The organism is Tardiphaga sp. vice304 (assembly GCF_007018905.1).
GTDB lineage: Bacteria > Pseudomonadota > Alphaproteobacteria > Rhizobiales > Xanthobacteraceae > Tardiphaga.
In genome coordinates this window covers 3,150,009-3,205,794 of record NZ_CP041402.1, presented here as the reverse complement: position 1 = coordinate 3,205,794, position 55,786 = coordinate 3,150,009, and the positions used below count along the sequence as shown (strand labels likewise).

Below are 55,786 nucleotides of genomic sequence, written 5' to 3'. Positions count from 1 at the left end.
ACGGCATCGCGGAATTCGACAAACTGCCGGTGGCGTTTCCCATGAAAGGCAGCGTGATGCTGCAAATCATCGCCCGCAAGGATGCGGCCTGAAGCTTTCAACACTTTGAGGATGCGAACAGGGGGCGGTTATTAGTCGGATAACCGCCCCCTGTCGCTGTGCTGTTGAAAGGCTACCTGAACTGCGGGAAAGCCGGTCCCGGCAGCGGCTGCTGCTGCACCGGCTGCGGGCGCGGTGCCTGCTTTGGCGGGGCACGCTTCTGCGGAGCGACCGGCTTCGGGGCTTCCGGCGCGGCGGTGGCCAACGTGGCTTCGGGATTCTTGCAGTCGCTCAGCCAGACGTCATAGATCGGATGCTCGACGCCGTGCAGGCCGGGACTGGCGGCAAACATCCAGCCGGAGAAAATCCGCTTCACCTCGCCCTGCAGCGTGATCTCATCGACCTCGACGAAGGCGTCGGTATTGGCGGCCTCGGTCGCCGGGCGGGTGTAGCAGGCGTCGGTCTTCACCCGCAGCGCGCCGAACTGCACGGTCTCGCCGATGTCGGCGTCGAAATTGATGATCCGGCCGGTGATCTTGTCGAGGCCCTGAAACACCGCCTTCTTGTTGACGATCTTCTGCGCCGGCGGCTCGGCGACCACTTCGTCGCCGGGCTGCAGCGTCGCGGCCGGCGCAGGCGCCTGCTTGGCGCCGCGCGGCAGCGCACCGGGGGGCACAGCGCCCGGCGCGGGAGCCGCGGCCGGCGGCGCATTGGCGATGCCGGGCTGCGGCGCGGATGCGGCGCCGGGCGGCACGTTCTGGGGAATCACGGTGGTGGCCGGCGGCGGCGCCAAAGGCTGCGACTGCACGGCGCCGGGAGGCGGCACGCCCTGCCCCGGCCGTGTCGGCAGCAACCGGCCCTGCGGCAACTCGGGCACTTCCTCTTCGTCGTCGAACTGCGGCTGCGGCTGGCCGCGCGGCACGTTGCCGGGCGGCCGCGGAATCAGATCGTTGAACAGATTGCCGAGCTGCGCCTGCGCCGGCGGCGCCTGCGTCAACGACGTCGCGGCCAGCAAGGTGGCCAGTCCGGCAAGGGTCAGGAATCGAAACATTCTGCGGCTCAATCGGCAATCAGGCTTGCGACAGTGTATCGATAAGTCGTTGCGGCCGCTCGCAATGATCCCGGTTAACACGGCGAATACGGCAACGGAAGGGCGTCTGCCGCGACATACCGTGCGCTATCGCAGAGTGGGCGCATCATCCTGCATTATGGTCGGCACGGCGCCAAAGCGCCTTTGCCCACCCTGCGACCGCGCACCGTGCCGCGATGGAGTACCTACCATGACCACGCCCCTGCATATCGGCCTGCTGCTGTTTCCCAACCTGACCCAGCTCGACCTGACCGGACCGAAGTCCTGGGGATGGTCAAGGCGAGGATGGCAGAGCGGACTGGGCGCAGCGATGCGATGACCCGCGCGGCGGCAAGACTGGAGACGTCGAAAGACTAGTTGCCCGGCGTCCAGGGCTGATAGTCGCCGGTCGCCTTGGGACGGTGGCCGGAGGCCAGCGTGGAGCCGGCGGGACGGTAGGCATAGGGCGTGCCCGTCAGATTCGGCACGTGCGGCTTCTGCCATTCCTTGGCGACGTAGGTCTCCTCGGTGGGGGCGACATCGACGGTATGGTGCAGCCAGCCGTGCCATGACGGCGGTACCCGGGAGGCCTCGACCGTGCCGTTATAGACCACCCAGCGCCGCTGGAAACCCAGCGTGGGGTCGATCACGCCACCTTTGGTGCGGTAATAGGTGTTGCCCGCCTCGTCCTGACCGACGAGTTCGCCGAATCGCCAGGTCCACAATTGCGTGCCAAAGGTCTGGCCGCTCCACCAGGTGAAAAATTTCAGCAGAAACAGCTTCATGACGCCAGCCGGTTGGATGATTGCTGGGCCTGTGATGCCATCCGCAAGCGCAATTGTCCAGTTGGCTGCGCCCGCGCCGCGCCACCGATCGCCACAGCATCAGCGGGCACCTGCGCCTCCGCGGCATTCGCATCCGGCATCCGCAAGGGCATCGCATCACCAAGTGGTGTGCGGAGGATTTGGAACGCCCGCCCCTCGGACCGGTTAGAGCGGCATCACATGCAGGAGAATAGGATGATCAATCTGAAAACGATGGGTGCCGTGGCCGTGATGGCTCTGGCTGTACCTTTGGCGACCTCGACGGAGAGCTTTGCACAGGCCAAGCCGTTCAGCGGCGGCGGCCCCGGTGGTGGTGGTGGATTCCACGGTGGTGGCGGCGGCGGATTCCGCGGCGGCGGTGGTGGTCCGCGCTTCGGCGGCGGTGGCGGCGGTTTCAACCGCGGTGCATTTGCCGGTGGACCGCGCTTCGGCGGCGGTGGCGGCTGGCATCGTGGCGGTTACGGACGTGGCGGCGGCGGACTGGTAGCCGGTGCCCTGATCGGCGGCGCCCTGGCGTCCGGCGCCTACGGCTACGGCAACGGCTACTATGGCGGCAGCCCGTATTACGGTTCCTACGGTTCCTATGGAGCCTATGATGCACCTTACGATGACGGTGCCGAGATCGTCGAAGTCGCGCCCGCCGGTGGCGACGTGAACTACTGCATCCAGACCTACAAGTCGTACAATGTCCGCACCGGAACCTATCTCGGGTACGATGGCTTGCGGCACGCCTGTCCGTAACGCGTGACGAACGATTGTGGTGAGTACGGTGCCTCCGGGCGCCGTTTGCGGGTAACATCGGTAACGGCTATGAATGGTACCCGTGCCGCGAAACGCTGCGGCCCGTCATGCGTATTAGTTGGCGTACCGGCTGAGATCGCCGCGCCGCTCAAAGCAGGTTCCGTGAACTCTTCCAATCAGCACAAAGCCGCCGACCTGCATGCCAACGAGACGGTGCGCCTGAAGGCGCTGCGCTCCTACGGGATTCTCGACACGGCGGCCGAATCCTCGTTCGACGACATCACCAAAATCGCGAGCTATGTCTGTCAGACGCCAGTCGCGCTGATCAGCTTGGTCGATGAGGGCCGGCAATGGTTCAAATCCCAGCATGGGTTTGAGCCGCGCGAGACTGCGCTGGCGGAATCGATCTGTGCGCATGCGCTGTTCGAGCACAGTTTTCTCGAGGTCGAGGACACCACCCAGGATCCGCGTTTCGACGGCAATCCGCTGGTGATCGGCATGCCGCATATCCGCTTCTATGCGGGCGCGCTGCTGCGCACGCCGGACGGCCTGCCGCTCGGCACGGTCTGCGTGCTCGACGACAAGCCGCGGGTGCTTTCGCCGGAGCAGCGCGATGTGCTGGCAGCCCTTGCCCGTCAGGTGATGTCGCAAATGGAGTTTCGCCGCGCACTGGTGCTGTCGGACCGGCTGCAGCGCAACATCAGCCGCCTGATGGCGGTGGCCGGTCACGACCTCAAGCAGCCGCTGCAGGTCATGATCATGGCGATCGACCGCATCCGCAACAAATTGACCGACGAAAAGGACCGCACCCGGCTCGGCTATGCCATCGACGCCGGCATGCGGATGGCTGAAGAACTCGACCGGCTCGCCGAAACCTCGGTGCTGCAGACCGGTTACGGCGTGCCGGCGCTGAAATCCTTCGGGATCGCCGAAGTGTTCGACTCCATCGTCGCCAACTGGCGTCTGCACGCCGAGGCCAAGGGGCTCGATCTGGTGGTGGTTCCGTCGAAGGCGCGCGTGGTGTCCGATCCCACCATGCTGCGCGCCATCCTCGGCAACCTCGTCGGCAATGCCATCAAATACACCGCGCAGGGCCGCGTGCTGGTCGGCTGCCGCCGCCGCGGCCATGAGCTGAGTGTCGAGGTGATGGATTCCGGCCCAGGCATCGCCGCCGAACAGCGCGATGCGATCTTCGAGGCGTTCCACCAGATCAATCCCGCCAGCGAAGGCCTCGGCCTCGGCCTGTCGATCGTGCGGCGCAGCGCCGAAGCGCTCGGACATGCCATCACGCTGCAATCCACCCTCGCCCGCGGCTCGCATTTCAGCGTCCGCGTGCCCTTGGCGGCGGTGTCGGTCTAGCCAACGGACTTTGCTAGCTGCGCGTCGCCAGCATCACGCCGGCCAGCGTCAGTACCAGCGCGGCGATCTGGCCAATCCCGAGCGGCTCGTGCAACGCGATCGCCGAGACGACCACGCCGATCACCGGCACCGCCATGGTACCAATCGCCGCGACCGACGCCGGCAGCATTTTCAGCGCCGCAAACCAGCACAGATAGGCGATGCAGAACGGCACGATGACAATGTAGGCCAGCAGGCTCCAGCCGGTCGATGACAAGGCCGCGAAGTTCGGCGTTTCGAAGATGAGCCCGAGCAGTGCCACCGGCACGCAACCGATCCCGATCTGCCACGCCGTCGATGTCAGGAGCGGCAGCGCCAGCCTGAAGCGCTTCGCCAGCACCGTGCCGAGCGCGAAGCCGAACGCGCCGAGCAGCGCCAGCGCCACGCCCGGCAGCTTCTCCGCGCTGGTGGAGAGGCCATCGGCGCCCATCAGCGCGGTAATGCCGGCGAAGGCCATCACCATCGCCAAGATCCGCGACAGCGACATCCGCTCGCCCAGGATCCACCAGGCCAGCACCGCCGCCCATACCGGCATCGTGTAGGCGATCACCGCGGCCTCGCCGCCCGGCAGCCACAGCAGCGCCAGCCCCATCAGCGCCATCCATCCGGTGACGTTGAGCAGCGCCAGCACGATCAATGGCCCCCACTGCGCCGGCGCCACGCGAAGGCTCTCGCCGCGCCACAGCGCCAGCGCGGCCAGCAGGCTGCCGCCGATGATGCCGGTGAAGCCGCGCGCGGTGAGCGGCGGCAGCTCGGCGATCAGGAACTTCATCACCGGCCAGTTCAGCCCCCAGCCGACCGAGGTGATTGCGAGAAACAGCAGGCCCAGCGGCGCGATGCGCGCGCGAGAGACGGGAGGTTCGGAGACTGACATGGGCGGACCGGCTGATGAACGGAAGCAACGCCTACACCGCCGCCCGGCCCGGACCAATGCCCGGCGACGCAGGCGCGCCATGCGCGCGCGATGCTGGAGGGGCCTCGCTACTCCGCCGCCACCTGCAGCCGCGCGGCGCTGGCGTCGCGCAGCGGCGACTGGCCGTACAGGCGGCTGTATTCGCGGCTGAACTGCGACGGGTCGTTTTGCAGGATCGTGCATGAATCTCGCAGGATCGCGATAACGCCGGAACGGCATCTGCCGGCATAAGCAACGGCCGGGAGCGCGCTCCCGCACAGCCCCGGCGGAGCCTGCCATGACCCCCCCTCCTGCATCTCGCGCAAACTCGTCCTGATCACCGATTCCGGCAGCGCGATCGGCGAAGCCATCGCCCGCCATCTGGCGTCGCAGGGCTACAAGGTGATGCTCGGCGGCCGAAGCCTCGACCGGCTTGCGGCGCTGGCTGGCGCGATCACGCGGGCCGGCAGCGCGAGCTACCAAGAACTCGACGTCACGAGCCGCGGCAGCCTGCGGGCGTTCCTGCTGATCGCCGAGGCCTGCCATGGCCCGATCGACGCGCTGGTCGACACCGCCGGAATGCCCCCCGCGATGGCCGCGGTGCTGGCGACGCAGGGCATCGCGCGGGTGCTCCATGTGCCGACCGACCACGCGCTGCAGGCGAACGCGATCGCCGGTACGATCGGTCGTGCCCTCGAGCAACCCGGCACGATCGATCCGGGCCTGAGGCGGTTCCGCCCGGCCATGCGGGCCTAGAAGACCACGCGCTCCAGCCTGCCTCGCGGGGAACCGCGACTGGCCTTTTGCACACCCTTGCCGCCCCGCCTGAGTCTCGCAAAAGCAATGGTTCGATGACAAAATAAAGTTGGCCTGTGAACAACGGGCGCAGCTTCGACAACCCGGACAAATTGAAATAATTCGGCTTCCGATTCCGTGAGGACTCACCGATACTTGCCAGCAATCGGGTGCCCTCCAAGCCCCGCTTCCCACCATATTTAGTAATTGGTTTAGGAACTCGTACTAGTTCTTGACGGGTGCAGGGAGTCGGCCTAGTTTTCGAAACGTCCGGTGCGGGTAGCGAGATAGGCATCCGGACGCTCCCCAAAAGGGTTCCAGAATGACCGCTCCGACAGCCTTGTCAGCTTTCGGGGATGGGTCGGTCTGTCCCTGAACGGGCGACCTTTTGGTGGTCACGATGAGCCGAACAATGGCTCGGGTGGCACGGTAACGCGTTGAGCATGACCCCGGCACTTCCGGGTGGCCGGCACGCCGGCCAACGCATGCTCCGAAATCAACATACGGTCCCTTTCGGGGATCGCGACAGCAATGCAACCGCCGGCGCCCCCCTGGGGGCTTGTCGGCACAGACGGGGCACGACCATGAAGATCAATCGCCGCTACACCACCACGGACCAGTCGCCCTATGCCGGGATCAACTTCCGTCACACGACCTCCGAGATCCGCAACCCGGACGGCTCCGTGGTGTTCAAGCTGGAGAATGTCGAAGTCCCCGATTCCTGGTCGCAGGTTGCCTCCGACGTGCTGGCGCAGAAATATTTCCGCAAGGCCGGCGTCGCCGCCCGCCTGAAGAAGGTCGAGGAAGAGACCGTGCCGTCGTGGCTGTGGCGCTCGGTGCCCGACACCGAGGCGCTGGCCGTCCTGCCCGAGAAAGAGCGCTTCGTCTCGGAGCTGTCGTCCAAGCAGGTGTTCGACCGCCTCGCCGGCTGCTGGACCTATTGGGGCTGGAAGGGCTCGTACTTCACTTCCGAGGAAGACGCGCACGCCTTCCACGACGAGCTGCGCTACATGCTCGCCAAGCAGATGGTCGCGCCGAATTCGCCGCAGTGGTTCAACACCGGCCTGCACTGGGCCTATGGCATCGACGGTCCCGGCCAGGGCCATTATTACGTCGACTGGAAGACCGGCAAGCTGACCAAGTCGAAATCGTCCTACGAGCACCCGCAGCCGCACGCCTGCTTCATTCAGGGCGTCGAGGACGATCTGGTCAATGAAGGCGGCATCATGGACCTCTGGGTCCGCGAAGCCCGTCTGTTCAAGTACGGCTCCGGCACCGGTTCCAACTTCTCCCGCCTGCGCGGCGAAGGCGAGAAGCTGTCGGGCGGCGGACGCTCCTCCGGCCTGATGTCGTTCCTGAAGATCGGCGACCGCGCCGCGGGCGCGATCAAGTCGGGCGGCACCACGCGCCGCGCCGCCAAGATGGTGGTGGTCGACGCCGACCATCCGGATATCGAAGCCTATATCGACTGGAAGGTGAAGGAAGAGCAGAAGGTCGCGGCCCTCGTCACCGGTTCGAAGATGAACCAGAAGCACCTCAAGGCGATCCTGAAGGCCTGCGTCAATTGCGAAGGCTCCGGCGACGACTGCTTCGATCCCGAGAAGAACCCGGCGCTGCGCCGCGAGATCAAGCTCGCGCGCCGCTCGCTGGTCAATGACAATGTCATCAAGCGCGTCATCCAGTACGCCCGCCAGGGCTACAAGGAGATCGACTTCCCGGTCTACGACACCGACTGGGATTCGGAGGCCTACCTCACCGTCGCCGGCCAGAACTCCAACAATTCCGTCTCGCTGAAGGACGACTTCCTGCGCGCGGTGGAGACCAATGGAAATTGGGACCTGATCGCCCGCAAGGACGGCAAGGTCATGAAGACGCTGAAGGCGCGTGACCTCTGGGAGAAGATCGGCTACGCCGCCTGGGCCTCGGCCGATCCCGGCCTGCACTTCAACACCACAATGAACGACTGGCACACCTGCAAGTCGTCGGGCGACATCCGCGCCAGCAACCCCTGCTCCGAATACATGTTCCTCGACGACACAGCCTGCAACCTGGCCTCGGCCAATTTGCTGACGTTCCACGATGTCGCGACCAACCGCTTCGACATCGACGCCTACGAGCACCTCTGCCGCCTGTGGACCATGGTGCTCGAGATCTCCGTCATGATGGCGCAGTTCCCGTCGAAGCCGATTGCGGAGCTGTCGTTCGAATTCCGCACCCTTGGCCTCGGCTATGCCAACATCGGCGGCCTGCTGATGTCGATGGGCCTGTCCTACGACTCCAAGGAAGGTCGTGCGCTGTGCGGTGCCCTCACCGCGGTCATGACCGGCGTGTCCTATGCGACGTCGGCTGAGATGGCGAAAGAACTCGGCCCGTTCCCCGGCTACAAGAAGAACGCAGCCCACATGCTGCGCGTGATCCGCAACCATCGCCGCGCGGCGCATGCCGAATCCCGCGGCTATGAAGGCCTCGCCGTCAATCCGGTGCCGCTCGACCACGCCTCCTGCCCGCAGGCCGACATCGTCACCCACGCCAAGGCGGCCTGGGATCTCGCGCTCGAACTCGGCGAACTACACGGCTACCGCAACGCCCAGACCACGGTCGTGGCGCCGACCGGCACCATCGGCCTCGTCATGGATTGCGACACCACCGGCATCGAGCCCGACTTCGCACTGGTGAAGTTCAAGAAGCTCGCCGGTGGCGGCTACTGGAAGATCATCAACCGCGCCGTGCCCGCAGCACTCCGCGTGCTCGGCTATCGCGAGAGCGAGATCGCCGAGATCGAGGCCTATGCGGTCGGCCATGGCTCGCTGAGCAACGCGCCCGGCATCAACGTCTCGACGCTGAAGGCCAAGGGCTTTACCGACGAAGCGCTGAAGAAGGTCGAGGCAGCCTTGCCGACCGCCTTCGACATCAAGTTCGCCTTCAACAAGTGGACGTTTGGCGAAGACTTCCTCCGCGACACGTTGAAGATCGCGCCGGAAGCGATCGCGGCCCCCGGCTTCGACCTCTTGGCCGCCGTCGGCTTCTCCAAGCGCGAGATCGAAGCGGCCAACGTGCACATCTGCGGCGCGATGACCGTGGAAGGCGCCCCGCACCTGAAGGCCGAGCACTACAACGTGTTCGACTGCGCCAATCCCTGCGGCAAGATCGGCAAGCGCTACCTCTCGGTGGAAAGCCACATCCGCATGATGGCGGCGTCGCAGCCGTTCATCTCGGGCGCGATCTCCAAGACCATCAACATGCCGAACGACGCCACCGTCGAGGATTGCAAGGACGCCTATCTGCTCTCCTGGAAGCTGGCGCTGAAGGCCAACGCGCTGTACCGCGACGGCTCGAAACTGTCGCAGCCGCTGAACTCGCAGCTCATCTCCGATGATGACGAGGACGAGGACGGCATCGAGAGCTTCATGGAGAAGCCGATGGCGGCGCGCACCGCGCACGTCGCCGAGAAAGTCGTGGAGCGCCTGGTCGAGCGCATCGTGGTGATGCGCGAGCGCGAGAAGATGCCGGATCGCCGCAAGGGCTACACCCAGAAGGCGGTCGTCGGCGGCCACAAGGTCTATGTCCGCACCGGCGAATATGATGACGGCCGGATCGGCGAGATTTTTATCGACATGCACAAGGAAGGCGCGGCGCTGCGCTCCTTCATCAACAACTTCGCCATCGCGGTGTCGCTCGGTCTGCAATACGGCGTGCCGCTGGAGGAATATGTCGACGCCTTCACCTTCACCCGCTTCGAGCCCGCGGGCCCGGTGCAGGGCAACGACAGCATCAAATACGCGACGTCGATCCTCGACTACGTGTTCCGCGAACTCGCGGTCTCCTATATGGGCCGCTTCGACCTCGCCCATGTCGACCCGACCGAGACGCATTTCGACGCGCTCGGCAAGGGCGTGGCGGAAGGCAAGGAGCCGGCCGGCCACAACAAATACGTCTCCAAGGGCCTGACCCGCTCGCGCACCGACAATCTCGTCGTCATGCGCAGCGAGCCCGCCCCCTCGACCGAAGGCGGCGCCCGCAGCCAGGGCGCCAGCAACGTCACGGCCCTGGCCTCCGGCCACGCCGCGACCGCGCAAGGACCCGCCGGCACCGCCACGGCGCTGAAGACCGCCGAGCCGGACCGCGCGCTGTCGCCGACCGAAAAGCTCGAGGCGCAAGCTTGGAGCAAGCCGGGCACGGCAGCCGCCGCGGCTCAGCCCAGCAAGGCCGAGCGTCGCGAAGAAGCGAAAGCCAAAGGCTATGAGGGCGAGATGTGCGGCGAATGCGGCCACTTCTCGCTGGTGCGTAACGGCACGTGCATGAAGTGCGATACGTGTGGCTCGACGACGGGGTGCAGCTAACTATCAAACGCTGTCATGGCCGGGCTTGTCCCGGCCATCCAAGAAAAAAGGCGGCCGTAAGGTCGCCTTTTTGCTGTTCGTACCACAACAAGTGTGACAACCTTTAGATGTGCTTTTCAGCTTGGATGCCGACTAGGACACAAGCTTTGCCCTAACCAGACGCATTTCTAAGCTACACGAGAATGGACGACGATTTCTTCGGAGGCGCCATAACTTCATTCCGAGCATTCTTAGAGCTTGGAGTGAGAGTTGTAACTGGCGACAAAGAATTCAGTATCTTTCAAGATATCGACGGAATTCAATTTGGCCAACGATGGCAGAGCCAGTTGGACCAGGCGATCGAAACCACCCGCCTTTTAATACCAATAATTACTCCCCTCTTTTTCCAGAGCGGCGCCTGCCGCGATGAGTTGACGAAATTCATTAGCCACGAGCGCGAGTTGGGTCGACGTGATTTGATTCTTCCACTTTATTTTGTCACAGCCGCAGCCCGTAGGGCGGGTTAGCGCAGCGTAACCCGCCGCTTCATCGACCGCATCGCCTGCGATAGATGGACTACGTTTCGTTGATCCGCTTACTTGCTAAGACGCCTCAGTGCCTTTCACATTTTTAAGCTATTGCATCGTCCAAAGAACACGGGATACACTACTTCTGGTAGTTAACCGGGAGGCTGCGATGCGATGTCTCTTTACGTTTTTATTTTTGTCACTATTCCCAATTTCAGCTCAAGCTCAGATCACTCCATTGTCGACATGGGTGAACACACGAGGGTCCACTCTCACAGCATGGTTCGTTGAGCCGGTCACTGGATCATTCATTGGCACATATGTGAACAATGCCGCCGGATTTGAGTGTCAGGGTGCGCCATACGAAGTCCGTGGCCTTACCAAAGGAACCGCCGTCACCTTCAAGGTTGACTGGAACGGGCTTGGTGTACCCGACTGCAAATCGACTACGATCTGGCAAGGTCGGGTTGTAGGTCCGACGATGAGCACTCGCTGGACCCTCGATTATACCGGTCGTGACGGCAAACCCCACCGTATGTATGGCAGAGATCGATTCACGCGACGCTGAGCAAGCGTAGAGCCCGTAACCCGCCGCCTTGCGGATATCGGGAGGATTACGCTTCGCTCACCGGCCTGCTCGCGGCCCCGCATGGCGCTTCGCTGATGCGGCCGACACGCGACATCGAATCGTTTGACTCCCCGGCGCCGCGCTCCCTAAGTGGCCACAAAGCGACACAAGGAGAGACGTTTTGCGCAAGGTTCTTATTGCCGTCGGATTGATGCTCGGCATCGGCCACGCCGCGGCGGCGGATTATCCGACACGGCCGATCCGGCTGATCGTGCCGCTGCCGGCCGGCACGTCGACCGACGTGATCGCACGGGTGCTGGCCGACACGGTGTCGCCAAAGCTCGGGCAGCAGATCATCATCGACAACAAGCCCGGCGCCGACGGCGCGATCGCCGCCAGCGAAGTGAAACGCAGCGCCGCAGACGGCTACGTCATCATGCTTGCCTCCAACACCGCGATGTCCGGCGTTCCGGCGACGCGCAAGGCGCCGCCCTATGACAGCTCGACCGACTTCACGCCGATTACCGACATCGGTCGCTACAACTTCTTCTTCTTCGTCAACAAGGACATTCCCGCCAGGACGCTGGCGGAGTTCATCGCCTATGCCCGGGCCAATCCCGGCAAGCTGGCCTACGGCGCCGGCAACATCAGCGGGCGGCTGGCGTTCGCGTCGCTGGCGACCACCAGCGGGCTCGATCTCACGCATGTGCCCTATCGCGGCGAGCCGCCCGCGATGACCGACCTGATCACCGGCCGCATCAACGCCATGGTCGCGACCTCCGGCACCGGCATGCCGCAGGTCAAGGACGGCAAGATCGTCGCGCTCGCCACCATCCTGGAGAAGCGCAGCGCGATCGCGCCTGATGTGCCGACGATCGCCGAAGCGGGCTTTTCGGATTTCAAAATCGAGCCGTGGGCCGGGCTGTTCGGCCCGCCCGGCATGCCCGCCGACATCGTGGCGAAGCTCAACAAGGCCTTTCACGAGGCGATGGCCGATCCGGTCGTGAAGCAGCGCATGGTCGAGCAGGACTTTGCGCTGACGCCATCCACGCCCGAGGAACTGGCCGCGCTGATGAAGCGGCAGCTCGAGGTGCATCGAAAGATCGTCGCCGCGGCCGGCATCGAGATGATGCCGTAGCGACCACGGCCGCGAGCCCGCCCGGACCGGTTGCCGCCGGTGCGGGCGCGGCCTAAACCGTCGCCGATGTCTTCGACGCGCACCACGCCTCCGCTCCGCAAACCGCGCACAAGGCGTGGCGTATCCGGTCTCAGGCGACGCCTCGGACGCCGGCTGCGCGGGCTGCGCGGGCTGCGGCCGCGCTGGGCGGCCCGGCCGGTCGCGGTCCGCATCGTGATCGTCGTGGCCGCGCTGCTGATCGGCGCGCCGCTCGTCAATCTCGTCGTGCAGCTAGTGCGCAAGCCTACCGAGCTTTTGTTCTTTGCGGACACCGTGCTGAACAAGCCGCCCACCGAGACCTGGCGGCACTACGGCGCGCGGTTCCGGAACTATTCGACCGACGCCGTCTCGCCCGAATTGCTGGCCGCGCTGACGCAGACCGAGAGCACCGGCAATCCGGCCGTGCGGACCTATTGGCGCTGGCGGTGGGGCTGGAATCCGTTCGCTTGGTACCGGCCCGCCTCCAGCGCCGTCGGCCTGTTGCAGATGACCGATCCGGCCTTTGCCGAGGCCTCGCGCTTTTGCATCCGCGGCCATGTGGTGGTCAGCGATTGCTGGTTCACCAGCCTGTATTTTCGCTCGCTGCCCGGCCACGCCATCGAGCTGGCGTCGATCTATCTCGACCGCCAGACCGCCTCCGTGCTGATCGCCGTGCCCGGCAAGGCGCCGAGCGCGCCGCAGAAGCAGGATCTCGCGGCCGTCATCCATCTGTGCGGCGCCGGGCCCGGCCGCGCCTTCGTGCGCCGCGGCTTCCGGCCCGCGCCGGGCGAGCGCTGCGGCGATCACTCCGTCGCGGGCTATCTCGGCCGCGTCAACGCCATGAAGCAGCAGTTCGTGCGGCTCGCCGCGAACAATCCGGGCTGACCGCCGGCGCTACGCCCGTGTCACCTCGTAGATGACAAACCGCTCCACCATGATCGAATGCGTCGCGACGTGCTGCCGCCGCAGGCCGGCCTGCGCGATCAGGTGATCGAACAACGCCATGTTGCTGTCCGACGACACCAGCAGATACATCGTGCCGCCCGGGGCGAGATGCGCCGCGGCCTGGTCGAACAGCGCAAGGATGTCGCGATAGCCGGGGCCGGCATGCCAGGCCCGGTCCGCGACATTGCGCGGTTCGCCGGAAAACGACGGCGGGCTGGAGATGATGACGTCGAAGGTCTGATCCGGCGGCACCGCCGAAAACAGGTCGGACTCGCGCGCCTCGACCTGCGGCAGGCCGTTGGCGACGGCGTTCAGCGCGGCGGCGCGCGCGGCCTGCGGATTGATGTCGAGTGCCAGCACGGAGGCGGCGCCGGCGCGCGCGGCGGACAGCGCCAGAATGCCGGAGCCGGTGCCGATCTCGACCACGCGCTTGCCGGCAAAATCCTGCCGCTGCAGGAATTCGGCGAAGAACCGGCTGGTCAGGAACAGCTTTGGATGAAACACGGTCGGCGGCACCGTCAGGCTCAGCCCTCCGACCTCGGTCTTCGAGGTCCGGCGGCTGTTCAGCACGAAGTGGAACGACAGGAAGTGCACGACCTTGCGGAACACCGCGCGCAGCGGGCCGAAAGTGTCGTCTGCCTTGATCGGGCTGTTGTCGATCGTCACGGCGGTCTCCCTGCGGTTGTTGTTTCCCAAGCCGTCGCCGAACCCGGCGCGGCCGTCAAGACCGCGATACCAATCGCAACTGCAGCAAACGGCCGCGTCAGCGCCGTGCAGCCGCGTTGCTGCCTCGCCGCGGCCGACCTGCCCGCCGACTATCTTGACATCATTCCTAGTAAGGATTATAAACCGCGCATCGTGTTCGCGAGGGGCGCTGTCATGAGGCGTCTTGGTAGCGGAGCAGGATGCGGTGTCCCGCGCGTGCGCCTCGCAAGCGTACCCCGGGAGGCCGGGGGTCGCCGTCCGGGCCTACTACGGGGCTCTGCCGCCATTTGTCGGCTGGACGCGGACAGTGAGAAGGCGGGGAAATCCCGCCGGAGGCTGTCCCGGAAGCACGGTCCCCCGGCCCAAAATCACCGCGGTGGCGCGCCCACAGGCGCCGCGGTTCGCAGCGATGCGGATCGCGTCCCAACCACCATCCCCGCGCCTGTCGGCGCGCTGCCTCCCCTCATGCGTCGAGAGGAGAACTGCCGCACAGCTCGGGCGCCCCGGCGTCGCGAGAACGCGGGCGGCCGGCCGTTTGACATGGCGACCCGCAACACGCGAATTTGCGCCACAGGCGTGTGGCTTCTGTCACCCGGCCCGTCCATGACCTCGAAGGAAACCGATGCTCTCTCGCCTCCAGGACCAGTTGCAAGCCTACCGCGAAAACCCCGACCCGCTGGCGCAGCTCGCCAATACCATCGCGCTGGTGATCGCCGGCAACCAGCCGTTCTATCCGCTGTATCTGTATGCGATCGTGGGTCAGGCCGCATGGCCTTCGTGGCTGACGCTGCTGACCTTTCCGCTGTTCGCCGTCATCCCGGCGGTGGCGCGGCGCAATCCGCTGGCCGGCCGCCTGATGCTGCCGGTGGTCGGCGTCGCCAACACCGTGCTGGCGGTCAAGCTGGTCGGGCTCGACACCGCCGTGGAACTATTCCTGCTGCCCTGCGTGCTGCTTTCGACGATCCTGTTTCGACAGACCGAAAAGCGCGCGATGGCGGCCGCGCTGGCCTGCCCGTTTGCGGCCTATTTCATGCTCGATGCCGCGGTCGGCAGCCCGCTGGCGACCTACAGCGCCGCCGAGTATCGCTCGATCATCAACATGCACGTCTTCAGCGTCGCCTCGCTGTTCGCGCTGATCGGCTTCGCGTTCCCGGCGGATACGAAGCAAGCGTAGCAACCATTAAAGCGCGGCCTGCTTTTCAACCCATGGCGTGCCGCGCTCGACGACGGTGTTGGCGTAGATGAGGAGCTTGCGAGCGCAGGCGATGAGCGCCTCGTTGTGGGCCTTGCCGCGGGCTTTCAGGCGCTCGTAGAGCGCGCACAGGGCCTTGTTCCAGCGGAACGAGGCCGGCAGCGCCGCAGCAAACAGCGAGCGACGCAGGCGGCTTCGACCACCTGCAATGTGGCGCTGCCCCCTATGCTTGCCGCTGTCATCGTCGAACGGCGCAAGGCCGGCAAGAGCTGCCGCCTTCTCCCGGCTGATTTGGCCGAGCTCAGGCATGCGGATGATCAGCGCCAGCGCAGTCCGCTCGCCGATGCCGGGGACGCTGAGCACCAGATCGAGGCGCCGCGCCAGATCCGGATGGTCGCGCAGTTGGCCCGCGATTCGTAGGAGTTCGGTGGCTCGGCGCGCCTTCAGCCGATCGATGTCGTTGAGGACCAGACGCCGCCGTCGTGGCTCGTCGATATGTTCGAGCCGAGTCTTGAGGCGGACCATGTCTTCCTCGATCTGTTCGACGAAGGTCAGGTGATCTGCCAGCTCCGTGAGCCTTGGATCCGCGTCGACAGATGGAGGATCGAGCACCGCCGCGCAGGCGGCGACCAGCACGGCATCCAGGGCGTCGTTCTTGGCGCGCCGCAGATGCAGCCTGGCAAAGTTCTTGACCTGGATCGGCTGCAGCACCAGCACGACGAAGCCTTTGGTGCGCAAATGCGTAACCACGCCACGTTCATAACCACCGGTGGCCTCGATACCGACTTTGGTGACGCCTGCCTTACCGAGATCGGCCGCCAACTGCCGCCATCCCGCCGCTACGTTGGGCACCTGCCATCGCTGCTCCCGGCCATGCACCGCAATGTCGAGCTTGTCTTTGGCCGTATCGATGCCGGCCGTTTCCGTGTTATTGTTCGTCATCTTCGTCGACCCCTGCCTTGTGAAGCGAACCAACTTGTTCCGGCAACCATCCGGGTCCGATGAAGGAGCTGGCGCGATCCCGCTACGGGGCAGTCTCAGACGACTCAGGGCGGATACGATCCGATCGCCAGCCGCTCTGCCGCGGATGGCCGTCCGCGGCAGAGCATTCCTCTCGGAACGAGCTGACAATATCCCGATTTGCTATTACAAGGGCGGGTTAGCCGAAGGCGTAACCCGCCGCCGCGCGGATGGACGGCGGATTACGCTTCGCTAATCCGCCCTACTCAACTAGCTACGGCTGACATGCTGCTTGGGCAGCGCGCCGCCGTTCCATTTTCCGTCGATCGCGCGCTCGATCTGGGCTGCGAGCTGCAGCAACAACCCGTCATGGGCCTGCGCCGCCTGCGCCTGGATGCCGAGCGGCAGGCCGTTCTCCTGCGCGGCCAGCGGCAGCGAGATGCCGGGGATGCCGGCGAGATTGGCCAGCGGCGTATAGGCGAAGTTCTTCCAGAGGTTCGCAAACCAGTCGTGCACCGACAGATTGGTCGAGGTCGTCAGATACTCGGCGGTGCCGACCTTCGGCGTCGGCTTGGCGGTGATCGGCGTCAGGATGATGTCGTAGCGCTCGAAGAACGCGCCGAAGCCGCGCGACGTGGTGTTGAACACCGCCTGCATTCTGGCGCGGTCAGTATAGGACATGTCGATGCCGGCCTCCCAGATCTTCACGTTGATCGGCTCCAGCAGTTCGGACGTCGGCTTTTCCAGGCCGAGCCGTGCCAGATGGCCGCCGATCACCTGCGCGAAATTGCTGATGTAGCAGGCGGTCTGCGCGGCAAAGGCGGCGCGGAAATCGATCTCGGGCAGCGCCCATTCGACGTGGTGGCCGAGCCCCTCCAGCAGCCGGCCGACACGCTCGAGCTCGGCGACGAAATGCGGCGTCGCGCTGCTATCGCCCCATTCGTGCGACAGCGCGATGCGCAGGCGCCGGGGGTCGCGCCGGATCCGCTCGCTATAGGGCTCGGCCGGCGACCAGAACGGCATGAATTCGCCGGGCTCAGCACCCCGGCAGGCATCGACGAAGGCCGCGGTGTCGCGCACGCTGCGGCTGACGCAGCCCTGGATCGATACCAGCCCGGTCAGGTCCGACATGGTCGGCGCCAGCGAATAGACGCCGCGCGACACTTTCAGGCCGATCAGGCCGTTGACGCCGGCCGGAATCCGGATCGAACCGCCGCCATCGGTGGCGTGCGAGATCGGCAGCACACCGGCGGCTACCATCGCCGACGACCCCGCGGAGGAGCCGCAGGTCGAGTAGTCGGTATCCCAGGGATTGCGGGTGACATAGAATGCATTTTCGGCAGAGCTGCAGACGCCGAATTCCGGCGTGGTGCTGCGGCCGATGATGTTCAGCCCGGCCTGGCGGATCCGGCCGGTGAGAAAGCTGTCCTGCGCGGGCCGGTTGCCCTGCATGATGGCGGAGCCGAATTCCTGCAGCCGCCCCCGCAGCGTCGGCCCGAGATCCTTCATCAGATAGGGAACGCCGGCAAACACGCCAGCTTCGTTCATGCCGTCCTTGGCGGGATCGGCGACCACGTCGTCGAAGACCTCGACGACGGCGTCGAGCGCGGGGTTGAGCCGGGCTATGCCGGCGGCGGCTTGTGCCGCAAGTTCGGCCGGCGTCAGATCGCCCTGGCGCACGCGGTCGGCCAGCGCCACCGCGTCATGTGTCGCCCATTCGTCCCAGTCCATCGCCAATGTCATGTCGTGCGTTCCGGTTGCAGATTCGTTCGCGGGAAGCCTAGACCGGATGGCGCTCGCTGCGTGATCAGGGCTAGCATGTGAAAACGCCGTGACGCCTTCCGCGTCACGCCATGAAAGACCCGGCTCACGCGCCATGAAGCTCAGTAACCAAGCCGATTCCGTCTGGACCTCGCTGCAGGACGAAGAGTTGCGCCGTCAGTTGCTGGCCGGCCGCAGCATCAACGAGATCGCGCTGCGCACGAAACGCTCGCCGCTCGCCGTCCGCACCCGGATCAAGAAGCTCGGCATCGCCGAGCACACCGCGGATTAGAGAGTTCGGGTGGCTTCACTCACCGTCCTCATAGTGAGGAGCGCGCCACTTGGCGCGCGTCTCAAACCATGGGAGCTTGGCGCCATCCTTCGAGACGCCGCGCAAGCGCGCGGCTCCTCAGGATTAGAGAGAGCTTTTGGATGGGAAAAAGTCTCTCCAGACGGAAAAGCGTAGCGCAGGCCTATCGCCCGCAGTTCCACACCGGCCCGATCGGCGTCTGGGTCCAGCACGGGCCCATGCTGCCGCCATTGTACTGGCCGCGGTAGAAGCCGGGCTGGCCGAAATAGCGCTTCTGGCCATCGTACCAGCGGTAATAGACCGGCGTGGGCGTGATGTACCACGGCCGCTTCGGGCGGCGCGCATTGCGCAGCACCGCTTCGTCCTGCTTGAACAAGGGCGCGGCATTGTTCAGCGGCTGGTGATAGCCCGGCAGGAAGCCGTAATTATGCGGCCGCGGCTTCCGCTTGGGAGCGGCGTCGGCGACGACAGACGACAGCGTCAGGATGGCAGCGAGCGAGAGACACAGAAGGCGGGGCATCTATCGACCGTAGCGGGTCGGCGTGTCCCGCACCAGTCACATCCCGGCGAGGCGTCCTGTATTCATGTCGCAGCATGAGCGGGGCCAAGTCCGGACATTCCATCCGGCGGCAGTCGGTGCGCCCGACCGGCGGCCTTTCGTCTACTTCCCTGCCCGCCGCGACCTGGGCTAGCCTGCCCGCGGGAATCTGCACCTCGCACGGGTGCAGCACGGCAGGCTCGACATAACGAGTGCGGATCAGAAGGCGGCAGCTGCAAGCTCCCCGCCGCCTTGACGATCGCACCATCCGAGGAAACGACATGAACCGCATTCTCCGCGTGATGGGCGCGCTTGCCATCGTCACGGCCACCGCCGGCTCCGCGCAGGCGCAGGGCTGGCCGAACCGGCCGATCCGCATGGTGGTGCCCTATACGCCGGGCGGCTACACCGACCTGATGGCGCGGCTGGTTTCGCAGAAGATGTCCGAAGCCCTGGGTCAGACCTTCGTGATCGAGAACAAGCCCGGCGCCAACGCGGCGATCGGCACCGACAGCGTTGCCAAGGCCGCGCCCGACGGCTACACCTTCGGCACCGTGATCGCGGCGCATTCGGTCAATCCGACGCTCAATCCGAAGCTGCCCTACGACACGATGAAGGATTTCACCTACGTCTCGCTGACCTCGGTGGCCCCCTTGATCCTGATCGCGCATCCGTCGGTGCCTGCCAGTAACATGAAGGAGCTGATCGCGCTCGCCAAGGCGAAGCCCGGCACGCTCAACTTCGCCTCTTCCGGCATCGGCTCGGCGGCGCATCTGACGATGGAAATGCTGAAGAGCCGTGAGGGCATCAATCTGCAGCACATCCCCTACAAGGGTACGGCGGGCGCGCTGCAGGATCTTGTCGGCGGCCAGATCAGCGTGATGTTCGACGTGATCGGCCCTCTGATGTCGCAGGTCACGCCGGGCAATGCCAAGGCGATCGCCGTCACCGCCAAGGACCGCGTCCCGGCGGCGACCAACGTGGCGACCATGACCGAGCAAGGCGTGCCGGACTTCGTTTCCGGTACCTGGTCGATGATCATCGCGCCGGCCGGCACGCCGAAGGAGATCGTCGACCGCATCTCGCTGGAGGCCAAGAAGGCGCTGTCCGATCCCGATCTGAAGAAGAAGCTCGACGACCAGGGCATCGTCGCGATGGGATCCACGCCGGACGAGGCCCGCGCCTTCGTCACCGAACAGATTGCGCTCTGGAAGAAGGTCATCGTCGAGGCCAACATCAAGTTGCCGGAGTAGCCGCCGCCTGGCGCTGAACTTGCGGAGTTGCGACCAGCGCGGCACTCCGCCGCGCTGGTCGCACAGTATGAATTCCGCTAAACAGTTTTATGACATATTCGCGACAATGGCGCCCGCTGCTACCGCTGCTGGCCTTCACGGCGCTGCTGCTTACCCCCGGCCTCGCCATCCATTTCGGCCTGATGCCGTTTGAATACCGCAGCTATGCCCTGATCGGCGTGTCGGCGTCGTGCCTTGCGCTGTGCGTCGTTTCGGGCCTGTCATTGGCCGAACTCGGCCTCGGCCGGCCCTCGATCCGGGAACACTGGCTCGGCTTCGCGGTGCTGACGCTCGGCCTCGCCGCCGTCATGCTGTTGCAGACCCGGCTGTTCACATTCGACGCCAATCCACCGGTCTGGCTGAGCTTTGCGCCGTTCTACGTGCTGGTCTCCAGCCCGTGCCAGGAAGTGGTGTGCCGGTCGATCCCGAAGCTGATGATCGACCGCCTGCAGGCCCGCAGCTGGGTCTATGTGCTGTATTCCTCGGCGGTGTTCTCGCTGATCCACATCGCCTATGGCGACACGACGTTGCTGCTCAACACCTTCGCGGTCGGCGTGGTCTGGGGCATAGCCTATTTGCGGATGCGCAACATCTGGCCGGTGATCCTGTCGCATGCCGCGATCGGCACGCTCGCGTTTTCGCTCGGCCTCGCCTAAGGCGCGGCCTACGCGCCGTTCCGCGCTTTCAATATTGCCATGTGCACGAAGTGCAGCTTGCCGCGCACCGCCGCCGTCAGTTCAAACGGATAGGCGTCGCTGAGGCCCATCGAGCGGTTGAGCTCGTTCATGCTGTAGGCGACCAGTTCCCACAGCGCCAGCAGCGCCTCGAAGTCGCGCTCCAGATAGGGATCCTCCAGCGTATGGCGGGCCCGCGCATCGAGCGACAGCGGCAGCGAGGACGCGGTATCGAGCGTCGAGACGATGTGCAGGAAATGCGCAAAGGTCTCCGCCCAGTCCTCCCACGGATGCGAGGTGGCGTATTCGCTGATGAAGCCATCGCTGTTCCAGCCGCGGTCGGCGCGGTTGTGATAGGCAGCCAGCGCTTCGGCATAGGCGGCGGACTCGTCGCCGAAGATCAGCCGGAACGGGTTCCCGAGCTGGGCCTCGTCGATCAGCGCCTCCCAGTAGAAATGCCCTACCTCGTGGCGGAAGTGGCCGAGCAGCGTGCGATACGGCTCGCGGAAGGCCGCGCGGCGCGCCTCGCGCACCGCGTCATCGGCCTCCGACAGGTTGATGGTGATCAGCCCGGCCAGATGCCCAGTCATGATCGAGTGACCGGCGGTCTCATGCGACAGGATGTCGAACGCGATCTGCGCACCGCCAGGCACCGCCAGCGGCAGTTCGAGCCGCATCAGATCATAGGTCAGCCGCCGCTTGGCCTGCTCGACCTTGCGCCACAGCGCCAGATTGCGATCCGAGCCGAGGTTCGGAATGGTCCGCGTCAGCCGGCAGGAGCGGCAATAGGGCATGCCGTCCTGGACCGACCAGTTGCAGCCGATCAGATCACGGTTGGCGCACGGCACCACGTTGCGCCCGCGCACCATCCGCAACGACCCGCTGTCGAAACTGACCGGCGTTCTGCAATGGCTACAGGGGCTCTGCTCGAATACGATTCTTTGGCGGCAATGGGGGCAGTTCAGTTGCTTCATGCGGGCACTATGCCGAAACGGCCGCGGTCATGCTACACGCTGTGCCGCGGCCGGGTGATCTCGCCGCGGGTGGTGGCGATGCCCATCTCGAAACCATCGGCGATGCGCCGCGCGCGCTCGATGAAGGCATCGGCCACGTCCGCGCTGAATATCTCCCGGGCGGTCGGCTCGAACAGCGCCAGCCAGCGGTCGAAATGCGCCGCGGTCAGCGGCAGCACCAGATGCGGCCGCATCGGGCGGCCGTCATAACGACCGGTCTTCAGCAGCATCGAAGACCAGAAATCGGAGATCTGGGCGATGTGATGCTCCCAGTCCGACACTGCAGCGTTGAAAACCGGGCCGATCAGCGCGTCTTCGCGGGCCCGGCCATAGAAGGTCCGGACCAGAAGGGCGATCGATTCTTCGGTAATTTCGGGGTGGGCTTCATTAAGAGTGGGGTCGGTCATGCCTCCGATGTAGGCGGCAGCGCGCCATTTCACAACCGCGGGAAGGTCAGGCCCGCGTCACCGCGTCCCCGATCCGCACCTCGCCGCCCTCGATCACCCGGGCGGTAATGCCGCCGTGGCCGCGAACGGCATTGTAGCCGCCGGGTCCGAGCACCTCTTCCATCCGGCTGCACGGCGCGCAGTCGCCCGAGGGCTCGAGCAGCGTCGCACCGATGCGCAGGCGTTGTCCCTTGAGGGCGGCCATATTGACGCCGACGGTCACGAGGTTGCGCCGGAGCAACTCCGGCGCCAGCGCGTCCAGCCCGAGGAAGGCGGCGATTGCCGCCAGATCCTCGGCCGCGATCAGCGTCACCTGCCGCGGACCGTTATGGCTGCTGCGGTAACGGTCGCCCTCGATACCCTGGCCTGCGACCAGCAGGGCCTGCTCCGGCGTCAGCACGGGCGCGCGGCGCGCCGGCCGCAGCCCGATCCATGTCAGCCTGCCCGGCCGCATCGGGGCGGCCAGCAACCGGCCGAGGGGGCTTTCCGGGGCAAAGGTCATCAGCGATTCCTAGCACAGCCCGATGATCGGTCACGGTCGAATCCAGGCAGCGGACTTATGGCGGCCACATGCCTGCAGATTGTTCTGCACCCTTGCCAATCCCTTCCCGCCATGAAAGCACGTGGCCTCCCAATGCCGCCCTGCGGACCGCGTCGCGGTCGCCGCTGCCAGGATAACTGCCATGATCACGCGCCTCTCGCTGCCCAAAGACAAGATCCGCATCCTGCTCCTGGAGGGCATCAACGACAGCGCCGTCGCGATGTTCGCCGACAATGGCTATATTTCTGTCGAGCGGCATCCCAAGGCGCTGTCGCCGGAGGCGCTGAAGGAAGCCGTGAAGGGCGTCCACCTGCTCGGCATCCGCTCGCGCAGCAACGTCACCGACGACATCCTCGAGGCCGCCGATAGGCTGCTCGCGGTCGGCTGCTTCTCGGTCGGCACCAACCAGATCGACCTTGAGGCCGCGCGCCGCCGCGGCATCCCGGTGTTCAACGCGCCGTTCGCCAATACCCGCAGCGTCGCCGAACTGACCATCGGCGAGATCGTGATGCTGCTGCGCCGGATCGTGCCGCGCTCGGTCGCAGCGCACGCCGGCGGCTGGGACAAGTCGGCCGACGGCAGCCGCGAATTGCGCGGCAAGACGCTCGGCATCGTCGGCTACGGCAATATCGGCTCGCAGCTTTCCAATCTCGCCGAGTCGATGGGCATGCGGACCGTGTTCTTCGACCTCACCGACCGGCTCCGCCACGGCAATACCGAGCCGACGGCCAGCCTCGACGAGTTGCTGGCCTTCAGCGACGTGGTCTCGCTGCACGTGCCGGAGACGCCGCAGACCGCCGGCATGATCGGCGCCCGCGAGATCGCGCTGATGAAGGACGACGCCTGCCTGATCAACAACAGCCGCGGCCATGTCGTCGATCTCGACGCGCTGGCAACCGCCATGCGCGCCGGCAAGCTGGCGGGTGCCGCCATCGACGTGTTCCCGGTCGAGCCCGCGTCCAATAACGACAAGCTCGTGACGCCGTTGCAGGGCCTGCCCAACGTGATCCTGACGCCGCATATCGGCGGCTCGACCGAAGAGGCGCAGGACCGCATCGGCGCCGAAGTGACGCGCAAGCTGGTGGAATATTCCGACGTCGGCTCGACGCTCGGCGCGGTCAACTTCCCCGGCGTGCAACTGCCGCCGCGGCCCTCGGGCACGCGCTTCATCCACATCCACGGTGACGTGCCGGGCGTGATGGGCAAGCTCAACGACATCGTCTCCAAGCACGGCGTCAACATCGCCGCGCAGTACCTGCAGACCGGCGGCGGCATCGGCTATGTGGTGTTGGAAACCGATGGTCGTGGCGTCGATTCCGAGAAGGTGCTTGAGGAAATGCGCAACGTGAAGGGCACAATCCGTGCCCGGCTGCTGTACGAGGCGGACTAAGGCCCGGCGCATGACTTCTGCTACAGACCCCGCGTTCTTCGCCCTGCTCGCGTCCAGCTACGCCCGCGCCGTCGGCAAGCCGCTGGTCGCCGCCGGACACGACGCCGCGTGGCTGCACAACGATGCGCCGTTCGCGGTGCTTGCGCACAATACCGCGCCTGATCCGGTGTTCGTCTATGCCAACAATACCGCGCAGGCCTGTTTCGAATATGACTGGGACGAGTTCATCACCCTGCCCTCGCGGCTGTCCGCCGAGGCGCCGAACCGCGACGAGCGACAGCTTCTGCTCAATGCCGTCACGCGCGACGGTTTCATCTCGGACTATCGCGGTATGCGGATCGCCGGTTCCGGGCGGCGGTTCTGGATCGACGGCGGAACCGTCTGGCAATTGATCGACGAGGCCGGCACGCCGCGCGGTCAGGCGGCCCTGTTTACCTCGTGGACCAACGCCTGAGCGGGCTGCGACGGTTGCGCGCTGGCACCGTGGCACAAAAGCTGCAACGATCGGCCCATGATGGGGCATGCGCGATCGGCTAAGATCCTGGACAGCTTTGCGCGCTACGCTCGGCGCATGAAGGGTCCTGTCTCATGCCTGCTGCTGGCGCTGCTGTGGCCGGCCGGTCCGGCCGCCGCGCAGAGCGCAAAGCCCGCGCCGGACAGTTTCGAGGCGCGCGCCCGCGCGCGCGGCACGCCGGATATTCCCGGGCTCAACATCGTCTGGCTGGTGCCGTGGGGGCCGCTGGAGAACGCGCGCGACTGGCGCAACATCGTCGTGCACCAGAGCGAGGGCGCGGCCGGCTCGGCGTGGCGCAACGCGGTGGCGCAGAGCCAGCGGCCGGACCGCCGCGGCGTTACCGTCTGGGTCGAGACCGACGGCACGGTATACTGGTCAGCGGCCGAGTTCGCGGTGCCCAACCACCTGCGCGACGGCAACCGCAACGACAACAAGTTCATCGACAACGCCGCCACCTACCAGCAGGTCGACAATGCCTCCTCGATCGGCGTCGAATTCGTCGGCAACTATCCGAATGTGCGACGCCCGCCGACCGAGGCGCAGATCGCCGCCTGGCGCATTCTCGTTCGCGTGCTGCAGGTCCGTTACGGCATTCCGGACAATCGCGTCTACGCGCACAACTGGATTGACTACAAGGACCACCGCTATTGCGAGGGCTGCGAACTGGCGCGTCTTGCCCGCACGCCAAACATCGAAACCGCCCAAGCCGACAAAACGCCGTAGGATACAGGACTGTGTAGCTGATATTTTGTCACCTCTGCCCAGTGGAGAGAGGTGCACTGCTGCCGGTGCGTGTCATTGCGCTACTCTCGACATCAGAAACTGGTGCTATCAGAAGCACAGATTGCTGACGACGTTGCCGCGCTTGTCCTTCAGCACGTAGGGGCATTCCAGCCGCTTCAGCGCGGCCCGGGCTTCGTCGTTGCCGAGCGCCGCGGAACGCTCGTAATAGGTTTTCGCCGCCGCCTTCTCGAACAGGCCGCGCGCCGACCTCGTCCTTCGGGCCGCCTGAGCCCTCCGCCAGCATCATGCCGAGCTGGTATTGCGCCTCCGGATTGGTCTCCGCGGCCTTCGCCAACAGCGCCCGGCCGCGTACCGGATCGGCCGACGCACCACTGGACGCCGCGGCGAGATTGGCGACACCGCGCGGATTGCCGGCCTCGGCGGCGCGCTCGAACAGTTTTCGCGCCTGCGCCTCGTCTCTGGCGACACCGTTGCCGGTGCCGTACATCACGCCGAGCTCGACTATCGCCGACGTGCTGCCCTTGTCGGCCGCCTTGCGCCATGCCGCCATCGCCTCGGTCATCTGTCCGTTGGCGGCATAGGCGCCGCCGAGCTGATACAGCGCGCGGCGCAAGCCGCTGCCGGCGGTGCGGCAGAACTTGATCGCGGTGGCGATGTCGGCCTTCGCGATCTCCGCGGTGCCGCGAGCGTCGGCGGGCCTGTCGGGATCGGACGGATCGGCGGCGAGCCCGTCGCACAAAACGAGGTCCGCGGATTGCGCCGACGCGCGCGAGATCGGCGCGAACGCCAGCAGCAGTCCGGCCAACGCAGCAGCAACAAACGGTTTCATCGTCCACATCAGGCACTCGCATCATCGTTGCCGGCAATCCTGTGGCGGTGCAGCGGTGCCGACGAGCGCACCGCTTTCGACATTGTGATGACAGAACCGCGCAATGCAGCATCCCCCTGCCGGCGCTCGCCAAGCCGAGAGCGCCATGCGATTTCTAACAGATATTGCGCCGCAACATTACTGCCTCGCACGTCGGAACCTGCATGATCTCCAAGCCCATCCTCGCGCTCGCTGCTGCCTCGTTCGGCATCGGCACCACTGAATTCGTCATCATGGGCCTGCTGCCCGATGTCGCGACCAGCTTCGGTGTGACCATCCCGCAGGCCGGCTATCTGGTCTCCGGCTACGCGATGGGCGTGGTGGTCGGCGCGCCGCTGGTGGCGATGGCGACCGCCCGCCTGCCGCGCAAGACGGCGTTGCTGGCCTTGATGGCCGTCTTCATCATCGGCAATTTCGGCTGCGCGCTGGCGCCCACCTACTGGCTGCTGATGGCGGCGCGCATCGTCACGGCGTTCTCGCACGGCGCGTTCTTCGGCATCGGCGCGGTGGTCGCCCGCGATCTGGTGCCGCGCGAGCAGCGCGCGCAGGCGGTCTCGCTGATGTTCGCCGGGCTGACGCTCGCCAATGTACTCGGCGTACCATTCGGCACCGCGCTGGGACAGCAAGCCGGCTGGCGTTCCGCGTTCTGGGCAGTGGTCGCGATCGGCCTCATCGCCGGCGCGGCGATCATCCGTTGGGTACCCTCCGGCCTGCCCGGAACGACGGGCAGCCTCACCCGCGAATTCCGCGCGCTCGGCCGCTGGCCGGTGCTGTTGCCGATGCTAATCTCGATCACCGCAGCCATCAGCATGTTCAGCCTGTTCACCTACATCACGCCGTTGCTCGAAGAGGTCACCGGGCTGTCGCCACACGGCGTCACCGGCGCGTTGCTGGCGATCGGCTCAGGCCTCACCATCGGCAACCTGATCGGTGGACGTCTGGCCGACCGCAATTTGCTGGGCACCGTGATCGGCGCCTTTGGCGGCGTGATGCTGGTGCTGATCCTGCTGGCGTTCGTCATCCACTCGGCAGTGCCGACGCTGGTGCTGCTGGTCCTGTGGGGTGGCCTGGCTTTCGCGCTGGTCTCGCCGCTGCAGATCTGGGTGGTCGATGCCGCGACCGACGCGCCCAACCTCGCTTCGACATTGAACCAGGGCGCCTTCAATCTCGGCAACGCCATCGGCGCCTGGATTGGCGGCGCTGCGCTGAACGCCGGCATGTCCTATGCTCATCTGCCATTGCTCGGCGCCGCGGTGGCGGCTGTCGCACTGGCGTTGACGCTCAGCATCATCGCCAACCGCCGCGTGATGCCGATGCACTTGCGCCCGGCCGAATAGACATTGCCAGCTTTCATCGAACTCATCTTGTAAGGATTTTCAGTGGCCCTCCGGCGCGACAGTTTTGCCTTCACCGCCTTTCTCGGCGCCCTCACCGCGCTGCCGCCGCTGTCGATCGACATGGGCCTGCCGGGCCTGCCGGCGATTGAGGCGACGTTTGCGGATGCAGCCGGACAGGGGCCGCTGACGCTCAGCCTGTTCCTGGCCGGCTTTGCGATTTCGCCGCTGATCTGCGGACCGCTTGCCGACCGGTTCGGCCGCCGTGCCATCCTGCTCGACGGGCTGCTGCTGTTCTCGCTCGCCGCGGCGGCCTGTGCCTTTGCGCCGACCTTCACCATCCTGCTGGTGTGCCGGATGATGCAGGGGCTCGCCGCCGGCGCCTGCGCCATCCTGCCGTTCGCGATCGTGCGCGACGTGTTCGAGCACGCCGTGGCGCGGCATCAGTTGTCCCGGATCGCCGCGGTGCTCGGCATCGCACCGATGATCGCGCCCGTGCTTGGCGGCTGGGTCATGACGGTCAGTGACTGGCGCATGATCTACACCCTGCAGGCCGGCACCGGCCTGCTGCTGCTGGTCGTCGCCATCGGCATGCTGGACGAATCCCAGCCGGTCGACATGCGACGATCGCTCAATCCGGCGAGGCTGATCGAGAGCTATCGCAACGTCCTGACCGACCGCGCCTTCCTCGGCTATGCCCTGCTCTACGCCTGCGCCTTCGCCGGCATGTTCAGCTTCATCTCCGGCGCGCCTTCGGTGCTGATCGGAAGCCTTGGCCTGTCGACCACCACGTTCGCGCTGCTGTTCGGGCTGTCATCCTGCGGTGTGCTGATCGGGTCTTTGCTCAGCGGTCGAATGAGCCAGCGTCACGTCGCGTCGCGCAAGATCATCGCCGGGGGATTGCTGCTGACGGTTGCGAGCGCGCTGGCGGCGCTGGCGCTGGTCGCAGCCGGCGCGATGACGGCGTGGACCCTGATGCCGCTGATGGCGCTGACGCTGCTGGCCTTCGGCATCATCGCGCCCAGTACCAACCATGAAGCGCTGCAGAACCTGCCGCACGTCGCCGGCTCCGCAGCCGGGGTGATGCGCTCCCTGCAGATGGCCATGGGCGCTCTTGCCAGCGCAACAATTGCGGTGTTGGAGCCGTTCGGGCACCCGGCGCTGGTGATGACAGGGCTGATGACGATGCTGGCCGTGGCTGCCGGCGCGATCTTTCTATGGATGCTGCCGTCGGGCAGGAAGCCTGTTCAAACGTGAGGCGTGCGATCCGGGGCCGCTCCGCTTTGTGGGCAGGATGATACATATGAAAAAGGCTCGCGGGATCTCCCGCGAGCCTTTGTCTGTTAATGCCTGGTGTTCGATCAGGCCTTGTTCTTCTTCTTGCCGAACGCCGGCTTGAACACCGACTCGGCGCCCTCGCGCTTGGCCTTGGCGACGTAAGGCGGCTTCTCGGCGCGCGGCTTGTCGGACTTCGGCTTGCTATCGTAGCGCGGCTTGTCACCGGCATAGGGCTTGCGGTCGCCCTGCGGCTTGTCGTTCCAGGATTTTTCCTTGTAGGACGCCTTGTCCTTGAAATCCGGGCGATCGCCGTCCGAGGTCTTGCCGTAGCTCGGCTTGCGCTTGGCGTTCGAATAGTCGCGGTCTTCCGGCTTCGGACGCGCAGATGCGATCGCGCCTTCGGGGCCGTTCGGCAAGGGCTCGATGCGGATGTTGTCTTCCTTGTCCGGGCGCTTCACCATCACCAGGAATTTCTCGACCGCGCCGGCAGCGATCTCGAATTCGGAATTGGCGTCGTAGATCTTGATGGCACCGATGTCGTTCTTCTCGATGCCGCCGCGGCGGCAGATCATCGGCAGGAGCCAGCGGGCTTCGGCATTCTTCTGTCGGCCGATCGCGGCGCGGAACCACATCGAGCCTTCGCCCATGCTCTCGCGCGGCTTCGACTTTCGCGGGGCCTCGCGCGGCGCGGTGCGGTCCTGGCCGCGGGTGTCGCGCTCGTTGCGCGCATTGCTGCGATCCTCACGGCCGCGGAACGTGCCGGGATCCGACACTTCTTCCGGCGACGGCAGGCGGGCACGGTACAGACGCGCCAGAGCGGCGGCGATATCCTCGGCCGAACGCTCGGCGAGCATGGCGCGGGCCAGCGCCAAGTCTTCCTCGGTGGATTCCTCGGTGAACAAGGTGTCCTTCAGCATGCGCTGCTGATCGAGCGTGCGGATCTCTTCCACGGTGGGCGCACTGCCCCAGACCGCATCGATGCCGCCGAGATTGAGCAGCAGTTCGGCACGGCGCTTGCGCGCGGGCGGCACGAGCAGAACGCTGACGCCCTTCTTGCCGGCGCGGCCGGTACGGCCAGAGCGATGCTGCATCACTTCGGCGTCGTTCGGCAGGTCGGCGTGAATGACGAGGCCGAGATTCGGTAGATCGATGCCGCGCGCCGCTACGTCGGTCGCAACGCAGACACGCGCGCGGCCATCGCGCAGCGCCTGCAGCGCAGAGGTGCGCTCGTTCTGGGTCAGTTCGCCGGAGAGCGCGACGACGGAGAAGCCGCGCTCCTGCAGCACGGTCTGCAGGTGGCGAACGGCGTTGCGGGTGTTGCAGAACACGATGGTGCTCGGCGATTCGAAATAGCGCAGCACGTTGACGACAGCGTGGTCGACGTCGTTGGGCGAAATGCGGATGGCGCGATATTCGATGTCGGAATGGCCGCCATCGGCGCCGGCGACTTCGACGCGAAACGCCTGCTGCTGGTACTGCTTGGCGAGCGCCACGATGCCGCGCGGCAGCGTGGCCGAGAACAACAGCGTGCGGCGGGTCGACGGCGTGGTCTTGAGGATGAACTCCATGTCCTCGCGAAAACCCATGTCGAGCATCTCGTCGGCCTCGTCGAGCACGACGGCCTTGAGCTGCGAGACGTCGAGGCGGTTGCGGCGGAGATGGTCGCACAGACGGCCGGGCGTACCGACGACGATGTGGGCGCCTTCGGCGAGGTCGCGCTGTTCCTTGCGCGGGTCCATGCCGCCGACGCAGGAGACGACGCGCGCGCCGGCATATTTGTACAGCCAGGTCAGTTCGCCGTGGACCTGCAGCGCCAGTTCGCGCGTCGGCGCCACGATAAGCGCCAGCGGCAGGCCGGCCTTCGGCAGCTTCTCGGCGCCTTCCAGCAGATTGTCGGCGATCGCCAGGCCGTAAGCCACGGTCTTGCCGGAGCCGGTCTGCGCGGAGACCAGCAGATCGCGCCCGGCGGCGTCGTCGGCCAGCACGGCGGCCTGCACGGGAGTGGATTCATTGTAGTTGCGCTCGGCCAACGCGCGGGCGAGCGACGGACCAGTCGTTAGGAATGTCACGGAGATTTAAACCTTGGTTCTAAGGGACCGCTGTGCGGTCGGGACCCAATTTGGACCAAACGGAAACGAATCTGCCGCCCCTCGAATGGGCGGTCACGTCGGGTCCAGGAGTCCGGTGCGGGTGGTTGGCCGTTCTTTATGCTGTTCTGCAGCAAAAGGCCACTCATTGCTGCCATCTGCGTAAATTTTTGTCAGACCCGGTCGAAATCGGGTCAAAGCGGCGACGTGCACGGCAATACCGATGTCGAACGATGATGGCACGGGACCAGGCCGCGCAAGGCTGCCGTCGCGCGCGATCCGGTCTAGACTCGTCGCCTGAGTCGCGGTCGCGACGCATCGTCTTACGCGCAGGCCCGTCTTGGAAACTACCCTCTATCTTCCGGTCAAGAACCACCTCGAGAGCCTCGGCTTCACCGTCAAGGGGGAGGTCGGCGGCTGCGACCTCGTCGCCATCAACGGCGACGATCCGCCGCTGGTGGTGATCGGCGAACTCAAGCTGAGTTTCAATCTCGAACTCGTACTGCAGGCCGTCGATCGCGCGGCCTCCTGCGACGAAGTCTGGCTGGCGGCAAAGCTATCCATCAAAGGTAAAGGCCGCGAGAGCGACGCGCGTTACCGCAATTTGTGCCGGCGGCTCGGCTTCGGCATGCTTGGCGTCACCGAGGCCGGCAATGTCGAGGTGCTGGTCGCCCCCCACGCCGTCACGCCGCGGCGCAATCCGAAGAAGCGATCGCGGCTGGTGGTCGAGCACACCAAACGCCGCGGCGACCCCGCGCTCGGCGGCAGCACCCGCGCGCCGATCATGACCGCCTATCGCCAGCAGGCGCTGGCCTGTGCGGCAATGCTGGCGCCGGGCCCTCGCAAGGTTCGTGAACTGACACCGGACTACCCCGATGCGCAGAAGATCCTGCATCGTAACGTCTATGGCTGGTTCGTCAGCGCCACCCGCGGCATCTATTCGCTCACCGACGCCGGCCATGCCGCCCTGAAACGCTGGCCCCAGCCGGACCGCGGCGCCATTCATCCGTCAGAATTGGCAAAAAACTGAGCGCTTCGAATTGGAACCTGTTCTGCATGGCTGGGTTGTCAGAGCAGTTCGATATTGCAATGCAACATGAGCTTCGATATTTATCGCAATTCGAAAATGAGGCGAGCGATGAGCGAAGACTGGAATACGAAATATGGTACGCGGCGCGTCCGGCGCGATCCGCCAACCCTCGAAGAAGCCATCTTCGCCGCGATTGGCATCACGGAAGATCTCGACCAGCAGGCCGAGATCGCCGCGTCGCTGATGGGGCTGCCGCTTGAAGCGGTGCAAACCGAAGTGAAGAAGGCCTGCCGCACGGCCGCGCGTTCGACGCGGGTGATTGCCGGCGAACAGGGCGCTCAGCGCTCGATCGTCGTCGAACGCAAGGTGTCACGGCGCATCATTGGCAACGACAAGCGTATCGGCGCCTGATCCAGGCGGCCGTCGGCAGGGCGACGCGCCGTGCCCGCAGGCCTTCTCTCATGAAGGCTTTCGTAGACCCGCCACCGAGAACCACAGGCGCCAGCAGGCCCGGTTATAGTCTGACATCGCGCGTGCCACCTCCAGCACCGAGGTTTTCGGCCGGGCATCCGGCATCGGCGTGATGTCGATATTCCCGGAGGATTCGCCGTGCCGGAACGTCAGCCGCGCGCCAAATCTCCTGGCCAGCGCGCGCATCGCATCGTTCTGCGCGCCGGTAGTGATGCGCAGCGTGGGATAGCCGAGCGACCGCGCCTTTTCGATCAGCTTTGTGAACAGCATCGTGCCGACGCCCTGCCGGCGCACGGCCATTTCTACCGAGAACGCAATCTCGGGCAGCGAGCCCGGCGACAAATCAGGCTGGTGAAGTTCAGCGGCGCCGCGCACCACGCCGTTCTCGAAATAGGCGATGATGATGGTACCGTCGCTGACGCAGCGGGCGGCATAGATCGCCAGGAAATCGTCGTCGAGCGCGCCGTTGAAACGATCATGCCGGCTGTCGCGATCGAGCCGCAACAGGTGGTCGCGAAACAGCGGTAATTCACGGGCGCTCAGAACGCGCACCGTGCCGCTTTGGGCGGCGGGTCTGGCAAGGGTGGCCTGGTCCATCGAATCTCTCCTCGGAGTAGACCCTCGATGAAGCGTTCGTCTCCCTGACAGCCATTTTGGTGCAGCGCACCATAATTTCAAGAGGCGCGTGGCAAATTTGGCTCCGTGACAGCGATTATGTTTCGCGGCATAGCAGCCCATGCGCCACTTCCCGCCCCGCCGTATCGTATGCCTGACCGAAGAGACCGTCGAAACGCTGTATCTGCTCGGCGAGCAGGACCGCATCGTCGGCGTTTCCGGCTATGCCGTGCGCCCGCCCGAGGTGCGCCGAGACAAGCCGCGGGTATCGGCGTTCATTTCCGCCGACTTGCCGAAGATCCTGGCGCTCGATCCCGACCTGGTGCTCGGCTTCTCCGACATGCAGGCCGACATCGCCGCCGACATCGTCCGTGCCGGCATAGCCGTACACATCTTCAACCAGCGCGACGTCAACGGCATTCTGGCGATGATCCGGATGCTCGGCGCCATGGTCGGCGCGGCGGAGCGCGCCGAACAACTGGCGGAAGACTATCAGCAGCGCCTCGCCGGAATCGCCGCGGCGGCCTCCCGGCGCGACGCGCGGCCGAAAGTGTATTTCGAGGAATGGGACGACCCGCTGATTTCCGGGATCGGCTGGGTGTCCGAACTGATCGGCATCGCCGGCGGCGACGACGTCTTTCCCGAGCTACGATTCCAAAAAGCGGCGAAGGATCGCATCGTCGCGCCGGACGCGGTGATCGCGGCGGCGCCGGACGTGATCCTCGCCTCCTGGTGCGGCAAGAAAGTCGTGCCGGACAAGATCCGTTCACGCCCGGGCTGGCATGACATCCCCGCGGTGCGCAACGACCGCATCGTCGAAATCAAATCGCCGCTGATCCTGCAGCCCGGCCCCGCGGCGCTGACCGACGGGCTGGACGCGATCATAAAGGCGTTGTGGCCTGCACCGCCGTAGGGTGGGCAAAGGCGCACTCTTGTCCGCCGTAGCCCGCAGGGCGAAGGCGGATGCGCCGTGCCCACCATGTTCGCGAGTCGGTGGGCACGTCCCGCCGCGGTTCGCGCGACGAGACTTTGCCCACCCTACTGAAGCGACCTACAACGCCTCCACGCCGCACCACTCGGCGATGAACAGCGCCGTGGCCTTGGTGGATTTGCGCAGCGATTCCAGATCGACGAACTCGTTGAAGCCGTGCATCGCCTGGCCGTCGGCGCCGAAGCACAGGCTGGGGATGTTGTAGTTCAACCCGTAGAAGCGGGTGTCGGTGAGCGCGGTGAAGACGAGATCCGGCGTGGCCCCGCCATAGACCGCGTCGTAAGCCGTCGCGAACGCCGCCTCCGGCGCCGCCGAATCCTTCAGCTCGTAGCCCTCCGACAGGAACCCGGACCATTCGACCTGCGGCGGGCTGTTGGACAGGAAGCGATGGTTGCGTGCCGCCTTGGCGATGCAGGCGAGGATCTCGGCCTGTGCCTCGGCCACCGACCAGCCCGGCAGGATCGAGATCCGGCAGTCGACGTCGCACCACGCCGGCACCGAGGAGGCCCAGTCGCCGCCCTTGATGATGCCGGGGTTGAAGTTGATCGGATGATCGACCGCCCCGAAATGCACGTCGGAGGCGGCGCGCTTGTTCCACTCGACCTCGATTTCCTCGACCGCCTGGATCAGATGATAGGCCGCCTTGATGGCGTTGGCGCCGATGCCGGCCTCGAACACATGCGCCGGAAAGCCGCGCACCTTGATGCGAAACCACAGCACGCCGACCTGCGAGCGCACCATCTTGCCGGAGGTCGGCTCGGGGATGAAACAGGCGTCGGCGCGGTAGCCGCGCTGCAAGGTGGAAAGCGCGCCGATCCCGGTGGATTCTTCCTCGATCACCGACTGGAAATGGATCCGTGCGGTCGGCTTCAGGCCGGCAGCGCCGATCGCGTCGAGCGCGTATAGCGCGCCGATAGTACCCGACTTCATGTCGCAGGCGCCGCGGCCGAACATCTTGCCGTCCTTGATAATGGGCGAGAACGGCGGGGTATCCCACATGTCCAAGGGGCCGGTCGGCACCACGTCGCAGTGGCCCTGCAGAATGAGCGATTTGCCGGCATTGGTGGTCGGGCGATAGGTACCGACCACGGAACGGGCCTTGGAAAAATCATGCTCGATGGCGCCTGCGCCGCGCAGATCCTTGAGATCCGCCATGTCGATGTGCCAGTCGTCGACCTCATAGCCGCGCTCGCGCAAGAGATCGCCGATCATGTCCTGGCATGGGCCCTCGGCGCCGCGCGTCGAGGGGATCGAAACGAAGTCCTGGGTGGTCTTCAACTGCGCGTCGAACGAGGCATCGACGGCGTCCAGGATTCTTCGTTGCGTATCGGTGGCAGTCATTCGGCGGCTCCAGTCACGATTCAGTTCGAAATCGCCGGCACCCTAGCCCGATCGCCGCGCCCGCGGTATGACAGATTCCAGGCAGCAGCCGCCGCATCTTCGGGCATCGGCCAGGCCGGCTTTAAGAATCAAAGCCGCCTCTCTACAGTGGATGAGACAACCAAGGAGACATCATGCCCGCCAACCGCAACGTGCTTTTCCTGATCATCGGCGCGCTGGTCGTCGGCATCGGCGTGCTCGGCTACAATCTGTATCAGACCAAGAAAGAGCCGAGCGGCCTGCAGATCAATGTCGGCCCCGACGGCCTGAAGGTGCAGAACAAGTGATCGCGAAGCGCTCCGCTTTGGTGCTGGTCGCGGCTTTCGCGTCAAGCGTCTCGGCCTTGCCCGCATCTGCGCAGCTGCAGATATTCCCGCGCGAGCAGGATGTTCCGGAAGTGCGGCTCGGCCAGCGCGTCCAGGTCGATGACGGTTCCTGCCCGACCGGGCAGATCAAGGAACTGCTCGGCACCACGCTGACCACGGCCGGCGTGACGCGCGTTTCCAAATGCGTGCCGCGGCTCGGCACCAAGAAGCGCTAGCAGTTTCATCAGGCGCCGCTTCTCTTCACCTCTCCCCGCTGGGGAGAGGTGTCAGAGCGTCTCTGGTCTCGGGGGCAGACAGTCCAGCGCCCCTACTTCGCCGGCTCGAACATGCATTGCAGCGTCGGGCGCGCGATCTGGCTGAAGGTCGCGTTGATCATCGATTGCTTCGAGGCCGGAATCCAGTCGCGCTCGATCGTCGGCACGCCCCGCTCGCTGATGCCGCGCAACAGCGCCTCGCGCAGGTCGCTGTCCAAGACGTCAGCCAGAGCGTGATCGTGCAGGCAGCCGCACACCGCCTCCGGATGTTGCCAGCGCCCGACCATGTGCGGCGCGCACAGCCGGACGAACTCGCCGCGCTGGTCGGGCAGTTTCTTCCACGACCAGATCTGCGCCTGCGCGCTCCCCGTCGAAATGGCGAGCAACGCTGCGAGGCCGGCGGTGACGTTCAAAATGTTCATTTCGTTAATTTCAGTTGGCCGTGGCGCAATCAGTGGCTGGTGGCAAAGTGGATCGCCGGCGCGGTGAGCGCCGACGGCCCGTTATAGGCAAAGGCGCCACTTCCTGGCAGACGGTCGTCGGCTGATCCGGCCATCGAGGGGCCGGCCAGGACCAGTCCAACGGCAAGGATGAAACTGAGGCTGCGCATCTGGCGGTCTCCGGTTGAGCGGCTTGACGCCGCGTCGCTGGCCTATCTGTAGGCCGCGACCGTTTCCGGGTGCCGTCGCCGCAAGCGGGAAATGGTTTCACCGTGAGGGGAATTGTTTCGTCGCCCGCCCCTGCACGAAACACGAATCAGAGACCGGAAACGCCTGGTGTCCGGAGAATGATCTGCTCGCCCAGGACTCAAAAAAAGAACAGCCAAGCCGGTGAAACCGGTGTTTGATAGCAGCGCAGCACAGTTGATCCAGCGCATTGTCAAAAGATCAAGGATGCAGCGAAATGGAGACGGCACGAATTCCACAGTCAAACCGGGTTGTCACATGCCGTTAATGAAATTGCACCATTGACTGTCTAAAGCGACAGAGTGCCACGTGTGCAACCATTTCAGGCAACGGCGCGTTACCAGACCACTCCAGCAAAAGGATTGATGCCGTGGGAATGAGCAATATGCGGAGCAACGAGGCTACCGCTGCCGCGACCGAAACTCCCCGGCCCCCGAAAATTCGTCCGCCCGCCAAGTGCCTGGGCGCCATGTCGCAGCAGGGCTTCGGTGCCCACGGCAACGAATGCTATCCGCAGAACATGGTGCAACTGGTCGGTTATCGCAGCCCGCAGGCACTGGCCCTCGCCCAGGCGGAAGCTGTCGCCCGGATCCGCCTAAAACGCTCGCTGGACCAAGCGGCCGAATAGACCGCCCGCCATGGCTACTGAACGAAGTCGCCGCATTTCGCGATGGCGTTGCCGGCCTGGCCCCATGGCATGATCGGAACCGAGGACGTCGAGTTCTTCGGAGATCCCTCGATGATGCGGTCGGTATAAACCATATAGACCAGCACATTTCGCTTCGGATCGCAGCCGCGCACGATCTGCATTTTCTTGAAGAACATCGAGCGACGCTGCCGGAACATATCGTCGCCCTGCTCCATCTTGCCCTTGAACTTGATCGGGCCGATCTGCCGGCAGGCCAGCGAAATGTCGGACACCTCCTCCGCAAGCCCCAGCCAGCCCTTGAAGCCGCCGCGCTCCGGCACCGTGAAGTGGCAGGCAACGCCCTCGACCTCGGGATCGTCGACGCCGTAGGTCGCCAATTTGTCGTTCGGACTAAGCCATTTGAACACGGTGGAGCGCCGGAAGATCAGGTCCGGCTCGTCCGCGGCCAAGGACGGTGTGGACAATAGCGCGGCGAAGCCGAGCAACGCGGCCATACCGACCATCAAGAACCGGGCCGGGGCGCGGGAACCGTCGATAGTCATGCAAGTCTCCGTGAGCGTTGATCCCCATTTAGGCATTCCCTTGTGATTAGGAAGCCGAAACGCCGCGCTGTTAATCCAATGTGAGGCTTTTTTGTTACGATTGTACCGGATCACCTCTAGCCGACTCGCGCTGGTGAACCCAAAACTCCGTCTGCGAGACTGACGTATTTACCGGTTAACGAGGAATTTGGCGTGGGCGCATTTCAGGATTTAACGACCAAGTTCCGCGCGCCCCGCCGGATGATGACGGCAGCGATGATCGCGATCGCTGGCACAGCCTGGGCCGTGCCCGGCCATGCCGCCGTACTCTGGTCGGACGAAGACCCGATGCGGATGTCGCCGGAGCCGCTGCTGCAGGAGCCGCCGCGCCCGAAGAAAATCATCAGGCGTCCGGCAGCCCGGCCGGAAAAGCAGGTCAGCGAAAGCGCCAAGCCAGTCGGACCGCTGGTGGTTGCCATCTCGGTCGATCAGCAACGGCTCAAGATCTATGACGCCAATGGCCTGTTCGCGGAAAGCCCGGTTTCGACGGGCATGAAGGGTCACGCGACGCCGATGGGCGCGTTCAGCGTGATCCAGAAGAACAAGTATCACAAGTCGAACATCTACAGCGGGGCGCCGATGCCCTACATGCAGCGCATCACTTGGTCGGGCATCGCGATGCATGCCGGCATGCTGCCGGGCTATCCGGCGTCGCATGGCTGCATTCGCATGCCGATGGCCTTCGCCACCCGGATGTGGGGCTGGACAAGGATGGGCGCCCGCGTCGTGATTACCCCGGGCGAAATCTCGCCTGCCCCCATTTCCCATCCGCTGCTGGCCAGCCGCAAGCCCGACCCGGCGAGCGCGCCTGTGCCGATGGCTGCCGCGAATGGGCCTACGGTGAAGGCCGAGTTGCCCGCGACGGACCCCCGTCCGGCGATGTCCTCGGCCAGCCTCGAACTGAAGCCCGCCGTCGATCTGAACCATACCCGCACGGTATTCGACGCCCGGCGCGAACGCGAACAGAGCCAGACTGCCGATGCCAGCGGCGCGATCATGCCGCAGACCGGCGCGCTCACCCAGTCCGATGCTGCAACCATGCGGCCGAACGACCGGCTTCTCGTCACCCGCCGCGACGTCGATGCCGACGCGGCGCGGACGGTCGATCTGGCGATGGCCGAGGTCCGGGCGGACGAGGCCCGGCCGACCCGGCCCGACGTCCAGCCCCTCGACATGGGCATCGTCCCGGCCGCCGCGGCGACCAGCCCGGAAGCTCCGAAGGACGATGCTGCCAAGGATGATGCTGCCAGGAGCCCGGTTGCCGCCCCGGTGGCCGAGACGGCGCCGAAGCGCAGCGGCCAGATCGCGGTGCTGATCAGCCGCAAGGACGGCAAGATGTACGTCCGGCAGAACTATGCGCCGTTGTTCGAGGTCCCCGTCACGATCGGCGCCAGCGACCGTCCGCTCGGTACCCATGTCTTCACCGCGCGCATCGACAAGGCTGACACGAAGTCGATCCAGTGGTCGGTGGTCTCGATGCCGGCGGCGCGCGTTGCCGCCCGGAATGACCAGGACGACAGCAGCAGCCGTCGCCGCCGCTCGACCGGCGCGGTCGAGATGAATTCAGCGCCGGTGCCCGATGGCCCCGCCGAGGCGCTGGACCGTCTGACGATCCCGGCCGAGGCGATGGCGCAGATCGCGGAATCGCTGGCCACGGGCGGTTCGATCATCGTCTCCGATCTCGGCATTGCCGCCGGCGGCGAGACCGGACAAGGCACCGAATTCGTCGTGCCATTTCGCTAAAACCCGATTGCCCCTTCGTCCGTACATTGCGTACGAGAAGTCCCGGCATAACGTGGTGTCGGGCGCGAGCGCCGCGCCTCGCGCCAGTCTTGACCGCGGCTGATCCGCTTTGACGAGGTAACGATGATGGACCGCAGGCAGATACTGGGCGCGCTGGCCGCAATGGCCTGCGGCGCATCCGCCTCCCCCGTGCTGGCGCAAGGTGTGAGCCGCGTCACCGCCTATGGCTTTTCGTTTCCCGGGCTGCATGGCGGCGAGATCCGGCTCGCCGAATTTGCGGGCCGCCCGTTCATGGTGGTCAATACCGCCTCGCTATGCGGCAACACCCCGCAATATGCCGGGCTGCAGCAATTGTGGACCGAGTTTCGCGACCGCGGTCTGATGATGATCGGTGTACCGTCGAACGATTTCGGCAACCAGGAGCCGGGAGGCGAAACCGAAATCGCGGCGGTCGCGCACGGCCAGTTCAAGGTGAGTTTCCCGATGACCGCCAGGACCGTGGTGAAAGGCCCCGGCGCGCATCCGTTCTATAAATGGGCGGCCGAGGCTCGCCCGCGCGACCTGCCGCGCTGGAATTTCCACAAGTACCTGGTCGGGCGCGACGGCTATCTGGCCGATTCATTCGCGGATACGCTGCAGCCGACCGATACGCGCATCAAGACCGCGGTGGCCCGCGCCCTGGCCATGGCGTGAAGCGCCGGCGACGTGGCAATTGGGGATAAGGCCCTTCACCATGGCGTTGTCCGCCGAAGTCACGCTATGCTTGGTCGACGGTGGGTCCGGGGGATGCAATGCGCCATACAACAGCTTTGATCTTGGCAAGCGCGGTTTCGTTCTATGCCGTCGGCGCCTGTGCCCAGGCGCCAAAAGCCGCGACGCCGGCCGCAGCCCCCGCTTCCACCACACCCGCGCCGGCTGCTGTAGCCGCGCCCGTCAAGCCGGCCTGCGCCAATCCGGATGCGCTCGGCATCGGCCGCGTCGTTGAGATCGATACCACCGGCGGTCCGGGTTTCGGCTTCGAGCACTTCAAGCAACTCGACTTCCTGCGCGACAAGGAAGTCGTGCTGACCTTCGACGACGGTCCGTGGCAGACCACCACGCCGCTGGTGCTGAAGGCACTGGCCGACGAATGTACCAAAGGCATCTTCTTTCCGATCGGCAAGCACGCGACCTATTATCCCGAGGTTCTGAAACAGGTCGCCAGCGCCGGCCATACCATCGGCGGCCACACCTGGGCGCATATCGCGTTGACCAGCAAGAAGCTCACCGAACAGCAGCGCAAGGATGAAATCGAGAAGGGTTTCTCCGCCGTGAAATGGGCGCTGGGCAGCGCGCCGGCGCCGTTCTTCCGGGCGCCCGCGCTGCAGCATCCGCCGGAGATCGTCACCTATCTCGGCTCGCGCAACATGGCGATCTTCTCCTGCGACATCGACTCATTCGATTTCAAGACGCGCAAGTCCGAACAGGTGGTAAGCAACGTGATGACCAAGCTCGACAAGCTCGGCAAGGGCATCATCTTGATGCACGACTTCCAGAAGCACACCGCCGAGGCGTTGCCGACGCTGCTGCGCCGGCTAAAGGCCGGCGGCTACAGGGTGGTACAGATGAAAGCCAAGGCGCCGGTGCAGACCATCGCCGCTTATGACGAGTCGATCGTCAAGGATGCCAAGCTGCCGACCGTCTCTACCCGTCCGGTCAGCAGCGTCGTGCAAACGGTTTCGGAATAGTCGCGTCCCCATGTCTCCTTTTCGTTTCAACGGCTATGTTATCGTCTCCGCCGAAGGCATGCTGGCTGACGCCGCCGGCGTGATGCCGGATGCCCTGAAATTTCCCGGCGATCTGGCCTTCTTCAGCGCCGGCCTCGACCGCGCCGACCTGATCGTGCACGGCCGGCAATCCTTCGAGGACCAGCCGAACTCGCCGCGGCGCACCCGCATCGTGCTCAGCCGCGGAATCGACGGCGTCGCGCCCGACCCCGACAATGACAAAGCGACGCTGTGGAATCCCGCTGGCGCCACGTTCGAGGAAGCCTGCGCCGTCGCCGGTATCCACGCCGGAACCGTCGCGGTGATCGGTGGACCTGCGGTGTACGGCATGTTTCTCGACCGCTACGACGTATTCTGGCTGTCGCAGGCGCCACGCGTGCGCGTGCCGGACGGCCACGGTTGCTTCCCCGGCGTGCCCGCGCAAACGCCGCAACAGATCCTGGCCAGCCACGGTCTCGAGGCCAGCGAAGTGCGGATGCTCGACGACAGCCATGACGTGCGCGTCACCGCCTGGCGGCGCGCCGGCTGAGCCTGCTACACTTCGTCATAGGCGTGATTGATCGTGGGCCCGCGGCCGATTCCGGCGATCATGAACAGCCCGCCGATCAACGACAGGTTCTTCAGCGCATGGATCATGTTATTGGCGGATTCCGGTCCGGTCTGGGTCCAGAAGTCGTGAAAATAGAACGTCGCGGCCATCACGAACAGCACCATGACCATGGCGAAGAAACGCGCACCGAAATTGAGCGCGATCAGGATGCCACCGAGTAGTTCGAGGCTGGCGGCGGCGATCGCCAGCATCTGGTTGCTCGCCATTCCGGTCAGCCCCTGCAATTGAGTGACATAGGGCGCGGCGAGCTCCGGAAAGATGACCTTGCCGCCGATCATCTCGGCGGTGCCGCCGAGATTTAGAAATTTCATGGTTCCGGAGGCAATGAACAGGACGGCAAACAGAATACGTCCGAACGTAATAAACGCTGGCATACAAACCTCGTTGAACGACAATGAACGCGAATGACAGTACCGGTCGATTATGATCGTTCCCGTCGCGGTTTTCAAACGGTCATATGTAGTCCTCGCCGGCGGTTGCAACGCGACGGGCCCGCTCTCACGTCGTCCGATACGCTCTGCCTGCGTGGCGAACTAGCATCACTTCCCGGACATTTTTTTCGATGCTCATTGCGGGTTAGCAAAACGGCGTCCACGTCATCCCGTCGTCATTTCCCAAACCTAAGCAGGGCTCATCGTTTGGGTTGGGGACTTGTGATGTCGAAGTGGCGTAACGGCGCGAGCCGGTTTGCGATGGTGATGGGTGCGGCGGCGCTGATGGCGCCATGGGCGGTGGAGGCCGCGTCCTTCACGGTGACATCGGGTACGACCGATACGACCACCAAGACCGTCGCCGGGACCGACGCCGGGACGGTCGCCAGCGGCGGCACCCTGCGCTCGACCAGCGGCACCGCGACGATCGGCTGGAACGGCGCCTCCACGGGCGTGATCGTCAGCAATTTCGGGACCATCGAGAATACGGGTTCGGGCCGCGTCATCGATGCCACCGGCGCGGTCGCCAACCGCACCTTCACCTTCCTTAACAATGTCGGCGCCATCGTCCGATCGACGCAGAACGACGTGTTCCGGTTCAACCTGGCGATGACCTCGGGCACCATCGTGATCGACAATGCCGGGCTGATCCAGGCCGGCGGCACCGGCTTCAGCGGGCTCGGCCAGGCCATCGACGTGCGCGGCATGACCGGCGCGGCCAGCATGACCATCATCAACCGCGCCGCCGGAATCATCGAAGCCCTGACCGACGACGCGATCCGCACCGGCCAGACCACCGTGGTCGAGAATTACGGCATCATCCGCAGCTTCGGCACCAACACGTCGAGCGGCTCCGCCGACGGTATCGATGCCGGCGGCAACACCGGCGCAGTCATTAACAACCGTGCAGGCGGCTTGATCTCCGGCGCGCGCCACGGCATCACGGCCGATACCAATATCATCGTGACCAACGAGGCCGGCGGCACGATCCTGGGTCGCAACGGCTCCGGCGTGGGCTCCGACGGCACCGGCACCGTCACTAATTACGGCCGCATCACCGGCGCCTATGCCGGCGTCGGCAACATCTTCGATGCCAGCGGCACGGCTCAGATCAATGGCGACGGCGACGGCGTCGATATTGACCTCGCCGCGACGATCACTAACTACGGCGTCATCGAGGGCACCGGCGCCGGTGGATTCGATAGCGGCAACCGCGCCAACAACTCCGAGGGCATCTCGATCGGCGGCGGTACGATCACCAATTTCGGCATGATCAGTGGCGCCTCGTACGGCATCGTCGTCAACAACGATTCTAACGTCGATCGATCACGCAGCGGCGTTGCAGCGACCACCATCACCAACAATGAAGGCGGCACCATCATCGGCCAGAACGGATTCGCGATCCGGCTCGAGAACAAGATCGGCACCGGCGCCGACAACGACATCATCATCAACCGCGGCACCATCATCGGCAACGGCGCGATCCCCGATCCCAATGCCGTGGTTTTGCTGGGCAGCGGCGCCGTCGACACCAATTCGGTCGGCACGCTGAACGGCGTCGTCTATACCGGCACCGGCTCGGCGCGTTTCATCCGCGGCGACGGCTCGGCGATCCAGATGGGCGAAGGCGCCGACGTGCTGACCAACTCCGGCACCATCATCGGCAACAACGGCCGCGCCGTGAACATGGAAGGCGGCAACGACACCGTCAACATCCTGGCCGGCTCGCGCATCGTCGGCCTGGTCGATGGCGGCGCCGGCACCGACACGTTGAACTACAACAAGGTCGGCCTCGGCGACGCCAAGCGGGCGGCGCTGCTGGCCGGGCAGACCGTCAATATCGGCGGCACGCTCTACACCTCGTTCGAGATCATCACCGGCAATTCGCGTTCGTTCTCGTCCTATGCCACAGCCGCGGGCCTCGGCGTCGCCACCGTGTTCGACAATCTACCCGTTACGGTGACCACCAGCAGCGCGGCGATGACGCTGATCGATTCCGTCGGCAGTGCGGCCGACGTCGGCGCGGCGCTGGCGCAATTGTCGCCTTCCGCCTATCAGGGTCTCGGCCGGTTTACGCTCGACAGTGCGTCGCAGACCGCGGCCCTGGTCGGCCAGCGGCTGACGCAGGGCCGGTTCGGCGGCTTGAGCGACGACCTCGCCGGCGCCGGCCAGGCGCTGGCGATGTTCGACAGTGGCACGTTCGACCGCCATGGCGGCGATCTCGACCGCACGCTCGGCGCAATCACCGGCATGCCCGAGAAGCAGGCCACGGCGCTCAACGAGTCTAACTGGCTCAACACCCAGCGCGGCGCCTATGACGCACTCGCCTATGCGCCGATCAACAAGACACCGGCAATGCGTCCGGTCGCCGTGCAGGCCGATCGCGGCGTGTTCGTCACCTCCAGCCTGAGCTTCGCCCGTGAAGGCGCCCGCAGCGATGCGCCGGCGACCCGCGCCACGACCGCCAACGTGGCGGCGGGCGCCGACTGGCGCGTCACCGACAATATGCTGATCGGCGTGTTCGGCGGTTACGCCTATACCCGCGGTCAACTCGATACGCAGGGCAGCACGACCAATATCTCGACGCGCTCGGTCGGCGGCTATGCCGGCTGGCAGGCGGCGGACTGGTTCGCCAATGTGGTCGGCCTGTATGGCTGGAGCGACTACGACAACGTCCGCGCGGCGCTGGGCACGCTCAACACCTCGAGGAACGACGGCACGCATTACACGGTGCGCGGCACGGTCGGCCGCGACCTGCGCGTCAGCGACTGGATGGTGACGCCTGAACTCGGACTGCAATATACGCGGGTGTCGACCGATGGCTTCACCGAGGCCGGCAGCGTCACGGCGCTGAACGTCGCCTCCGACAGTTCGGAGTCGCTGCGCTCCAGCCTGGGTGCCCGCTTTGCCTATGACTATCGTATCAATGGCGGCGTGCTGACGCCGGAGTTTCGCCTAGCCTGGCTGCACGAATTCGGCGACAGCGTGCGCGGCATCAATGCGAGCTTTGCGGATGTCACCCTGCCCGGCAGCTTCGTCACCGCCACCGGAAGCGGTCTGCGCGATCGCGGCGTGATCGGCGCCGGCGTATCGGGCCGGCTCGGCGCCCTGACCATGGTGTCGCTCGGCTACGACGCCGTGATCGGCAGTGACGACTCGCTGGCGCACCAGTTCACCGGCCGGTTGAAGCATTCGTTCTGAGATCGCCCAAAACGCATTCGGCACAAAGTCGGCCAATGCCGACTCTGTGCCCAACGGAGAAGACGAAAAAGCCATCCGCGAAAGCGGGTGGCTTTTTTGATTACCCGAACAGGCTGACCTGCGGCCGGTTGGCGCGTTCCTGGGCTTCGACGACGGCGATGGCGGTCATGTTGAGGATGCCGCGCGCGGTCACCGATGGCGTCAGGATATGCGCCGGTCGCGCCGCGCCTACCAGGATCGGGCCGACCGGCAGAGCGTCGCCCAGCACCTTGATCATCTGATAGGCGACGTTGGCGGTGTCGAGGTTCGGCATGATCATCACATTGGCGACGCCGTCCAGCTTCGAATGCGGCAGGATCATTTTTCGCGCGGCTTCCGACAGCGCGGTGTCGCCCTGCATTTCGCCGTCCGACTCGATCTCCGGATGCCTTTCGCGCAGCAACGCCGCGGCCCGGCGCATCTTGCGCGACGAGTCGGTGTCGTAGCTGCCGAAATCGGAATGCGAGACGAAGGCGATCTTCGGCTTCATCGCGAAACGCTGAACATGGACCGCCGCCATGGCGGCGACTTCCGCAAGCTCTTCCGCGCTCGGGTTCGGACGCACCTGGGTGTCCGCGATGAAATACGCGCCCTTGCTGGTGATCATCAGCGCCAAGGCCGCAAAGTCGGAGACCCCCGGCAGGAAACCGATGATCTCGCGGACGTGGCGCAGATGGCTCATGTAGCGGCCCTCCACACCGCAGATCATCGCGTCCGCCTCGCCGCGCACCACCGACAGCGCTGCGATCACCGTCGCATTCGTACGCACCACCGTGCGCGCCGCATCGGGCGTCACGCCATGGCGTCCGGCGACGTCGATATAGGACTGCACGAATGAGCGGTAGCGCGGATCGTCCTCGGGATTGACGAGGTCGAAATCGGTGCCGGCGCGGATCGCCAGTCCCAGACGCTTGATGCGGGCCTCGACCACGCTCGGACGGCCGACCAGGATCGGCCGGCCCAGCTTCTCCTCCAGCACCACCTGCGTGGCGCGCAGCACGCGCTCGTCCTCGCCTTCGGCGTAGATCACGCGCACCGGCTGGGTCTTCGCCTTGGCGAACACCGGCTTCATCACCAGGCCGGAACGGAACGCGAAGCGCTCGAGGCCGGCGAGGTACTCGTCGAAATTCTCGATCGGCCGCGACGCCACGCCGGACTCCATCGCCGCACGCGCGACGGCCGGCGCGATACGCAGGATCAGGCGGGGGTCGAACGGGCTCGGGATCAGCGAGCCCGGACCGAAGCCCTGTGTCTCGCCATCGAACCCCTGCGCCACCGCATCCGAAGGCGGTTCGCGCGCGAGCTGGGCGATGGCGTCCACCGCGGCGATCTTCATCGCCTCGTTGATCGCGGTGGCGCCGCAATCCAGCGCGCCGCGGAAGATGAAGGGGAAGCACAGCACGTTGTTGACCTGGTTCGGGAAGTCCGAACGTCCCGTGCAGATCATCGCGTCCGGCCGGGCCTTGCGGGCCTCCTCCGGCATGATCTCGGGATTGGGGTTGGCCAGCGCCATCACCAGCGGCTTGTCCGCCATCGCCTTGACCATTTCCGGCTTCAGCACGTTCGGCGCGGACACGCCGAGGAAAATATCGGCGCCGGGGATCACGTCGCCCAGCGTGCGCGCATCGGTTTTCTGAGCATATACCGCCTTCCAGCGATCCATCAGCGTGTTGCGACCTTCATGCACGACACCGTCGATGTCGCAGACCCAGATGTTCTTGAGTTGCGCGCCGAGATGCACCAGGAGATTGAGGCAGGCGATCGCCGCTGCACCCGCGCCGGAGCAGACGATCTTGCAGTCCTTGAGGTTCTTGCCGTTGAGCAGCAGCGCGTTGGTGATCGCGGCGCTGACGATGATTGCGGTGCCGTGCTGGTCGTCGTGGAAGACCGGGATCTTCATGCGCGCCTTGAGCTGCGTCTCGATCTCGAAACACTCCGGCCCCTTGATGTCTTCAAGGTTGATGCCGCCGAAGGTCGGCTCCAGCGCCGCCACGGTCTCGACCACGCGCTCGATGGTGTCGGCGGCGATCTCGATGTCGAACACGTCGATGCCGGCGAACTTCTTGAACAGCACCGCCTTGCCTTCCATCACCGGCTTGGACGCCAGCGGGCCGATATTGCCGAGGCCGAGCACCGCGGTGCCGTTCGACACCACCGCGACCAGATTGGCCCGCGACGTCAGCGTCGCCGCCTCATTGGGATCGGCGGCAATCGCGAGACAGGGTGCCGCCACGCCCGGCGAATAGGCCAGCGCCAGGTCGCGCTGGTTGGCGAGCGGCTTGGTCGCCTGGATCTCGAGTTTGCCGGGACGCGGCAGACGATGATAGGCCAGCGCCGCCTTGGCGAGATCTTCAGAAGAGGATGACATGAACGCTCCCGCGCAACCGATATCGATTGTGTAGTTGAAGGTCGTGGATCAGATCACGCTTCCGGCAGATTGAGCCGGATGTGCGCTTCGCGCAACTGCTTGGGGGACGCCTCGGAAGGCGCACCCATCAGCAGGTCTTCAGCACGCTGGTTCATCGGGAACAGCGAGATCTCGCGCAGATTGCTGGTGCCGCACAGCAGCATGACAATGCGATCGACGCCGGCCGCCATGCCGCCATGCGGCGGCGCGCCGTACTGGAAGGCGCGGTACATGCCGCCGAAGCGCTCGATGACGGTGTGCTCGCCATAGCCGGCGATTTCGAACGCCTTCACCATCGCGTCGGGCTTGTGGTTGCGGATGCCGCCGGAGGCGATCTCGAAGCCGTTGCAGGTGATGTCGTACTGGAACGCGTTGATGGTCAACGGGTCCTTGGTCAGCAAGGCATCGAGGCCGCCCTGCGGCATCGAGAACGGGTTGTGCGAGAACTCGATCTTCTTCTCGTCCTCGTCATATTCGTACATCGGGAAGTCGACGATCCAGGCCAGCGCAAAGCGCTCCTTGTCGATCAGGTTCAACTCCTCGCCCAGACGGGTACGGGCAAGGCCCGCAAACTTGTAGAATTTAGTGGGATCGCCGGCGACGAAGAACGCGGCATCGCCGGCCTTCATGCCGAGTGCCACGCGGATCGCCTCGGTACGCTCCGGGCCGATGTTGTTGGCGAGCGGACCCGCTCCCTCATTGCCCTCACGCCACATGATGTAGCCGAGGCCGGGCTGGCCCTCGCCCTGCGCCCACGAGTTCATGCGGTCGCAGAACGCGCGGCTGCCGCCGGTCGGTCCGGGGATTGCCCAGACCTGGTTGGTTTCGGTTTCGAGCATCCGCGCGAACACCTTGAAGCCCGAACCGCGGAAGTGTTCCGAGACGTTCTGCATCTCGATCGGGTTGCGCAGGTCCGGCTTGTCCGAGCCGTATTTGCGGAGCGATTCCGCGTAGGGAATCTTCGGCCAGTCAGAGTTGACAGGCTTGCCCTTGGCGAATTCCTCGAACACGCCGGTGATCACCGGCTGCACCGCGGCGAACACGTCTTCCTGCTCGACGAAGCTCATCTCCAGATCGAGCTGGTAGAATTCGCCGGGCAGACGGTCGGCGCGCGGATCTTCGTCGCGGAAGCACGGCGCGATCTGGAAGTAGCGGTCGAAGCCCGACATCATCAGCAATTGCTTGTACTGCTGCGGCGCCTGCGGCAGCGCGTAGAATTTTCCGGGATGAATGCGGCTGGGCACCAGGAAGTCGCGCGCGCCTTCCGGCGACGAGGCCGTCAGGATCGGCGTCTGGAATTCGAAGAAGCCCTGCTCCTTCATCCGCTTGCGCATCGAGTCGATGATCGCGCCGCGGGTCATGATGTTCTGGTGCAGCTTCTCGCGGCGCAAATCGAGGAAGCGGTACTTCAGCCGGATGTCTTCCGGATAGTCCTGGTCGCCGAACACCGGCAGCGGCAATTCCAGCGACGCGCCCAGCACTTCGATCGACGAAATGTAGATTTCCACAGCACCGGTCGGCAGATCGGTGTTCTCGGTGCCCTCGGGACGGCGGCGCACCTTTCCGTCGATCTTCACCACCCATTCCGAGCGCAGCAGTTCGGCATCCTTGAACGCCGGCGAGGCCGGATCGGCAACGCACTGCGTCAGCCCGTAATGGTCACGCAAGTCGATGAACAACACGCCGCCATGGTCGCGAATACGGTGGCACCAGCCAGAGACGCGGACGGTCTGGTCGATATGGCTGTCGCGGAGCGCGCCGCAGGTGTGAGACCGGTAGCGATGCATGTTAATCCTGGAAGGGCGTCAGAGGGCGGAATCGGTCGCGACCGGGGCCGCGAAGCGCAGGGTTTACCCGACCGGACCCGGCGCGGCAACCAACCGGATGCTCCACCCAGCCATCCCGAACGGCACGGACCCGCCCTGCCCCGCAATGCAAAATCGGCGCGCGAGCAGTGCGGCAAGTCCATGAAATATGGCGACTAAAATCTTGTTGCGTTGCGCGAGCCTGCAACCCGAATGTGGTATCTCGACACCAAAACAAAGACTTAGCAAGCTACTTACGGGTAATTTTACCCTTCCTTGACCAACACAACCCATTGTACCGCAGGAACCCTGCACGTTTTGAAGCAGGCGATTCAGCCAGAACTTGAGCTCACTCTGCGCCTTTCTCGTCATTATGGCGGGCGCGGCCAACCATAGGGAATGTTTCTGTGCTCGAAAGATATTCGATCAGCGCCAAGCTGTTTGCCATTGTTGCCTTTCTCGTTCTTGTCATCGCCATGATCGGCAGCCTTGCCTTTGTGCAAATGGGCGCGATCAATGCCGCGACGCAGGACATCCAGACGCGATGGCTGCCGAGCGTGCGCTGGATCGGCGAGATGCGCGTGCAGTCCGCCCGCTACCGCGCCGTGCTGCGTGACCATCTGATCGTCGCCGATGCCGACCGGCCGGACGTCGACAAGAACCTCTCGGCGCGCAAGGCGGACTTCGAAAAGGCCGCCAAGGCGTTCGCGCCACTGGTAACGGCGCCGGCGGAACGCGAACTCGCCAACACGCTCGACGCGCAATGGAAAGAGTTCATCGAGGGTTCGGTTCAGGTGCGGGATCTCGCGACCAAGGGTGATTTCGCGGCGGCCAAGGACATCAACGCCAAGAAGGTCGTCCCGGTCGGACGCGCAATGGACGCGACGCTGGCGAAACTGGTCGTGCTGAACGACGGCGGCGCCGAGACGGCCGGCAAGATGGCGGACGCCACCTATTCAAGCGCCATCTGGACGATGATCGCCCTGCTCGGCGCCGCCTTCGTGCTGGGGCTGGGAGCCGCCATCTATCTGACGCGCGATATCGGCCGCGGTATCGGCTCGATCCTGAAGCCGATGGGCGAGCTGACCTCCGGCGAATTGTCGGCGCATATACCGCTGCAGGACGCCGATACCGAAATCGGCCGCATCGCGCGCGCGCTGCAGATTTTCAAGGATGCTTTGATCGCCAAGCGCGCGGCCGATGAGGCCACTGGCGTCGCGGAAGGGGTGAAGACCGCGCGCGCCGAAACCATCGGGCGGGCGACGCGCGATTTCGAAGCGATGATCGGCGAGCTGGTCGACTCGCTGTCCACGGCTTCCACGGCGCTGGAGACCTCGGCGACGACCCTGACGCGAACCTCCGACACCAATATTTCGCTGTCGGGCTCGGCGGCAGCCGCCTCGCACAGCGTGTCGGACAACATCCAGTCGGTCGCGGCCGCGACCGAAGAGATCACCTCCTCCGTCAACGAGATCGGCCGCCAGGTCCACGAATCCAACCGCATCGCCTCGACCGCCGTGCAGCAGGCCGAAAAGACCAATCTCAGCATCGCCCGGTTGACGCAGGCGACTGCCCGCATCGACGACGTGGTGAAACTGATTACCGCCGTCGCCGAACAGACCAACCTGCTGGCGCTCAACGCCACCATCGAGGCAGCGCGCGCCGGCGAAGCCGGCCGCGGCTTTGCCGTCGTCGCCGCGGAGGTGAAGGCTCTGGCGTCGCAGACGGCCAAGGCCACCGACGAGATCGGAGCGCAGATCGCCGGCATGCAGTCGGCCAGCGCCGAGACCGTGGTCACCATTCAGGAGATCGGCGCGACCATCACCATGATCTCCGAAGTCTCTTCGGCGATCGCCGCGGCGGTCGAGGAACAGGGCGCCGCCACGCAGGAGATTGCCCGCAACGTGCAGCAATCCGCGCAATTGAGCTCGCAGGTCGCCCATGAGGTCACCGAGGTTAACCGCGGCAGCGCCGAGACCGGCGCCGCCTCCGGCCAGGTGCTCTCCGCCGCCCAGTCGCTGTCGATGCAGAGCACGCGGTTGAAGAGCGAAGTGGAGAAGTTCATGGCGACGGTCAGGGCGGCGTAATACTTAAACCTCTCCCCGCTCTTTGCGGGGAGAGGTCGCGCGCCCTTGCGCGCGGGTGAGGGGCGAGGCACCTGGCACGCTTCGCCTGCAGCGTTGTGGATGGAAGAGCCCCTCGCCGATTCCGCCCCGCAAGCGCCAGGGAGCATTGGGTCTCACTTATTTCCTTAGCCAATCCACGCGAAACATCCTGCGCCGATTATACTATAGTTGAGCCATCCGCGATGGCGGCTTTTGTACGATAGAAAGGTGGCGCCGATGAGCCTGGATCAGATACGCAACCTCGACTACACTATCCTGCTATGCAACCGGATGAGCGTCACGCGGACCTTCTACCGTGATATCATGAAGTTTCCCGTTGAAACCGACCTTGCTAACTGGGTGAGCTTTCGAGTCGGTGCTGCGCTGCTGACGCTGCGGCCCCGTGGACCATGGAGTGTGTGCAACGACGGCACGTCTGTGCCCGGATCGGCTGCTGTGCAGTTGGCGTTTCAGGTCCCGCTCGCAGCGGTCGATGGCTGCCACGCGGAGCTGGTGGCGAAGGATGTGCCGATTCTGCGTTGCCCTACCGACTTGCCCGACTGGCGGCATCGCACGCTATTTTTTCGCGATCCAGAAGACAATATCATCGAGATCTATGCAGAATACTAGGCCATAGCCCCCGTTGCCAATTCCGCCTGGCGCCCCCATCTTTCCTCCATGACGATCCAGTTCCCGTTCGACAACAGCTACGCCACCCTGCCCGCGAATTTCTACGCGCGGGTGCAGCCCACGCCCGTCGTCGCGCCGAAGCTTATCAAGCTGAACCGACCGCTCGCCGTGCAGCTCGGCCTCGACCCTGACTGGCTCGAAAGCCCGGAGGGTGTCGAGGTGCTGGCCGGCACGCGGGTGCCGGACGGCGCCGAGCCGCTGGCGATGGCCTATGCCGGCCATCAGTTCGGCAATTTCACCGCCCAACTCGGGGATGGCCGCGCCATCCTGCTCGGCGAGGTGATCGACCAGAGCGGCGCGCGCCGCGACATCCAGCTCAAGGGATCGGGTCCGACGCCGTTCTCGCGCCGTGGCGACGGCCGCGCGGCACTGGGGCCGGTGATCCGCGAATATGTGATCTCCGAGGCGATGTTCGCATTGGGCATTCCGACCACGCGGTCGCTCGCCGCCGTCGTCACCGGCGAGAGCGTGCGGCGCGAGACCCTGCTGCCCGGCGCAGTGCTGACCCGGATCGCTGCCAGCCACATCCGCGTCGGCACCTTCCAGTTCTTCGCCGCACGCGGCGATCTCGAGGCGCTGAAACACCTCGCCGACCATGTGATCGCCCGGCACTATCCGCAAGCCGCGCAGGCCGAGCAGCCCTATCGGGCGCTGCTCGACGGCGTGATCGCCAGGCAGGCCGCACTGGTGGCGCGCTGGCTGCTGGTCGGCTTCATCCACGGCGTGATGAACACCGACAATTCCTCGATATCCGGCGAGACGATCGACTACGGCCCCTGCGCGTTCATGGACGATTACGATCCGAAAACCGTGTTCTCGTCCATCGACGAACTCGGCCGCTACGCCTATGCCAACCAGCCGCGCATTACCTTGTGGAACCTGACGCGCTTCGCCGAGACGCTGCTGCCGCTGTTCGCCGACGACGAGAAGGAGGCGATCGAAATCGCGCAGGACTCTTTGGCCGCATTCTCCGGCCTGTTCGACGACGCCTATCAGGCCGGCCTGCGGCAGAAGCTCGGGCTGTTCACCGCGCAGCCCGATGATGCGGTGCTGGCGCAGGACCTGCTGGCGGCGATGGCCGCCAACCAGGCCGATTTCACATTGACCTTTCGCGCACTCGGCCATGCCGCTTTGGACCCGGCCGGCGATACGGCCCTGCGCGCCCTGTTCACCGACCCCGCGGCCTATGACGCCTGGGCCATCCAGTGGCGCGCCCGGCTGGCGCTGGAACCGGAGACCCCGGCTGCCCGCCATGCCGCCATGCAGGCGGTCAATCCGGCCTTTATCCCCCGCAATCACCGCGTCGAGGCCGTGATCCAGGCGGCCCAGGCCGGCGACTATGCGCCGTTCGAGGAGCTGGTGTCGGTGCTCGCCAACCCGTTCCAGGACCAGCCGGAACGCGCCGACTACGCCGATCCGCCGCTGCTGCACCAGCGCGTGCTGCAGACTTTTTGCGGCACCTGACCAGTCGAGTTCCCGCTCCCGGGTTCCCGAATCGCCGGGAACACGCTTGACTTGCCCCGCTTTTCGGCCGAACGCCTTGGCAAAAGCGTTATGGACCGGACATGCAACTGATCACCACCACAGCCCAGCTGACTGCCGCCTGCGAGCGGCTCGCCCAGCATCCCGTTATCACGGTCGATACGGAATTCCTGCGCGAGACGACCTATTATCCGCTGCTCTGTGTCGTGCAGATGGCCAGTGCCGATGACGCGCTGGTGATCGACACGCTGGCGGAAGGCATTGACCTCAAGCCGTTCTTCGATCTGATGACGAACGCGGCCGTGCTCAAGGTGTTTCACGCCGCACGCCAGGACATCGAGATCATCGTGCACCGCGCCGGCGTGGTGCCCTACCCGATCTTCGACACCCAGGTCGCCGCCATGGTGCTCGGCTATGGCGACAGCATCGCCTATGACCAATTGGTCGAACGCATCACCGGCCACCGCCCCGACAAGACCCACCGTTTCACCGACTGGTCGCACCGTCCGCTCACCGAGGAGCAGTTGCACTACGCCGTCTCCGACGTCACCCATCTGCGCGACGTGTTCGCTGCCCTCGACGCCGACCTGAAGAAGCGCGGCCGCAGCGACTGGGTCTCCGAGGAAATGGAAGTGCTGACTTCGCCGAAGACCTACGACTTCCACCCCGAGCGCGCCTGGGAACGTCTCAAGACCCGCGTCCGCAAGCCCAAGGAATTGGGCGTGCTGATGGAAATCGCCGCCTGGCGCGAGCAGGAAGCGCAGAGCCGCGACGTGCCGCGCTCGCGCGTGCTGAAGGACGACGCCGTCGGCGATATCGCCACGCATGCCCCGACCTCGCTGGAGAAGCTCGCTTCGTTGCGCTCGCTGCCGAAGGGCTTTGATCGCTCGAAGTGGGGCTCGGACATCGTCGAGGCCGTGAAGCGCGGCGTCGCCCGCGATCCCGCCAGCCTGCCGAAAATCGAAAAGCCGCGCGGCTCGTCGAACGGCGGCGCCATCGTCGAACTGCTGAAAGTTCTGCTGCGCATGACCTCGGAGCGCCATGCCGTGGCCTCCAAGGTGATCGCCACCGTCGACGATCTCGAACAGATCGCCAATGACGACCACGCCGATGTCGGCGCCCTCTCCGGCTGGCGCCGCGAATTGTTCGGCGAAGCAGCACTCGCGCTGAAGCAGGGTCGGCTTGCCCTGGCAATCGAAAAAGGCCGCGTCGTCCGGGTCGACCGCAGCGGCACCTGAGCATCACCTCGGGCGCGCGCAGCGTCTCGCGCGATGCATCCGCTTGATGTGGTGGCCTGGTATGGGTGTCAGGCCATTTTAAGCCACCGCGCCCGCGTTGCCTGAAAATAATCAAAGACCCCCTTCAACCACGACGACGCAATCAAAAGTTTCATTAATGCAATACCGCTAGGATTCCCGTTACACCCCGGCGAGCGCAGAACCGCGTTTGACGAACAAAAGTGAGCGGGAATAGCATGCTGCGGAATTTGGGCATTACCACGCGGATCACGGCGGCGCTCGCTATGGCCTCTACCATGACCGCGGTGGTAATGCTGCTCGGAGCGATGTGGGTGATCGGCGGCATTGTCGATCGCGCCGATCAGC

Annotated in this window: 55 protein-coding genes and 1 pseudogene (2 of these 56 only partly in view); 35 read left to right on the top strand and 21 right to left on the bottom strand. The window is 65.2% G+C overall.

Annotated elements, in window-relative coordinates:
* On the top strand, positions 1-92 hold the 3' portion of the coding sequence (aat, locus tag FNL56_RS15220; RefSeq protein WP_143576175.1) for a leucyl/phenylalanyl-tRNA--protein transferase. The gene continues 592 nt to the left of window position 1, outside the view; 92 of the gene's 684 nt are visible here — the last part of the coding sequence; its start codon lies off the left edge, out of view; its stop codon occupies positions 90-92.
* A gap of 80 nt (positions 93-172) precedes the next feature.
* Here the strand turns inward: aat and FNL56_RS15215 are convergent, their stop codons facing one another.
* Positions 173-1,090 carry a DUF2155 domain-containing protein gene (locus FNL56_RS15215; RefSeq protein WP_143573696.1) on the bottom strand — a complete coding sequence of 306 codons (918 nt, stop codon included), beginning with the start codon at positions 1,088-1,090 and terminating at the stop codon, positions 173-175.
* Positions 1,091-1,319: 229 nt separating this feature from the next.
* Here FNL56_RS15215 and FNL56_RS28615 point away from each other — a divergent pair, with 229 nt between their 5' ends.
* Positions 1,320-1,448 carry a hypothetical protein gene (locus tag FNL56_RS28615; protein WP_256365907.1) on the top strand — a complete coding sequence of 43 codons (129 nt, stop codon included), beginning with the start codon at positions 1,320-1,322 and terminating at the stop codon, positions 1,446-1,448.
* 34 nt (positions 1,449-1,482) lie between these two features.
* Here FNL56_RS28615 and FNL56_RS15210 read toward each other — a convergent pair whose 3' ends face one another.
* Positions 1,483-1,893 (bottom strand): NADH:ubiquinone oxidoreductase subunit NDUFA12, encoded by a 411-nt coding sequence (locus tag FNL56_RS15210; RefSeq protein WP_143573694.1) that lies wholly within the window; start codon positions 1,891-1,893, stop codon positions 1,483-1,485.
* Positions 1,894-2,127: 234 nt separating this feature from the next.
* Between FNL56_RS15210 and FNL56_RS15205 the strand changes: the two genes are divergently transcribed.
* Both FNL56_RS15205 and FNL56_RS15200 read left to right on the top strand, forming a co-directional pair.
* A complete protein-coding gene (locus FNL56_RS15205) occupies positions 2,128-2,673 on the top strand; it encodes a BA14K family protein (RefSeq protein WP_143582120.1) in 546 nt (181 codons plus the stop codon).
* 162 nt (positions 2,674-2,835) lie between these two features.
* Positions 2,836-4,032, top strand: coding sequence for a sensor histidine kinase (locus FNL56_RS15200; protein ID WP_210245397.1), 1,197 nt, complete (start codon positions 2,836-2,838; stop codon positions 4,030-4,032).
* A gap of 13 nt (positions 4,033-4,045) precedes the next feature.
* On the opposite strand, the gene FNL56_RS15195 is transcribed toward FNL56_RS15200, so the two are convergent.
* A complete protein-coding gene (locus FNL56_RS15195; RefSeq protein ID WP_143573690.1) occupies positions 4,046-4,945 on the bottom strand; it encodes a DMT family transporter in 900 nt (299 codons plus the stop codon).
* 107 nt (positions 4,946-5,052) lie between these two features.
* A complete protein-coding gene (locus FNL56_RS15190) occupies positions 5,053-5,334 on the bottom strand; it encodes a hypothetical protein (protein ID WP_143573688.1) in 282 nt (93 codons plus the stop codon).
* On the opposite strand from FNL56_RS15190, the gene FNL56_RS15185 reads away from it, so the two are divergent.
* The 6 genes from FNL56_RS15185 (at position 5,279) to FNL56_RS15160 (ending at position 13,213) form a co-directional block, all read left to right on the top strand.
* Complete coding sequence (locus FNL56_RS15185) at positions 5,279-5,719, top strand: SDR family oxidoreductase (protein ID WP_143573686.1); 441 nt, start codon at positions 5,279-5,281, stop codon at positions 5,717-5,719. The genes FNL56_RS15190 and FNL56_RS15185 overlap by 56 nt on opposite strands.
* 623 nt (positions 5,720-6,342) lie before the next feature.
* Complete coding sequence (locus FNL56_RS15180) at positions 6,343-10,098, top strand: vitamin B12-dependent ribonucleotide reductase (protein ID WP_143577960.1); 3,756 nt, start codon at positions 6,343-6,345, stop codon at positions 10,096-10,098.
* Between the two features lie 182 nt (positions 10,099-10,280).
* Positions 10,281-10,604 (top strand): toll/interleukin-1 receptor domain-containing protein, encoded by a 324-nt coding sequence (locus tag FNL56_RS15175; protein WP_143579015.1) that lies wholly within the window; start codon positions 10,281-10,283, stop codon positions 10,602-10,604.
* A gap of 169 nt (positions 10,605-10,773) precedes the next feature.
* The gene (locus FNL56_RS28845; protein ID WP_143573681.1) at positions 10,774-11,172 is read left to right on the top strand and encodes an avidin/streptavidin family protein; all 399 of its coding nucleotides are present in this window, start codon (positions 10,774-10,776) and stop codon (positions 11,170-11,172) included.
* Positions 11,173-11,353: 181 nt separating this feature from the next.
* On the top strand, positions 11,354-12,310 hold the full coding sequence (locus FNL56_RS15165; RefSeq protein WP_246660670.1) for a Bug family tripartite tricarboxylate transporter substrate binding protein: 957 nt from the start codon (positions 11,354-11,356) through the stop codon (positions 12,308-12,310).
* A gap of 66 nt (positions 12,311-12,376) precedes the next feature.
* On the top strand, positions 12,377-13,213 hold the full coding sequence (locus tag FNL56_RS15160; protein WP_246661445.1) for a lytic transglycosylase domain-containing protein: 837 nt from the start codon (positions 12,377-12,379) through the stop codon (positions 13,211-13,213).
* A 9-nt stretch (positions 13,214-13,222) separates the two neighbouring features.
* On the opposite strand, the gene FNL56_RS15155 is transcribed toward FNL56_RS15160, so the two are convergent.
* Entirely contained in the window at positions 13,223-13,939 is a 717-nt protein-coding gene (locus FNL56_RS15155; RefSeq protein WP_246660668.1) for a methyltransferase, read from the bottom strand.
* 661 nt (positions 13,940-14,600) lie between these two features.
* Here FNL56_RS15155 and FNL56_RS15150 point away from each other — a divergent pair.
* Positions 14,601-15,152: a hypothetical protein gene (locus tag FNL56_RS15150; protein ID WP_143573677.1), complete on the top strand. Its 552-nt coding sequence runs from the start codon at positions 14,601-14,603 to the stop codon at positions 15,150-15,152.
* A 6-nt stretch (positions 15,153-15,158) separates the two neighbouring features.
* Here FNL56_RS15150 and FNL56_RS15145 read toward each other — a convergent pair whose 3' ends face one another.
* Positions 15,159-16,112, bottom strand: coding sequence for an IS110 family transposase (locus FNL56_RS15145; RefSeq protein WP_143571863.1), 954 nt, complete (start codon positions 16,110-16,112; stop codon positions 15,159-15,161).
* A 288-nt stretch (positions 16,113-16,400) separates the two neighbouring features.
* Positions 16,401-17,873, bottom strand: coding sequence for an amidase (locus FNL56_RS15140; protein WP_143579014.1), 1,473 nt, complete (start codon positions 17,871-17,873; stop codon positions 16,401-16,403).
* Between the two features lie 133 nt (positions 17,874-18,006).
* On the opposite strand from FNL56_RS15140, the gene FNL56_RS27725 reads away from it, so the two are divergent.
* Positions 18,007-18,183, top strand: coding sequence for a hypothetical protein (locus FNL56_RS27725; protein ID WP_168202943.1), 177 nt, complete (start codon positions 18,007-18,009; stop codon positions 18,181-18,183).
* 181 nt (positions 18,184-18,364) lie between these two features.
* Here the strand turns inward: FNL56_RS27725 and FNL56_RS15135 are convergent, their stop codons facing one another.
* The gene (locus FNL56_RS15135) at positions 18,365-18,721 is read right to left on the bottom strand and encodes a hypothetical protein (RefSeq protein ID WP_143582118.1); all 357 of its coding nucleotides are present in this window, start codon (positions 18,719-18,721) and stop codon (positions 18,365-18,367) included.
* 299 nt (positions 18,722-19,020) lie between these two features.
* Here FNL56_RS15135 and FNL56_RS15130 point away from each other — a divergent pair, with 299 nt between their 5' ends.
* Both FNL56_RS15130 and FNL56_RS15125 read left to right on the top strand, forming a co-directional pair.
* Complete coding sequence (locus FNL56_RS15130; RefSeq protein ID WP_143573671.1) at positions 19,021-19,992, top strand: Bug family tripartite tricarboxylate transporter substrate binding protein; 972 nt, start codon at positions 19,021-19,023, stop codon at positions 19,990-19,992.
* A gap of 89 nt (positions 19,993-20,081) precedes the next feature.
* A complete protein-coding gene (locus FNL56_RS15125) occupies positions 20,082-20,687 on the top strand; it encodes a CPBP family intramembrane glutamic endopeptidase (RefSeq protein WP_143573669.1) in 606 nt (201 codons plus the stop codon).
* Positions 20,688-20,695: 8 nt separating this feature from the next.
* Here the strand turns inward: FNL56_RS15125 and FNL56_RS15120 are convergent, their stop codons facing one another.
* The 3 genes from FNL56_RS15120 to FNL56_RS15110 all read right to left on the bottom strand — a co-directional run bounded on the left by FNL56_RS15120 (position 20,696) and on the right by FNL56_RS15110 (position 22,666).
* Positions 20,696-21,574 (bottom strand): putative zinc-binding metallopeptidase, encoded by an 879-nt coding sequence (locus FNL56_RS15120; RefSeq protein ID WP_246660667.1) that lies wholly within the window; start codon positions 21,572-21,574, stop codon positions 20,696-20,698.
* A gap of 137 nt (positions 21,575-21,711) precedes the next feature.
* Positions 21,712-22,125 carry a group III truncated hemoglobin gene (locus FNL56_RS15115; RefSeq protein WP_143573665.1) on the bottom strand — a complete coding sequence of 138 codons (414 nt, stop codon included), beginning with the start codon at positions 22,123-22,125 and terminating at the stop codon, positions 21,712-21,714.
* A gap of 46 nt (positions 22,126-22,171) precedes the next feature.
* The gene (locus FNL56_RS15110; protein WP_143573664.1) at positions 22,172-22,666 is read right to left on the bottom strand and encodes an MOSC domain-containing protein; all 495 of its coding nucleotides are present in this window, start codon (positions 22,664-22,666) and stop codon (positions 22,172-22,174) included.
* 181 nt (positions 22,667-22,847) lie between these two features.
* On the opposite strand from FNL56_RS15110, the gene serA reads away from it, so the two are divergent.
* The 3 genes from serA (at position 22,848) to FNL56_RS15095 (ending at position 25,332) form a co-directional block, all read left to right on the top strand.
* Positions 22,848-24,095: a phosphoglycerate dehydrogenase gene (serA, locus tag FNL56_RS15105; RefSeq protein ID WP_143573662.1), complete on the top strand. Its 1,248-nt coding sequence runs from the start codon at positions 22,848-22,850 to the stop codon at positions 24,093-24,095.
* Between the two features lie 10 nt (positions 24,096-24,105).
* Complete coding sequence (locus FNL56_RS15100) at positions 24,106-24,549, top strand: MEKHLA domain-containing protein (protein WP_143573660.1); 444 nt, start codon at positions 24,106-24,108, stop codon at positions 24,547-24,549.
* Between the two features lie 117 nt (positions 24,550-24,666).
* Entirely contained in the window at positions 24,667-25,332 is a 666-nt protein-coding gene (locus FNL56_RS15095) for a peptidoglycan recognition protein family protein (protein ID WP_143573658.1), read from the top strand.
* A gap of 108 nt (positions 25,333-25,440) precedes the next feature.
* Here the strand turns inward: FNL56_RS15095 and FNL56_RS15090 are convergent.
* Positions 25,441-26,182 (bottom strand): annotated as a pseudogene (locus tag FNL56_RS15090) (tetratricopeptide repeat protein).
* A gap of 203 nt (positions 26,183-26,385) precedes the next feature.
* On the opposite strand from FNL56_RS15090, the gene FNL56_RS15085 reads away from it, so the two are divergent.
* Both FNL56_RS15085 and FNL56_RS15080 read left to right on the top strand, forming a co-directional pair.
* On the top strand, positions 26,386-27,558 hold the full coding sequence (locus FNL56_RS15085) for an MFS transporter (protein ID WP_143573656.1): 1,173 nt from the start codon (positions 26,386-26,388) through the stop codon (positions 27,556-27,558).
* A 42-nt stretch (positions 27,559-27,600) separates the two neighbouring features.
* Positions 27,601-28,812 (top strand): multidrug effflux MFS transporter, encoded by a 1,212-nt coding sequence (locus tag FNL56_RS15080; protein ID WP_143577957.1) that lies wholly within the window; start codon positions 27,601-27,603, stop codon positions 28,810-28,812.
* A 104-nt stretch (positions 28,813-28,916) separates the two neighbouring features.
* On the opposite strand, the gene FNL56_RS15075 is transcribed toward FNL56_RS15080, so the two are convergent.
* The gene (locus FNL56_RS15075; RefSeq protein WP_143573652.1) at positions 28,917-30,902 is read right to left on the bottom strand and encodes a DEAD/DEAH box helicase; all 1,986 of its coding nucleotides are present in this window, start codon (positions 30,900-30,902) and stop codon (positions 28,917-28,919) included.
* Positions 30,903-31,260: 358 nt separating this feature from the next.
* Between FNL56_RS15075 and FNL56_RS15070 the strand changes: the two genes are divergently transcribed.
* Together FNL56_RS15070 and FNL56_RS15065 are read left to right on the top strand one after the other, a co-directional pair.
* Entirely contained in the window at positions 31,261-31,950 is a 690-nt protein-coding gene (locus tag FNL56_RS15070) for a DUF2161 domain-containing phosphodiesterase (protein WP_143573650.1), read from the top strand.
* A 108-nt stretch (positions 31,951-32,058) separates the two neighbouring features.
* Positions 32,059-32,361 (top strand): hypothetical protein, encoded by a 303-nt coding sequence (locus tag FNL56_RS15065; RefSeq protein WP_143573648.1) that lies wholly within the window; start codon positions 32,059-32,061, stop codon positions 32,359-32,361.
* A gap of 48 nt (positions 32,362-32,409) precedes the next feature.
* Here FNL56_RS15065 and FNL56_RS15060 read toward each other — a convergent pair whose 3' ends face one another.
* On the bottom strand, positions 32,410-33,018 hold the full coding sequence (locus FNL56_RS15060) for a GNAT family N-acetyltransferase (protein WP_143573646.1): 609 nt from the start codon (positions 33,016-33,018) through the stop codon (positions 32,410-32,412).
* A gap of 139 nt (positions 33,019-33,157) precedes the next feature.
* Here FNL56_RS15060 and FNL56_RS15055 point away from each other — a divergent pair, with 139 nt between their 5' ends.
* Entirely contained in the window at positions 33,158-33,949 is a 792-nt protein-coding gene (locus FNL56_RS15055) for a cobalamin-binding protein (RefSeq protein WP_143573645.1), read from the top strand.
* A gap of 138 nt (positions 33,950-34,087) precedes the next feature.
* Here FNL56_RS15055 and FNL56_RS15050 read toward each other — a convergent pair whose 3' ends face one another.
* A complete protein-coding gene (locus FNL56_RS15050) occupies positions 34,088-35,368 on the bottom strand; it encodes an ArgE/DapE family deacylase (RefSeq protein ID WP_143573643.1) in 1,281 nt (426 codons plus the stop codon).
* A gap of 173 nt (positions 35,369-35,541) precedes the next feature.
* On the opposite strand from FNL56_RS15050, the gene FNL56_RS27720 reads away from it, so the two are divergent.
* Together FNL56_RS27720 and FNL56_RS15045 are read left to right on the top strand one after the other, a co-directional pair.
* Positions 35,542-35,694 (top strand): hypothetical protein, encoded by a 153-nt coding sequence (locus FNL56_RS27720; RefSeq protein ID WP_168202942.1) that lies wholly within the window; start codon positions 35,542-35,544, stop codon positions 35,692-35,694.
* Positions 35,691-35,948, top strand: a complete 258-nt coding sequence (locus FNL56_RS15045; RefSeq protein ID WP_246660666.1) for a DUF6719 family protein — start codon at positions 35,691-35,693, stop codon at positions 35,946-35,948. The genes FNL56_RS27720 and FNL56_RS15045 overlap by 4 nt, the downstream gene beginning before the upstream one ends.
* 92 nt (positions 35,949-36,040) lie before the next feature.
* Here the strand turns inward: FNL56_RS15045 and FNL56_RS15040 are convergent, their stop codons facing one another.
* Both FNL56_RS15040 and FNL56_RS27715 read right to left on the bottom strand, forming a co-directional pair.
* The gene (locus tag FNL56_RS15040) at positions 36,041-36,409 is read right to left on the bottom strand and encodes a hypothetical protein (protein ID WP_143573641.1); all 369 of its coding nucleotides are present in this window, start codon (positions 36,407-36,409) and stop codon (positions 36,041-36,043) included.
* A gap of 29 nt (positions 36,410-36,438) precedes the next feature.
* Complete coding sequence (locus FNL56_RS27715; RefSeq protein ID WP_168202941.1) at positions 36,439-36,597, bottom strand: hypothetical protein; 159 nt, start codon at positions 36,595-36,597, stop codon at positions 36,439-36,441.
* Between the two features lie 452 nt (positions 36,598-37,049).
* Here FNL56_RS27715 and FNL56_RS15035 point away from each other — a divergent pair, with 452 nt between their 5' ends.
* Positions 37,050-37,301: a hypothetical protein gene (locus tag FNL56_RS15035; RefSeq protein ID WP_143573640.1), complete on the top strand. Its 252-nt coding sequence runs from the start codon at positions 37,050-37,052 to the stop codon at positions 37,299-37,301.
* A 14-nt stretch (positions 37,302-37,315) separates the two neighbouring features.
* On the opposite strand, the gene FNL56_RS15030 is transcribed toward FNL56_RS15035, so the two are convergent.
* Positions 37,316-37,825 (bottom strand): CreA family protein, encoded by a 510-nt coding sequence (locus FNL56_RS15030; protein ID WP_143578590.1) that lies wholly within the window; start codon positions 37,823-37,825, stop codon positions 37,316-37,318.
* A gap of 279 nt (positions 37,826-38,104) precedes the next feature.
* Between FNL56_RS15030 and FNL56_RS15025 the strand changes: the two genes are divergently transcribed.
* The 4 genes from FNL56_RS15025 to FNL56_RS15010 all read left to right on the top strand — a co-directional run bounded on the left by FNL56_RS15025 (position 38,105) and on the right by FNL56_RS15010 (position 41,941).
* Positions 38,105-39,646, top strand: a complete 1,542-nt coding sequence (locus FNL56_RS15025) for a L,D-transpeptidase (RefSeq protein WP_143582548.1) — start codon at positions 38,105-38,107, stop codon at positions 39,644-39,646.
* A 123-nt stretch (positions 39,647-39,769) separates the two neighbouring features.
* Positions 39,770-40,339 (top strand): glutathione peroxidase, encoded by a 570-nt coding sequence (locus tag FNL56_RS15020; protein ID WP_143573638.1) that lies wholly within the window; start codon positions 39,770-39,772, stop codon positions 40,337-40,339.
* Between the two features lie 98 nt (positions 40,340-40,437).
* Entirely contained in the window at positions 40,438-41,373 is a 936-nt protein-coding gene (locus FNL56_RS15015) for a polysaccharide deacetylase family protein (RefSeq protein ID WP_143573636.1), read from the top strand.
* Between the two features lie 10 nt (positions 41,374-41,383).
* Positions 41,384-41,941, top strand: a complete 558-nt coding sequence (locus FNL56_RS15010; RefSeq protein WP_143573634.1) for a dihydrofolate reductase — start codon at positions 41,384-41,386, stop codon at positions 41,939-41,941.
* Positions 41,942-41,946: 5 nt separating this feature from the next.
* On the opposite strand, the gene FNL56_RS15005 is transcribed toward FNL56_RS15010, so the two are convergent.
* Entirely contained in the window at positions 41,947-42,396 is a 450-nt protein-coding gene (locus FNL56_RS15005; protein WP_143573632.1) for a DoxX family protein, read from the bottom strand.
* A gap of 282 nt (positions 42,397-42,678) precedes the next feature.
* Between FNL56_RS15005 and FNL56_RS15000 the strand changes: the two genes are divergently transcribed.
* Entirely contained in the window at positions 42,679-45,654 is a 2,976-nt protein-coding gene (locus tag FNL56_RS15000; protein ID WP_143582117.1) for an autotransporter outer membrane beta-barrel domain-containing protein, read from the top strand.
* A 100-nt stretch (positions 45,655-45,754) separates the two neighbouring features.
* Here FNL56_RS15000 and FNL56_RS14995 read toward each other — a convergent pair whose 3' ends face one another.
* Both FNL56_RS14995 and aspS read right to left on the bottom strand, forming a co-directional pair.
* The gene (locus FNL56_RS14995) at positions 45,755-48,061 is read right to left on the bottom strand and encodes an NADP-dependent malic enzyme (protein WP_143573628.1); all 2,307 of its coding nucleotides are present in this window, start codon (positions 48,059-48,061) and stop codon (positions 45,755-45,757) included.
* A 53-nt stretch (positions 48,062-48,114) separates the two neighbouring features.
* On the bottom strand, positions 48,115-49,887 hold the full coding sequence (gene aspS / locus FNL56_RS14990; protein WP_143577954.1) for an aspartate--tRNA ligase: 1,773 nt from the start codon (positions 49,885-49,887) through the stop codon (positions 48,115-48,117).
* Positions 49,888-50,312: 425 nt separating this feature from the next.
* On the opposite strand from aspS, the gene FNL56_RS14985 reads away from it, so the two are divergent.
* The 5 genes from FNL56_RS14985 to FNL56_RS28420 all read left to right on the top strand — a co-directional run.
* Entirely contained in the window at positions 50,313-51,992 is a 1,680-nt protein-coding gene (locus FNL56_RS14985) for a methyl-accepting chemotaxis protein (RefSeq protein ID WP_143573624.1), read from the top strand.
* Between the two features lie 255 nt (positions 51,993-52,247).
* Positions 52,248-52,640 carry a glyoxalase/bleomycin resistance/dioxygenase family protein gene (locus tag FNL56_RS14980; RefSeq protein WP_143573622.1) on the top strand — a complete coding sequence of 131 codons (393 nt, stop codon included), beginning with the start codon at positions 52,248-52,250 and terminating at the stop codon, positions 52,638-52,640.
* Between the two features lie 48 nt (positions 52,641-52,688).
* Positions 52,689-54,164, top strand: a complete 1,476-nt coding sequence (locus FNL56_RS14975; RefSeq protein WP_143582116.1) for a protein adenylyltransferase SelO — start codon at positions 52,689-52,691, stop codon at positions 54,162-54,164.
* A gap of 101 nt (positions 54,165-54,265) precedes the next feature.
* Positions 54,266-55,420 carry a ribonuclease D gene (gene rnd, locus FNL56_RS14970; RefSeq protein ID WP_143573618.1) on the top strand — a complete coding sequence of 385 codons (1,155 nt, stop codon included), beginning with the start codon at positions 54,266-54,268 and terminating at the stop codon, positions 55,418-55,420.
* A 236-nt stretch (positions 55,421-55,656) separates the two neighbouring features.
* Positions 55,657-55,786 carry the 5' portion of a hypothetical protein gene (locus FNL56_RS28420; protein ID WP_246661444.1) on the top strand. The gene runs 170 nt beyond the window's last position, so only the first 130 of its 300 coding nucleotides appear in the window; it begins with the start codon at positions 55,657-55,659; its stop codon lies off the right edge, out of view.

What these genes read in the sequence shown, in the direction of transcription:
- FNL56_RS15215 (WP_143573696.1), bottom strand. Translation starts at nt 1,090, where the DNA reads ATGTTTCGATTCCTGACCCTTGCCGGACTGGCCACCTTGCTGGCCGCG.
- FNL56_RS28615 (WP_256365907.1), top strand. Translation starts at nt 1,320, where the DNA reads ATGACCACGCCCCTGCATATCGGCCTGCTGCTGTTTCCCAACCTGACC.
- FNL56_RS15210 (WP_143573694.1), bottom strand. Translation starts at nt 1,893, where the DNA reads ATGAAGCTGTTTCTGCTGAAATTTTTCACCTGGTGGAGCGGCCAGACC.
- FNL56_RS15205 (WP_143582120.1), top strand. Translation starts at nt 2,128, where the DNA reads ATGATCAATCTGAAAACGATGGGTGCCGTGGCCGTGATGGCTCTGGCT.
- FNL56_RS15195 (WP_143573690.1), bottom strand. Translation starts at nt 4,945, where the DNA reads ATGTCAGTCTCCGAACCTCCCGTCTCTCGCGCGCGCATCGCGCCGCTG.
- FNL56_RS15190 (WP_143573688.1), bottom strand. Translation starts at nt 5,334, where the DNA reads ATGGCTTCGCCGATCGCGCTGCCGGAATCGGTGATCAGGACGAGTTTG.
- FNL56_RS15180 (WP_143577960.1), top strand. Translation starts at nt 6,343, where the DNA reads ATGAAGATCAATCGCCGCTACACCACCACGGACCAGTCGCCCTATGCC.
- FNL56_RS15175 (WP_143579015.1), top strand. Translation starts at nt 10,281, where the DNA reads ATGGACGACGATTTCTTCGGAGGCGCCATAACTTCATTCCGAGCATTC.
- FNL56_RS28845 (WP_143573681.1), top strand. Translation starts at nt 10,774, where the DNA reads ATGCGATGTCTCTTTACGTTTTTATTTTTGTCACTATTCCCAATTTCA.
- FNL56_RS15160 (WP_246661445.1), top strand. Translation starts at nt 12,377, where the DNA reads ATGTCTTCGACGCGCACCACGCCTCCGCTCCGCAAACCGCGCACAAGG.
- FNL56_RS15150 (WP_143573677.1), top strand. Translation starts at nt 14,601, where the DNA reads ATGCTCTCTCGCCTCCAGGACCAGTTGCAAGCCTACCGCGAAAACCCC.
- FNL56_RS15145 (WP_143571863.1), bottom strand. Translation starts at nt 16,112, where the DNA reads ATGACGAACAATAACACGGAAACGGCCGGCATCGATACGGCCAAAGAC.
- FNL56_RS15140 (WP_143579014.1), bottom strand. Translation starts at nt 17,873, where the DNA reads ATGACATTGGCGATGGACTGGGACGAATGGGCGACACATGACGCGGTG.
- FNL56_RS27725 (WP_168202943.1), top strand. Translation starts at nt 18,007, where the DNA reads ATGAAGCTCAGTAACCAAGCCGATTCCGTCTGGACCTCGCTGCAGGAC.
- FNL56_RS15135 (WP_143582118.1), bottom strand. Translation starts at nt 18,721, where the DNA reads ATGCCCCGCCTTCTGTGTCTCTCGCTCGCTGCCATCCTGACGCTGTCG.
- FNL56_RS15130 (WP_143573671.1), top strand. Translation starts at nt 19,021, where the DNA reads ATGAACCGCATTCTCCGCGTGATGGGCGCGCTTGCCATCGTCACGGCC.
- FNL56_RS15125 (WP_143573669.1), top strand. Translation starts at nt 20,082, where the DNA reads ATGACATATTCGCGACAATGGCGCCCGCTGCTACCGCTGCTGGCCTTC.
- FNL56_RS15120 (WP_246660667.1), bottom strand. Translation starts at nt 21,574, where the DNA reads ATGGTGCGCGGGCGCAACGTGGTGCCGTGCGCCAACCGTGATCTGATC.
- FNL56_RS15115 (WP_143573665.1), bottom strand. Translation starts at nt 22,125, where the DNA reads ATGACCGACCCCACTCTTAATGAAGCCCACCCCGAAATTACCGAAGAA.
- FNL56_RS15110 (WP_143573664.1), bottom strand. Translation starts at nt 22,666, where the DNA reads ATGACCTTTGCCCCGGAAAGCCCCCTCGGCCGGTTGCTGGCCGCCCCG.
- serA (WP_143573662.1), top strand. Translation starts at nt 22,848, where the DNA reads ATGATCACGCGCCTCTCGCTGCCCAAAGACAAGATCCGCATCCTGCTC.
- FNL56_RS15100 (WP_143573660.1), top strand. Translation starts at nt 24,106, where the DNA reads ATGACTTCTGCTACAGACCCCGCGTTCTTCGCCCTGCTCGCGTCCAGC.
- FNL56_RS15095 (WP_143573658.1), top strand. Translation starts at nt 24,667, where the DNA reads ATGAAGGGTCCTGTCTCATGCCTGCTGCTGGCGCTGCTGTGGCCGGCC.
- FNL56_RS15085 (WP_143573656.1), top strand. Translation starts at nt 26,386, where the DNA reads ATGATCTCCAAGCCCATCCTCGCGCTCGCTGCTGCCTCGTTCGGCATC.
- FNL56_RS15065 (WP_143573648.1), top strand. Translation starts at nt 32,059, where the DNA reads ATGAGCGAAGACTGGAATACGAAATATGGTACGCGGCGCGTCCGGCGC.
- FNL56_RS15060 (WP_143573646.1), bottom strand. Translation starts at nt 33,018, where the DNA reads ATGGACCAGGCCACCCTTGCCAGACCCGCCGCCCAAAGCGGCACGGTG.
- FNL56_RS15055 (WP_143573645.1), top strand. Translation starts at nt 33,158, where the DNA reads ATGCGCCACTTCCCGCCCCGCCGTATCGTATGCCTGACCGAAGAGACC.
- FNL56_RS15050 (WP_143573643.1), bottom strand. Translation starts at nt 35,368, where the DNA reads ATGACTGCCACCGATACGCAACGAAGAATCCTGGACGCCGTCGATGCC.
- FNL56_RS27720 (WP_168202942.1), top strand. Translation starts at nt 35,542, where the DNA reads ATGCCCGCCAACCGCAACGTGCTTTTCCTGATCATCGGCGCGCTGGTC.
- FNL56_RS15040 (WP_143573641.1), bottom strand. Translation starts at nt 36,409, where the DNA reads ATGAACATTTTGAACGTCACCGCCGGCCTCGCAGCGTTGCTCGCCATT.
- FNL56_RS27715 (WP_168202941.1), bottom strand. Translation starts at nt 36,597, where the DNA reads ATGCGCAGCCTCAGTTTCATCCTTGCCGTTGGACTGGTCCTGGCCGGC.
- FNL56_RS15035 (WP_143573640.1), top strand. Translation starts at nt 37,050, where the DNA reads ATGAGCAATATGCGGAGCAACGAGGCTACCGCTGCCGCGACCGAAACT.
- FNL56_RS15030 (WP_143578590.1), bottom strand. Translation starts at nt 37,825, where the DNA reads ATGGTCGGTATGGCCGCGTTGCTCGGCTTCGCCGCGCTATTGTCCACA.
- FNL56_RS15025 (WP_143582548.1), top strand. Translation starts at nt 38,105, where the DNA reads ATGATGACGGCAGCGATGATCGCGATCGCTGGCACAGCCTGGGCCGTG.
- FNL56_RS15020 (WP_143573638.1), top strand. Translation starts at nt 39,770, where the DNA reads ATGATGGACCGCAGGCAGATACTGGGCGCGCTGGCCGCAATGGCCTGC.
- FNL56_RS15015 (WP_143573636.1), top strand. Translation starts at nt 40,438, where the DNA reads ATGCGCCATACAACAGCTTTGATCTTGGCAAGCGCGGTTTCGTTCTAT.
- FNL56_RS15010 (WP_143573634.1), top strand. Translation starts at nt 41,384, where the DNA reads ATGTCTCCTTTTCGTTTCAACGGCTATGTTATCGTCTCCGCCGAAGGC.
- FNL56_RS15005 (WP_143573632.1), bottom strand. Translation starts at nt 42,396, where the DNA reads ATGCCAGCGTTTATTACGTTCGGACGTATTCTGTTTGCCGTCCTGTTC.
- FNL56_RS15000 (WP_143582117.1), top strand. Translation starts at nt 42,679, where the DNA reads ATGTCGAAGTGGCGTAACGGCGCGAGCCGGTTTGCGATGGTGATGGGT.
- FNL56_RS14995 (WP_143573628.1), bottom strand. Translation starts at nt 48,061, where the DNA reads ATGTCATCCTCTTCTGAAGATCTCGCCAAGGCGGCGCTGGCCTATCAT.
- aspS (WP_143577954.1), bottom strand. Translation starts at nt 49,887, where the DNA reads ATGCATCGCTACCGGTCTCACACCTGCGGCGCGCTCCGCGACAGCCAT.
- FNL56_RS14980 (WP_143573622.1), top strand. Translation starts at nt 52,248, where the DNA reads ATGAGCCTGGATCAGATACGCAACCTCGACTACACTATCCTGCTATGC.
- FNL56_RS14975 (WP_143582116.1), top strand. Translation starts at nt 52,689, where the DNA reads ATGACGATCCAGTTCCCGTTCGACAACAGCTACGCCACCCTGCCCGCG.
- rnd (WP_143573618.1), top strand. Translation starts at nt 54,266, where the DNA reads ATGCAACTGATCACCACCACAGCCCAGCTGACTGCCGCCTGCGAGCGG.